The sequence below is a fragment of the Amycolatopsis sp. NBC_01480 genome, assembly GCF_036227205.1.
Taxonomy (GTDB): Bacteria; Actinomycetota; Actinomycetes; order Mycobacteriales; family Pseudonocardiaceae; genus Amycolatopsis.
Window position 1 is genome coordinate 9,549,471 of sequence record NZ_CP109442.1, and the last position, 57,199, is coordinate 9,606,669.

Consider the following 57,199-nt stretch of genomic DNA (forward strand, 5'->3'; position numbering starts at 1 on the left):
GCCCGCGTACGACATCGGCCGCGTCGCCGCGCAGCTGCTGCTGGCCCGGATCGCCGACGGCACCCGCGTGCCCACCACGACCACGCTGGAAGCCCGGCTGATCGAACGGCAGAGTTCCCGCCGCTGAATCGCGGCCGGGCGACGACTCGGAGGCACCGGCCGCACGGGCGAACGACGTGCCTGGTGGGCCGGCATGGCGCCGGCCCCCAGGCACGTCCCACCCCCTTGACCCCCCAGCGCCGGTGCCCCGAAGGACACCGGAGCCGCAGCACCCCGAGGCGGAAATCGATTACCAACGGAACGTAAAGGCGCCACGTCGGGGTGTCAAGCACGCGAAAGCCTGGACAAGCGGGCCACGTCCTGGGCACACTGTCCCCCAATCGCCTACGCATCGTGTTTGATGCTGTGCACTCCGTGTCGATCTCTGGTGAATTCACCCACAGATCCGGTGAGAAACCGCACGAACCCGCACACGCGAGCTAGTCTGGGCGCATGTCACCCGCGCTGGAGAACGTCCTCGCCAAAGCCGGCCTCAAGGCCGACGCGAACGAGTTCTTGACGCTCGTGGAGGACGCGGCCCGCCGGCTCTCGCCCCCGAATCCGGACCCGTCCCACTACTTCTCGCCCGACCAGCAGGCGGCGCTCGCCGACGTCGGGCTCGACCTGTCGCCCCGGCACGAGGACGAGCCGGACTTCCGCGCGCGCACCGTCGCCGCGCACGCTGTGCTCGCCGACTCCGCGCTGAACGTGCTGGAGGCCGCGCAGGCGCTCGGCGTCGACGACAGCCGCATCCGGCACCGTCTCAAGGAAGGCCGGCTCACCGGCTGGAAGGACCAGGGCTGGCGGCTGCCGTCCTGGCAGTTCAACGGCTCGGGCGTGCTGCCCGGCCTCGAGATCGTGCTGCGCGCGGTGCCCGAGGACCAGCCGGCGCTGGTCGTCGCCGCGTTCATGAACACCCCTCAGGCCGACCTGGTGATCAGCGACCGGCCCGCGACCCCGCGGCAGTGGCTCCTGTCCGGCGGTGACCCCGAAGTCCTCGCCCGCCTCGTCGCCACGCTCGGCTCGCCGTTCTAGGCTGAGCCGAAGAGCAAGATCACCCACACAGGACGGACGACCCCCGACGCATGGCCCGGCTCCCCCTGCCGCCCGCACGATCTGCCCTGGTCAAGGAACTGGACCGGAGCCACGACGTGGTTTCGGTGCAGCCCGAGACCAGGCTGGTCCGGATCTTCACCGCGCACGGCAACCACCCGCAGCAGTGGAACACGTTCCGCTACACCGGCCCGCTCCCGCACGGGCGGTTCGACCAGCAGCCGCCCGGCCGCGGCGGCCAGCCGGTCACCGATCCGGCCAACGGCGTGCTGTACTTCGGCCTGACCGTGCGCACCAGCGTCGCCGAGGTCTTCCAGACCAGCTCCACCGTCGACCGCAAGACGCGCGGCCCGCGCCTGGTCGTAGTCCGGCCGACGCGGACGCTGCGGCTGCTCGACCTGACCGGCCTGTGGCCGACGCGGGTGGGCGCCTCGCAGGAGATCTCCAGCGGGCCGAAGAAGATCACCCAGGCCTGGGCCCGGGCGATCCGCACGGCCCTGCCCGACCTCGACGGCCTCTGGTACCGCTCCTCGATGGACGCCGGCGACCCGTCGCTGTGCCTGTGGGACCCGCCCGCGGGCGCCGCGCTGCCGATCGCGCCGGACGTGCTGCTGCCGCTGGACCACCCCGGCCTCGACGTGCCGCTGGGCCGGGTCTGCGAAGAGCTGAACTACACGCTGCTCAACTAGCACCGTGTGCTGCCGGGCTCCGCCGTCGCCTGAAGCGCCCCAATGTGGCGTTGGTTGCGCTCAACGCACCCAATGTGGCGTTGGTTGCGCCCAACGCACCGAACGCCACATTGGGGCGCAACCGCCTAGCCGAGGTGCCGCGACCACCACTCGAGCACGGCTTCGAAGCGCTGCACGCGGTGGCGCGGCCGGCCCGAGCGGGTCAGCTCGTGGCCCTCGCCCGGGAACAGCAGGAACTCCGCGTCGGCGCCCGCCTTGCGCAGGGCCACGAACATGCGCTGCGCCTGCTCCAGCGGGCACCGCCAGTCCTGCTCGGAGTGCACCACGGCGAACGGGATGGAGATGTCCGCGGCGTAGGTGAGCGGGCTGCGGTCGCGCTGGACTTCGGGGTCGGAGCCGATGTAGGAGTCGACGAAGGTGTAGCCGATGTCGGAGCTGCCGACCATCGAGTCCCACGCATTCACCGCGCGCTCGCTCCAGGCGGCCTTGAACCGCTCCGGGTGGTGCGAGGCGACCCAGCTGGTCATGAACCCGCCGTACGAGCCGCCCATGATTCCCACCCGCGACGGGTCGAGGTCGGGCCGCTCCAGCGCCTTGTCCAGCAGCGCCAGCACGTCGTCGACGTCGACGGTGCCGAACGCGTGGGTGATCGCGCGGCCGTGGCTCTGCCCGTAGCCCGCCGAGCCGCGCGGGTTGCCGAGCACCACGGCGTATCCGGCGGAGGCGTACACCTGGGCCTCGTCGAACACCGCCCAGTCCTGCGGGGCGAACGGGCCGCCGTGCACGACGCGCAGCACCGGGTGCGGGCCCTCGCCCTCGGGCAGCACCACCCAGCCATGCACCGGGTAGCCGTCGGGCGCGGTGGTGTTCAGCTCCTCGACCGCGCAAAGGCCCTTGTCCCGCAACGTCTTCGAGTAGTCCGTGAGCACGCGGGGGCCGCCGGCCGCGGTGAGCACCACGACGTCACCGGAAGTCTCCGGCGTCGCGACCACGGCGACCACCGTGTCGCCGTCCGCGGCGAACCCGCGGACCGCGAGGTGCCCGCCGTGCAGCACGCGCAGGCTCTCCAACGGCGCCGCGTCGGCCTTCACCGGCACGGCGCGCAGCTCGGCCGCGCCGCGGTCACGCGCGACCACCAGGACCTCGTCGCCGAGCGGGATCGCCGGGCCCGCACCGATTTCGAGGTCGACGGTCTCGATGTCGGTCAGCCGGCGCGCCTCGGCCGGGCCACCGTCGCCCAGGACGGCGGCGTACAGGCCGATGTTGTTGGCCTCGAAATGACCGTCCTCATAGGACGTTCCGTAGAAGAACAGGGTGCCGTCCGGGCCGAACACGGGCAGATCGGCGGCACCGTGGCACTGCACGAGCAGCTCGGGCTCGCCGCCCGCGGCCGGGAACGAGACCAGGTCGCGGTAGTCGGTCTCCACCCGGTCCCAGTCCTGCGGCACCACCACGACCAGGCGCTCGCCGTCGGGTGTCCACACGGGATGGTCCACGTCGTAGCCGGCGGGCGAAATGGGTTCCAGTCCGGCCGCGGGGTCAGCGTCGATGTCAACCACGAAGAGCCGCTTCACCCGGTCCCGCAGGAAGCCGACGTCGTCGATGCGGTAGTCGAAACGCGTGATCCGGCGCGGGGCCTCGGCGGGCGGCTCCGGCGTCGTGCCGTCCGCGGTCGCGGTGCCGTAGCGACCGGCTTCCGGCACCCGGGCAGTGAACGCGAGCCGGCGCGAGTCCGGCGCCCACACCGCCGCGTCCGCGCCCAGGTGCAGCGACGTCAGCCGCTTGGCCTCACCGCCGCCGGTCGGCATCACGTGCACCTGCGGGCTGCCGTCGGCGCCGGTGCCCTCGCCGGCGCGGAGGAACGCCACCCAGCGCCCGTCCGGTGAGATCGACGGCGCCGCGTCGTGCGGCCCGTGGGTCCACGGCGCCTCCCCGCCGCCGAGGTCCACCCGGCGCAGCGCGCTGTGCCCGGAGTCGGACTCCAGGTCCGGACGCTGCACCGCGGTGATCAGCAGCTCACCCCGCAGCGCGGGACGGCCGGGGACGACAAGGGCTTCGATGTCGGCAGGACGCATGCCGACGACGGTACCGGATCATTAGCAACGCGAACGACCTATTTCGCGGCCAGCCCGGCGCGCTCGTCCCGCTTGGCCTTCGCCAGGCTCGCCACCGTGGTCACGGTCAGCACGACCACGATCACGCCGAGGGAGATCCAGTTGTTGATGTCCAGCCAGTCCGGCGCCACGTGGTACTCGTGCAGCGCGTGCACGAACAGCTTCGCGCCGATGAAGGCGAGGATCACGGCCAGCCCGTAGGTCAGGTACACCAGCTTCTCGACCAGCCCGCCGAGCAGGAAGTACAGCTGGCGCAGGCCCATCAGCGCGAACGCGTTGGCCGTGAACACCAGGAAGGCCTCCTGGGTGATGCCGAAGATGGCCGGGATCGAGTCCACCGCGAACAGCAGGTCGGCCGAGCCGATCGCGACGATCACCACCAGCATCGGGGTGATCATCCGCTTGCCGTTGACCTTGACCGTGTACTTGTGCCCGTGGAAGTCGTCGGTCACCGGGAAGAACTTGCGCACCCACCGGGTGACCGCGTTCTCCTTGTACTCCTCTTCCTCGTCCTTCTTGCGCAGCATGCTGATCGCGGTCCAGATCAGCACCGCGCCGAAGAGGAAGAAGACCCACACGAACTCCGCGATCAGCGCGGCGCCGACGGCGATGAACACGCTCCGCATGGCCAGCGCGAGCAGGATCCCGACCAGCAGCACCCGGTGCTGGTGGATCGCCGGCACCTTGAACGATGCCATGATGATCATGAAGATGAACAGGTTGTCGACGCTCAGCGAGTACTCGGTGATGTACCCGGTGAAGAACTCGACGCCGGAGTTGTGCCCGGCGAACACCCAGACACCGATGCCGAAGAGCACCGCGCAGGCGACGTAGAAGATCACCCAGCGGGCGGCCTCACCGGTGGTCACCGCGTGTGGATTGTGGTCGACGATGAACAGGTCGATCGCGATCAAGGCGAGAATCCCGCCGACCGTTGCGATCCACAGCCACAGGGGGACAGTCATGAAACAACCTCCGGATAGTGCACAGCAGCAACTAACCGGAGGTCTCTCCCGCCGCTTCGATCAGCGACCGACGGTGCCGGGGGCCTGAGCCACCGTGCTGACGACACCGCCGCGAAGGAATACTCCCCTCACAGCGAGTTCAGTGTGCCGGTTACGGCCCGCAAACGCCAGCGGAGGTTGCCCGCGTCACCGGTCCGGCGGTGTTAGCCCGGTCACCGCGGCCAGGCCGGGTGACACCCGCGGCCGGAATGGCTTCCCGGACGGGTGACGCCCGCGGCCGGGATGTCGGATTCGTGTGAGCCCGCCGCGACGTTCTCAGCAAAACTCCAATAGCGTCGGCGCGTGCCCCGAATCCCACTCCCTCGCACGCGCGGCGCCCGCCTCACCGCGCTGGCCGCGGTCGTGGTGGTCGTCGCCGCGGCCGTGGTCGTCTGGACGACCAGCGGCTCGCCGCCGTCCGCCGTCCGGACCCAGGACGCCTTCCTCGAGATGCCGGCCGCGCCGGGCTCGGCGGACAAGGTCCGCATCGACACGACCACCTACCTGCCCGAGAAGACCCCCGCGCCCGCCGTCCTGCTGGCCCACGGCTTCGGCGGCGACAAGTCCAGCGTCGACCCGCAGGCCCGGGAACTGGCCGGCCGCGGCTTCGTCGTGCTGACCTGGTCGGCGCGCGGCTTCGGCCGCAGCACCGGCAAGATCGGCCTCAACGACCCGGACGCCGAAGTCGCCGACGCCAGCCGGCTCGTGGACCACCTGGCCGCGAGCCAGGACGTGCTCACCGACGGCAAGGGCGACCCGAAGGTCGCGGTCACCGGCGCGTCCTACGGCGGCGCGCTCTCCCTGCTGCTCGCGGGCACGGACAAGCGGATCGACGCCGTCGCGCCCGTGATCACCTACAACGACCTGGCCCAGGGCCTGGTGCCGAACGCGGCCGCGGCGCAGGCACCGGCGGCGGACACCCCGGCGGCCGGCGAGTTCGCCCCCGACGGGGTGTTCAAGAAGAGCTGGGCCGGCATCTTCTTCTCCGCCGGCTCCGGCGCGACGTCCGCGGGCGGCCCGTCCGCCGAAGCCCCCGAGGCCGGGCAGGAGACGAACGACTCCGGCACCACGGCCGGGGGTTCGGGCACCGCGCCCCAGGCCGCGACGCCCACCGCGGGCGGCCAGGCGTCGCAGCTGCCCGCCGCCGACCCGTGCGGCCGGTTCACCGCCCAGGTCTGCCAGGCCTACACCGAGCTGGCCACGACCGGGAAGGCGAGCCCGCAGACCGTCGCGCTGCTGCACCGGGTCTCCCCCGCCTCGGTGACGAGCAAGATCACCGCGCCGACCCTGCTGGTGCAGGGCGAAAGCGACACGCTGTTCGGGCTCGACCAGTCCGACGCCACCGCGCGCCAGATCAGCGCGGCGGGCGGCAAGGTCAAGACCATCTGGTACACCGGCGGCCACGACGGCGGCACCCCCGGCCCGCAGCTGCGGGCCAAGATCGGCGACTTCCTCTGGCACTCGCTCACCGGCGAGGGCAGCGACCCCGGCACCGGCTTCAGCTACGACGTGCAGGGCACGTTGCGGGCCAACGGCACGCCGTCCGTGCGCACGGTCAACGCCGACGCCTACCCCGGCCTCACCGGCCAGGGCACGGAACGGCGGCAGATCGCGCTCACCGGCCCGGTGCAGCCGGCGGTCCGTCCCGCGGGGGCGAACCCCGCCGCGGTCAGCGGCATCCCCGGGCTGAACGGGCTCGCGGGCAGCTCGTCCCGGCTGGCGCCGCTGTTCAGCACCGACCCGGCGGGCCAGGCGGCCCAGTTCCGCACCACGCCGTTCGGCAGCCAGCTGCTGGTCGCCGGATCGTCCACAGTGCACCTCCAGGTCGCGGCCGACCCGGCGCACCCGCTGACCGACGCGGTGCTGTTCGCGAAGCTCTACGACGTGGGCACGGACGGCAGCCGGGTGCTGCCGGCCAACGCCGTCGCGCCGTTCCGGGTCAGCGGGCTGCCCGCGGACGGCACGCCGGTCGACGTGACCGTGACGCTGCCCGGCATCGTGCGGCCGATAGAGGCGGGCCACTCGCTGCGGCTCGTGGTCGGCACCACCGACCAGTCGTACTCCGTGCCGGGCCAGCCCGGGGTGTTCCGGATCGGGCTCGCGGCCGGCTCCTCGCTCGCCGTGCCGGTCGTGCCCGGGGTCTCCGTGGGCACGCCGGCGCCGGCCGGGCAGCTGATCGGCATCGGCGCGACGCTGCTGGTCGCCGTCGCGGCGCTGGCGTTCGCGGCCCTGCGACGCCGCCGTTCGCACGACGTCGACCCCGAGCTGGCGCACACCCCGCTGGTGATCAGCGGGCTGCGCAAGCAGTACGCGGGCGGGTTCGTCGCGGTGAAGGACCTGTCCTTCCGCGTCGAGCCGGGCCAGGTGCTCGGCCTGCTCGGGCCCAACGGCGCGGGCAAGACGACCACGCTGCGCATGCTGATGGGCCTGATCAGCCCGACCGAGGGCGAGATCCGCGTGTTCGGCCACCGGATCACCCCGGGCGCGCCGGTGCTGTCCCGGATCGGGTCCTTTGTGGAGGGTTCCGGCTTTCTGCCGCACCTGTCCGGCCGGACCAACCTGGAGCTGTACTGGGCGGCCACCGGCCGGCCCGCGGAGAAGGCGCACTTCGCCGAGGCGCTGGAGATCGCCGGGCTCGGCGACGCCGTGGACCGGCGGGTGAAGAACTACAGCCAGGGCATGCGGCAGCGGCTGGCGATCGCCCAGGCGATGCTCGGCCTGCCGGAGCTGATGGTGCTCGACGAGCCGACCAACGGGCTCGACCCGCCCCAGATCCACCAGATGCGCGAGGTCCTGCAGCGCTACGCCGCCACGGGCCGCACCGTGGTCGTCTCGAGCCACCTGCTGGCCGAGGTCGAGCAGACCTGTTCGCACGTCGTGGTCATGCACCGCGGCACGCTGGTGGCCTCGGGCGAGGTCGGCGAGCTGGCGGCGGCCAGCGGCGAGGCGACGTTCCGGGTCGACGACCCGGCCGCGGCCGCCGCGGCGCTGAAGGCCTTCGACGGCGTCACCGACGTCACGGTCGAAGGCGAGCTGGTGCACGCGAACCTCGACGGGCTGCCGCGCGCCGAGGCCGTGGCGGCACTGGTCCGGGCGGGAGTCGCGGTGGAGCAGGCCGGGCCGCGGCGCCGGCTGGAAGACACGTTCCTGCAGCTGGTCGGAGAGAACTCATGAACGACACCAACGGCTCCGGCGGGGTGCACACCGACCCGGCCGCACTGCAGGAGCTGAGCGACCTCGCGTCGCACGAACGGACGGAGGTCGGCCCGGACGGCGCCGTGGCCGGCTACCGCGCCGACCGCACGCTGCGGCTCGGCGTGGAGCTCAAGCGCCAGCTCAAGCGGCGGCGTACCCAGCTGGTGCTCGGGTTCGTCGTGCTCCTGCCGTTCATCCTGGTGGTGGCGTTCGAGATCGGGCAGTCGAACCCGAACGCCCGCTCGGGCGGGTTCGTGGACCTCGCGACGGCGAGCGCGCCGAACTTCGTCGTGCTCGCGCTGTTCGTGTCCGGGACCTTCCTGCTGCCGATGATCGTGGCGCTGTTCTTCGGCGACACGGTGGCGAGTGAGTCCTCGTGGTCGAGCCTGAAGTACCTGCTCGCCATCCCGGTGCCGCGGCACCGGGTACTGCGGCAGAAGGCGATCGTGTCGGGCCTGCTGTCCGCCGCGGCACTGGTGCTGCTGCCGCTGGTCTCGCTGCTGGTCGGCGTGATCTGGTACGGCACGGGCGACGCGATCAGCCCGACCGGCGACTCGGTGGGCTTCGGGCAGAGCCTGCTCGCGCTCGTACTGTCCACTGTGTACATCGTGGTGCAGCTGGCCTGGGTGGCCGGGCTGGCGCTGCTGCTGAGCGTGTCCGTCGAGGCCCCGCTCGGCGCGGTCGGCGGGGCGGTGCTGGTGGCGATCCTGTCGCAGATCCTGGACCAGATCACGGCACTGGCAGGGCTGCGCAACTACCTGCCCACGCACTACTCGTTCGCCTGGATCGACCTGATCTCCACCGACGTCGACTGGTCGAACATGGCCAGCGGGGTGCTCTCGTCGCTGATCTACAGCACGGTGTTCCTGCTGCTGGCCGGGCGCCGGTTCGCGCGCAAGGACATCACCAGCTGACCCCGCCCGTCCTCCGGCCGCCGCGTCGTCCGACGCCGGCGGCCGGAGGGCGGTACGGTCGCCAGCGTGACGATCCACCTCGAACTCGACGCCGGCGTCGCCCTCGTGACCCTCGATCACGGCCGCGGCAACACCCTCGACACGGCCACCTGCCGGGAACTCGTCCTGCAGCTCGGGGAGGCCGAGGCCGCGGGCGCCCGCGCGGTCGTGCTCACCGGGACCGGCTCGATGTTCTCCGCGGGCGTCGACCTGCTCAGCATCGACGAGGGCGGCGCCGGCTACGTCAGCGAGTTCCTGCCCGCGCTGTCCGACGCGCTGCTGGCGGTCTTCGGCTTCCCGCGCCCGGTGGTGGCCGCGGTCAACGGGCACGCGATCGCGGGCGGCCTGGTACTGGCCGCCGCGTGCGACCACCGGGTGCTCGCCGCCGGGCCGGCCCGCCTCGGCGTCACGGAACTGCTCGTCGGCGTGCCGTTCCCGATCGCGGCGCTGGAAATCCTGCGCTGCGCGTACGGCACGAACCCGCTGCCCGGCCTGATCTACAGCGGGGCGACCGTGCCGGGCGAGGACGCGCTCGCCCGCGGCCTGGTCGACGAGATCGCGCCGGCCGAAGAGGTGCTCGGCCGCGCCCGCGAGCTGGCCACGCGGCTGGGCGAGCTGCCCGCCGAGGCGTTCGCGCTGACCAAGGCGCAGCTGCACCGGCCCTACCACCAGCGGATCGCGGAGAACCGGGTGTCCGACGACGACAGCGTCGAGCGGATGTGGCGCTCCGAGGCCGCGCTGGCCGCCGTCAAGTCCTATGTGGACCGCGTACTGCGTTCCTGACTCGCGTCCGGAAAGACCCGCCATTGGTGGGTTGCCCGGTCCTGGGCGGTCTGTGAGGATCCGACGGCTGGGATGGTCCGGGTGTTCGGAGGACACTGTGCGCAGGCTGCTCACCGCCTTCTCGACGGTTCTGCTTTCGGCCGCTGCCGTGGTGGGAGTGGCGCCCACGGCGGTCGCCGCCGGTGACCGCGACATCAGGGCTGTGCTCGACACGGTGCCGGGGCTGACCGTCGTGTCCGAGGACCCGGCACCGGCCGGGTTCCGCTTCTTCGAGCTGACCTTCACCCAGCCGGCCGACCACCGGAACCCGCACGGGCCGGCGTTCCAGCAGCGGTTCACCCTGCTGCACCACGACTTCAGCGCGCCGACGGTCGCCTTCACCAGCGGCTACAACGTGTCCACCGCTCCCAACCGCTCGGAGCCGACGAGGATCGTCGACGGCAACCAGCTCTCGATGGAGTACCGCTACTTCGCCCCGTCGCGGCCGGAGCCCGCGGACTGGTCGCGCCAGCTCACCATCTGGCAGGCCGCGGCCGACGAGCACGCCGCGGTGCAGGCGTTCAAGCGGATCTACCCGGGCAAGTGGCTCGCCACCGGCGCCAGCAAGGGCGGCATGACGGCCACCTACTTCCGCCGGTTCTTCCCCGGCGACGTCGACGGCACCATCCCGTACGTCGCGCCGAACGACGTGATCGACCCGCTCGACCGGTACAACGACTTCCTCGCGCACGTCGGCGACCCCGCCTGCCGCGCGTCGCTCAAGGCGATCCAGCGTGACGCGCTGAAGCGACGCGGTGAACTCGGCGAGCTGGCGAAGGCCGACGCGGCGAAGAACGGCTACACGTTCTCCACCGTCGGCTCGGTGGACAAGTCGCTCGAGATCTCGGTGATCGACTCGTACTTCGCGTTCTGGCAGTACCAGCCGGCGTCGGCGTGCGCTTCGGTGCCGAAGCCGGGCGCGCCCGCGGCGGACGTCTGGGCGTGGTTCGAACAGGTCGAGAGCCTGAACACCTACTCCGACCAGCAGCTGGAGCCGTACGTTCCGTACTACTACCAGGCGGCGGTGCAGCTCGGCTCGCCCGAGGCGTACGACAGCTACCTGCGCGACCTGCTGCGTTACCCCGGCGCCGACGTGCCCGCGACGTTCGTGCCGCCTTCGGTGAAGCTGCCGCGCTTCGACTACCTCGCCATGCCGGACGTCGACTTCTGGGTGAAGACCCAGGGAAAGCAGCTGCTGTTCGTGTACGGCTCGAACGACCCGTGGGGCGCGGAGCCGTTCGAACTCGGCTTCGGGAGCAAGGACTCGTACCGCTACTTCGTGCCGGGCGGCAACCACGGGTCGAACATCGCGCAGCTGCCCGCCGCGCAGTCCGCGGAGGCGACGGCGACGATCCGCCGCTGGGCCGGACTGCCCGCCCAGCCGTCACCGTCCGCCCGATCGGCGACGGCCGGTTTCCCCGGGTTCGACGCCGACCCGCTGACGGCCGAACGGCCGCGGCTCTAGACCGTCCTCATCGGACAGTCGCGCCCGGGTTCCCGGCGCGGTCGATGGCGCGCAGCTCGTCGAGGCTGTCGGCGAGGGTGCGATCGGCCAGCGCGCCGAGGACGGCGACCTCGATCTCGGTGGTGAGCTGGGCGAAGTACTCGGCGGAGTTGTTGGTGACCAGGCATTCCCGGGGTCCCTCCGCGCGCGGGGCCCACAGCGGCTTGTCACCGACCGACGAGCGGTAGATCTTCCCCAGCGTGATCCGGTCCGCGGGCCGGCCGAGGCGGACGCCGCCGCTGCGGCCCTTGATGGACGCGACGAGCCCGTCCTGCACCAGCGGGACCATCAGCTTGCGCACCAGGCTCGGGTTCGTGTCCAGGCTGCGGGCGAGCTGAGTCGAGCTGAGGACGGGACTGCCTTCTTCCTCACCGTGGCCCAGCAAGAGCATCGCCTTGAGCGCGCTGGAGAACCGCACGTCCACCATGCCCGGGCTCCTTCCGTCGACGCCGCGGACCGGCGCGACGGCGAGGCGATGGCCACGCTGTACGAGGCCGACGCGGTCGTCGAGATCCACTACCGCGGGCCGGAAGGGTTGGAGCTGCTGGGAAAGCTCTCCGGCGGGGCGCGGATCGCCGAGGCCATGTCCACGGCCATGGCGCCGCACCCGCCCCTGGGCTGGAGCCACCACACCACCTACGACCCGGTGGTCTCCCTCGACGGCGACGACGCCGACATCGAAACCCAGTTCATCACGTTCGACGTCGTCGGAGCTCCGAAGCCCGAGGGCGGCTGGCCCGCCGGCACCTTCGGCGCCCAGGGCACCATCAAGCCGATCGAGTCCGGCTACTACCACTTCTTCTTCCGGCGGACCGGCGGCGCGTGGCGCGTCCGCCACATGGACATCACCCACGACATCCCTTACGTCTTCTGATCGGCCGGGCATGAAGACCCTCGGACTGATCGGAAGCGGGCACATCGGCGGCGTCCTCGCCCGGCTGGCGGTGGATGCCGGCCTGGACGTCGTGCTCAGCAATTCGCGGGACCCGCAAACGCTTTCCGGCCTCGTGCGCGAACTCGGGCCGCGGGCCCGGGCGGCCACCCCCGCGCAGGCGGCGGCCGCCGGGGACTGGGTCGTCGTGACGATCCCGGTCGGCGCCGTCGGGACGGTTCCCGCGGAACCCCTCGCCGGCAAGACCGTCATCGACACCGGCAACTACTGGGCCCCGCGTGACGGCGCCATCCCGGAGCTCGAAGCGCGGGAGCTCACCGACAGCGAACTGCTCCAGCGGCACCTGACCGGGGCACACGTCGTGAAGGCGTTCAACAACATCAACTACCAGCACCTCGAAGCCCTGCCCCGGCCGGTGGGCGCGGCCGACCGCACCGCCTGCCGATCGCCGGCGACGATCCGGGCGCGAAGAAGGCGGCCGCCGAGCTGGTTTCCCTGCTCGGGTACGACTTCGTGGACATGGGGCCGCTCGCCGAAAGCTGGCGCTCGCAAGCGGGCAGTCCGGCCTTCTGCGCGCCCTACTCGGTGACCAAGGACGACCGGTTCCTGGGCCGGCCGGCCGCTCCGGCCTCGGCTGCCGAGATCGGTGCGGCGCTGGCTTCGGCTCGGCGCTGACACTCTGTTGCCGTTGTCCGGGAATGCTTTCCGGCCTTCCCTAGGCGGCGGGGGCGGCCCGGGGCCGCGGGAAACCGTGGCTCCGGGCCGAAACCACCACGACGAGCACCGGGCCCAGCAGAATCAGTGCGCTCCACGGGAAAACGCGCGCCCCGAACGCGTCGAGCAGGATCCCGCCGGCCACGCCGCCGCCGGCCATCGCCGCGTTCCACAGGGTCACGAGCATGGCTTGGGCGGCGTCGGCCTGTTCGCCGCCGGCGTCGGCGGCCGCGGTTTGCAGGAGCGTCGGGACGCCGCCCCAGCCGAGGCCCCACAGCGCGGCGGCGACGTAGACGAGTACCGGGCTGCCGCCGGCGAGGGCCGCGGCCGCCACCGCGACCAGCACGGTGCCGGCGAGGGTGAGCGCCCGCAGCCGCCGCTGGATGTGCGCGCCGACGACCGCGATGCTCACCAGCGACGCGAGGCCGAAGACGAGCAGCACGAGGTCCGTCTGCCCGCTCAGGCCCAGCGTGGTCAGGAAGGTGGCGACGTAGGTGTAGAGAATCGTATGTGCCAGCACGAAAACGAGCGTCACGGCCAGTACCGGGGTGACGCCGGGGACGGCGAGGGCCTTGAGCGCCGGTGCCTTCTCGTGGCGTCGCCCGGGCTGTTCCGGGACGAGCGCCGCGATCCAGGCGAGCGTGCCGACGGCGAGCCCCGTCATGGCGAAGAACGGCGCGCGCCAGCCGAACGCGTCACCGGCGAACGTCCCGGCCGGCACCCCGAACGACAACGCGACCGGGATGCCGGTCATGACCAGGGCAATCGCCTTGCCCCGCAACGGTTCCGGCGCGAGGCCCCGCGCAAACCCGGCGAGCAGCGCCCAAGCCAGCCCGGCCGCGACCCCGGCGATGAAGCGGGCGGCCATCGTCAGCGGGTAGCTCCCCGAGACGGCAGTGACGGTGTTGGCCGCGGCGAACCCCGCCATCGCGGTGAGGAGCAACCGCTTGCGTCCCCAGCTCGAGGTGACGGCGGACAGCGGAATGGCCGTGAGGGCGGTGCCGAGCGCGTAAACCGTGACGGCCTGGCCCGCCGCTGCCTCGCTGACGCCGAGTCCGGCGCTCAGGCCGGGCAGCACTCCGGCGGGCAGGGTCTCGGTGAGGCTGGTGAGGAAGACGGCTGTGGCCAGGGGCAGGAGAGCGCGGGTGGGGAGCTTGGCGGGGAGGTTCCGGGGGCGGTCGGGGCTGGGGTGCGGCTTGTGGTGTGGCTTCCGGTGGACTCGCATGGTCGTATGCTCGAACCATCACATGGATGTGAAGGTCAATCCGGCGAGGAGTGAGGCGGCGCACATGCGTATCGGGGAGCTGTCCGCGCGGACTGACACGCCACGTCGGCTGTTGCGGTACTACGAGGAGCAAGCGCTGATCGTGGCGAGCCGCTCCCCCAATGACTACCGCGAATACGACGAGCCGACCGTCGACCGGGTGCTGCAGATCCGCGGTCTGCTCGACGCCGGCCTGCCGACGCGGATCATCAAGCAGATCCTGCCCTGCCTGGGCAAACCCCGCGCCCTCTACTTCCCCGACGCGACCCCCGAAATGATCGCGACGCTGGAACACGAACTCGACCGCATGACCACCCGCATCACCTGCCTGACCCACAACCGCGACGCGATCGCCGAGTACCTGGACGCGGTCCGCGACGGAAACCCACCGGACGTGCTCGTCGAGGCACCGGCCTGACGTCTGGCCCCCGCTCCCCGGGACAGAACGGTAGCGGTGTGGCGGGCATCCGGGCAGGAGCCCGCGGCAAGCAGGCGGCGGTGCGGCAGGACATCCAGACCGGCGCCCGCGCGGCAAGCAGGCGGCAGCGTCTCCAGACAGGCGGCCGCGCGCTGCAGGGAGCCAGCAGGCATCCCGCGGCAGGGCGGCAGGCTATGTTCGCGGTGTGTCCTTTGTGGATTCAGGCACCGCGGCGATCGAGCGAAGGTTCAGGGGCGGCGCGACTTCGGCAGCTTGGCTACCACTGCGTCGTAAGAGGCGTCGAGTAGTTCTGCCAGTTCGGTGGGCGGCACGGTGGCGTGAACAGGAGCGGTGAGGGCGATGTTGTTCCAGCCGTAGCGGCCCAGGTAGGCCATCACCGAGACCGTGGACGGATAGCGGGTCCGGAGTTCCGCGGCCTCCTCCTCGGTGGCGCCGCATTTCAAGCCGACCGAGGGCGGGGCGTTCTGGCCTATGAAGGCGAAGGCCTTGCCTCCGACCTTCGCCACGAGGACGTGGTCGCCGAAGGGGTAGGTCTCCTGCGCGCCCGGTTTCGCCAGGCAGTAGGCGATCACGTCTTCGACGGTCCTGGGGTCGGTGGTCACGGACGGAACCCGCGCATGGGCTCGGGGGCCACGCGCTCGGCTGCATCGGCCTCGGCGGCATCGCCGACGCGAGCGGCCGCCGCGAAAGTGGCCGGAGTGGCAGCCACAAGAGTCGCACCTCCCGGAGCGGCAGCCCCAGAAGTGGCGGCCCCCGGAGCGGCAGTCCCGGGAGTGGCGGCGCCCGGAGCGACCACCGCGGGAGTCGCGGTGGCCCTCCTGGTGGCTGCGGTCGGAGCGGCGGCTGTAGCAGCCAACAGGGCAGCGTCGAGCGCGAACGTGGCGGTCACCGGCGACCGCTCACTGCATCCCCGCGGCTCACTTGATTCCGGCGGCGTCCATTCCGCGCAGTTCCTTCTTCAGGTCGGAGACCTCGTCGCGGAGGCGGGCGGCCAGTTCGAATTGGAGGTCGCGGGCGGCTTGCATCATCTGGTCGGTCATTTGCTGGATCAGGTCGGCCAGCTGGGCTCGGGGCATGCCCGAGACGTCCTTGTCCAGGAGCATGCCGGAGCTGCGGACGCGGTCGCCTTGTTCGGGTTTCTTGCCGCGGGAGGAGTTGCGGCCTGAGCCGCCGACGGCGACTGTTTCTTCGGAGTCCTCGGCTTCCAGGTAGACGCGGTCGAGGATGTCGGCGATCTTCTTCCGGAGCGGCTGCGGGTCGACGCCGCGCTCTTCGTTGTAGGCGACCTGCTTGGCGCGGCGGCGGTCGGTCTCGTCGATGGCGTGGCGCATCGAGTCGGTGATCTTGTCGGCGTACATGTGGACTTCGCCGGAGACGTTGCGGGCCGCGCGGCCGATGGTCTGGATCAGCGAGGTGCCGCTGCGCAGGAATCCTTCCTTGTCCGCGTCGAGGATCGCGACCAGCGACACCTCCGGCAGGTCGAGGCCCTCGCGCAGCAGGTTGATGCCGACGAGCACGTCGTAGTCGCCGGCGCGCAGCTGGCGCAGCAGCTCGACGCGGCGCAGGGTGTCGACCTCCGAGTGCAGGTAGCGCACCCGGATGCCCAGCTCCAGCAGGTAGTCGGTGAGGTCCTCGGACATCTTCTTGGTGAGCGTGGTGACCAGCACCCGCTCGTCCTTCTCCGCCCGCTCGCGGATCTCGTGCACCAGGTCGTCGATCTGGCCCTCGGTCGGCTTGACCACCACCTTCGGGTCGACCAGGCCGGTCGGGCGGATCACCTGCTCGACGAACTCGCCCGCCGCCTGGCCCATCTCGAACGGGCCCGGCGTCGCCGAGAGGTACACCGTCTGGCCGATCCGGTCGGAGAACTCCTCCCAGGTCAGCGGCCGGTTGTCGGTGGCGCTGGGCAGCCGGAAGCCGAACTCGACGAGGTTGCGCTTACGCGACATGTCGCCCTCGTACATGCTGCCGATCTGCGGCACCGTCTGGTGCGACTCGTCGATGACCAGCAGGAAGTCTTCCGGGAAGTAGTCGATCAGCGTGGCCGGCGCGGTGCCGGGGCCCCGCCCGTCGATGTGCCGCGAGTAGTTCTCGATGCCGGAGCAGAAGCCGACCTGGCGCATCATCTCGATGTCGTACGCCGTGCGCATGCGCAGCCGCTGGGCCTCCAGCAGCTTGCCCTGGCGCTCCAGCTCGGCCAGGCGCTGCTCGAGCTCCTCCTCGATGCCCTTGATCGCCTTCTCCATGCGCTCCGGGCCGGCGACGTAGTGCGTGGCCGGGAAGATCCGGACCTCGTCGATCTCGCGCACGATGTCGCCGGTGAGCGGGTGCAGGTAGTACAGCTTCTCGATCTCGTCGCCGAAGAACTCGACCCGGATGGCCAGCTCCTCGTACGCCGGGATGATCTCCACCGTGTCGCCGCGGGCGCGGAAGGTGCCGCGGGCGAACGCGATGTCGTTGCGCGTGTACTGCACATCGACCAGCGCGCGCAGGAACACGTCGCGGTCGAGCCGCTCGCCGACCCGCAGCATCGAGGACCGGTCGAGGTAGGACTGCGGCGTGCCCAGGCCGTAGATGCAGGACACGCTGGCCACCACGATGACGTCGCGGCGCGAGAGCAGGTTCATCGTGGCGGAGTGGCGCAGCCGCTCGACGTCGTCGTTGATCGACGAGTCCTTCTCGATGTACGTGTCCGTCTGCGCGATGTACGCCTCGGGCTGGTAGTAGTCGTAGTAGCTGACGAAGTACTCGACCGCGTTGTTCGGGAACAGCTCGCGCAGCTCGTTCGCCAGCTGCGCGGCCAGCGTCTTGTTCGGCGCCATGACCAGCGTGGGCCGCTGCACGCGCTCGATCAGCCACGCGGTGGTGGCCGACTTGCCCGTGCCGGTGGCGCCCAGCAGCACGACGTCCTTCTCGCCCGCGCGGATGCGGCGCTCGAGCTCGTCGATGGCCGCCGGCTGGTCACCGGCGGGCTGGTAGTCGCTGACGACCTCGAACCGGCCGCCGGACCGGGGGACGTCGGAGACCGGCCGGAAGTCGGACTGGGCGAGGACGGGGTGTTCGGTTGCGAAAGCCACGAGAACCAGAGTAAGCCGACCCACCGACAGTTTTCAGTCGCGGAGTCGGTATGAGGCGCTCCACCTGCGGCAAGAGGGGTTTCGGGCAGTCCCCGGCGGACCGGCCCCAGGCGGCAGCGCCCCCTACGCCCGGCCGGGTGCGCGCTGGCCGATCCGGGTACGACCCGGGTGAGAAACGTCCGGTTCCGGCCCCGCGCAAGGCAAGATGAGCGGATGACCGACCTGCACCCGCCGAAGATCGAGGTCTTCGACCCGGCCGCTCGTGTCAACATCGACCCCAAGGGCGTCGCGCGGGAGGTGGAGGAGTTCCGCGAGGAGCCGTTCGGCCTCTACCTCGCGCGCCCCGCTCCCGGGCGCGCCCAGTTCCGCTACCTCGAGTCGTGGCTGCTGCCGGTGCTGGGGCTGCGCGTCACCGACTTCTGGTTCAACCCCGGCCACGAGCGGGACCAGGACTTCTACCTCGACGTGGTCCGCGTGCGCTGCGAAGGGGCCCGCTGGATCGCCACCGACCTCTACCTCGACCTGGTGCTCAAGGACAAGCAGTCGGTCCGCGTCATCGACAACGACGAGCTGGTCGCGGCGGTCGCCGAGGGCCTGCTGCCGCAGTCCGAAGCCGAGTACGCGCTCGAAGCCACGTACGCCGCTGTCGAGGGCCTCGCCGCGCACGGTTACGACCTCGCCGCCTGGCTGTCCACAAAGGACATCACGCTGACCTGGCGGCGGCACCCTTAGCAGCGACCGGAGGTAGCGGATGACGCTTTCCCCACGCTGAGTGCAGGGAAAGCGTCATCCGCTGCGCCCACCGCGCAGAAGCGGCAAGAGGATGTCGTCGACGAGGTGCTCGACGAAGCGCTCATCGCACGGCTCCCCGACCACGACAACACGGTGCACGACCAGAGCCGGCGCGACCTCGGCGAAGACACCGCCGGACGCCTCACCCGGCAGCCGATCGGTCATCGCGGCCGCGTCGCGGTGCAGGATGCGGCGCATTTCCGCGGCCAGCCCCGGGTCGCCGCGCATCCCGGCGAACATGGCCCCGAGCAGGCCGATCTCCTGCTCGGCGATCTGCCGCGCGAGCCAGGTGACGAGCACGAGCAGATCCGCGCGGAGGTCGTCCCCGGGAAGCGAGGGCGGCGTGGCGGGCGAGCGATGCTCGACCGCGGCGGCAACAAGGGCGGCCTTGTCCCGGTAGCGGCGGTAGATCGTCGTCTTCGCCGCCCCGGAGCGGGCCGCGACCGCCTCGATGGACAGCTGCTCGTAGCCGTTTTCGATCAGCAGGGCCAGCGTCGCCTCGAGGATCGCCACGTCACGGCTCGCGTCACGCGGCCGGCCCAGCGTGCCACTCACCAGCCGATTCCCTTCCGATACGAAACGGTTTCGTAGCGAAAGTAACACGCGCCGCCGGAGCGGTCAAAAACCGCCCGCCTCCACCGATCGGTTGATGCCGGCCGCCTGCCGGTGGAGCCCGGTTCTGGCCGTTCCGGCGATCCGCGCCGGGCCCTCCCCGCGGGAGGCTTTCCCGGACGAACCGATCATGAGGGGAGGGCGCGATGCCGGTCATCGAAGTCGAGCGCCTGCACAAGCGGTACGGCACCAAGGTCGCGGTGGACGACGTGTCGTTCAGTGTGGAGCGCGGGGAGATCTTCGGGATCCTCGGGCCCAACGGCGCCGGCAAGACCACCACGGTGGAGTGCCTGGAGGGGCTGCGCGTCGCGGACGGCGGCACGCTCTCGGTGCTCGGCCTCGACCCGCGCGCGGACCGGCACGAGGTGCGCCAGCGCGTCGGCATCCAGCTCCAGGAGAGCCAGCTGCCCGACCGCCTCCGGGTCCGCGAGGCGATCGACCTGTACGCCTCCTTCTACCGCAAGCCCGCCGATCCGGAGCGGCTGCTCGCCACGCTGGGCCTCGCCGAAAAACGCGACACCGCGTACAAGAAGCTCTCCGGCGGCCAGAAGCAGCGGCTGTCCATCGCGCTCGCGCTGGTGGGCAGCCCGGAGATCGCCGTGCTCGACGAGCTCACCACCGGCCTCGACCCGCAGGCCCGGCGCGACACCTGGGACCTGATCGAGGCGGTGCGCGAGCACGGCGTGACGATCCTGCTGGTCACGCACTTCATGGAGGAGGCCGAGCGGCTCTGCGACCGGATCGCGGTGATCGACTCCGGCCGCGTGGCCGCCATCGACACGCCCGCCGGCCTGGTCGGCCGGGTCGACGACGAGCAGCGGATCCGCTTCCGCCCGTCGGCGCCGGTCGACGTGGCGCGGCTCGAGGCGCTGCCCGACGTGCTGAAGGTCGAGCGCCGCGGTGAACAGCTGGTGGTGACCGGGCGCGGCAACGCGCTGCACACCGTCACCTCGTTCCTGGCCCGCAACCAGGTGATCGCCGGTGAGCTGCGGGTGGACCAGGCGAACCTCGACGACGCGTTCGTCGCGCTCACCGGCCGGAAAATGGACTGAGGGGACCACGCAGATGCTCACCAAGATGACCGCCGTGGAGGCGAAGCTGTTCCTCCGCGACCCGGGCGCGCCGGCCACCGTGCTCGGCATCCCGCTCGCGCTGATCCTGGTGTTCGGGCTGATCCCGGGCATGAAGGACCCGAGCGCGCAGTTCGGCGGCCAGTCGCCGCTGTCCACGCTGATCGCCCCGATGGCGGTGGCGATCGTCATCGCCATGCTCGCGGTGACGCTGTTCCCGGCCGCGCTGGCCGGCTACCGCGAAAAGGGCGTGCTGAAACGGCTTTCCGCCAGTCCGGTGCCGCCGGCCCGGCTGCTCGCGGCCCAGCTGATCGTGAACCTCGTGGCCGCCGTGGTGGTGATCCTGCTCGTCGTGGGGGTGGGCAGGATCGCCCTCGGCATGGCCTTGCCGAAGAATCCCGGCGGCTTCGCGCTTTCGGTGGCGCTGGGGGCGGCGGCGCTGTTCTCGGTGGGCCTGCTGGTCGCCGCGCTCGCGCCGACCGCGCGGGCCGCGAACGGCATCGGGGCGCTGGTGTTCTTCCCGATGCTGGCGCTGGGCGGGGTGTGGGTGCCGAAGGAGCAGCTGCCGGTATTCCTGCAGCACGTCGCCGACGTCCTGCCGCTCGGCGCGACGATCAACGCCCTGCGCGAAACCGCGGCGGGGCACGCGCCGGAACTTCTGCAGCTGGGCTCGATGGCCGCGGTCACCGTGGTCTGTTCCGTGCTCGCCGCCCGATTCTTCCGCTGGGAGTGACGATGACCGCGACCACCACCGTCCTGGCGACGCGCGCCGTCGCCCCGTTCGCCCGCAAGCCCGTGCTCATCCTGGCCGGCCTGCTCACCGCGCTGCTGGCCGTGACTGGGAACCGCTACGGCTACATGGGCGACGAGCTGTACTTCATTTCCGCCGGACGGCATCTGGCCTGGGGCTACGTCGACCAGCCGCCGCTGCTGCCGCTGCTGGCCCACACGATGGACGCGATCTTCCCCGGTTCTCCGCTCGGGCTGAGGATTCCAGCCATCCTGGCGATGGCCGCCGCGGTGGTCTTCGCCGCGCTGATCGCCCGCGAGCTCGGCGGCGGGGCCAGGGCGCAGGGCCTCACCGCGGCGACGGTGGCGGTGTCGACCCAGTTCATCGGCAGCGGCCACTACCTGGCGACCTCGACGCTCGACCCGTTCCTGTGGACGGTGCTGCTCTGGCTGCTGGTCCGCTGGGTCCGCACCCGCGCCGACGGCCTGCTGGTCTGGGCGGGCGTGGTCACCGCGTTCACGCTGTACACGAAGTTCCTGATCGGCGGCTTCTGGCTGGTCGCCGGGGTGGTGCTGCTCGTGTCCGGCCCGCGTGAGCTGCTGCGCCGGCCGAAGCTGTGGCTGGGCGCCGCGATCGCCGCGGTGGCGCTGGTCCCGACACTGGCCTGGCAGGCCACGCACGGCTGGCCGCAGCTGGGCATGGGCGCGGCCGTCTCGAACGAGGTCAGCAGCGTCCTGGGCGGACGGGCGCTGTGGCTGCCCGAGGCGCTGCTCGTCGCCGGCCTGCCGGTCGGGGCCGTGCTCCTCTGTTACGGGGTGTGGCGGCTGCTGCGCTCGGAGGGGCTGCGGCCGTACCGCTTCCTCGCCTGGGCCACGCTCGGGCTGTCCCTGGTGTTCTTCCTGGCCAACGGCCGCGCGTACTACGTCGCGGGCATGTTCGGGCCGTGCTGGGCGGCGGCCGCGGTCGAGCTCGAAAGCGGCCGGGCCTCGCGGTGGTGGCGCTGGCTCGCGACCTGGCCGGTGTATCTGCTGGCGCTGGTCCTCGCGGTGACCCAGTCGCTGCCCGTGTGGCCGCAGTCCTGGCTGAACGAGCACCCGTCGCTGCCCCGGTCGATCCTCGCCTACGCCGAGATCGGCTGGCCGGAGACGGCGCGCTCGGTGGAAGGCGCGTTCGCGAAGGTGCCCGACCCGGCGCACACCGCGGTGGTCACCGAGTCCTATTGGACGGCGGGCGCGCTGGACTACTACGGCCGCGCGCTCGGCCTGCCGGAGCCGGCCAGCCCGAACCGCGGGTACGCCACCCTGGTCCTGCCCCCGGACTCGGCCCGCGACGTGCTGTTCGTCGGCACCGACCCGCGGCCGCTGCTCGGCCACTTCGCGGACCTGCGCCCGGCGGGCAAGGTGGACACCGGCGCGGCCGTGCCGAGCGTCGAGCAGGGCCTGCCGATCTGGCTGGCGAGCGGGCGGCTCCAGCCGTGGCCGCAGATCTGGCCCAGCCTCGTCAACGACTGAGGCGGTGTGCCCGGCGCCACAACGACCAGCCCGGCGCCGGGCCCGCCCCCGTAGGGTGCGGCTCGTCGGGCCCGAACAGCGGACGGGGAGCAGGATGGAAGCCGTGATCACGGCCGGCGCTCGCGCCAAGCCCACCGGTGACGTCGCGGAGTTCGCGCGGCTGCCGGTGGCGCTGCTCGCGGCCGGTACCGCGGCGGTCCTGCTCGCCACGGCCGGCCGCTACGGCTATTTCGGCGACGAGCTGTACTTCCTCGCCGCGGGCAAGCACCTGGCCTGGGGCTACGCCGATCAGCCGCCGGTGCTGCCGCTGATCGCGTGGCTGATGAACACGATCGCCCCCGGCTCGCTGGTGGTGTTCCGGGTCCCGGCGATCCTGGCCACCGCGGCCGGGGTGGTGGTGACGGGGCTGATCGCGCGGGAACTCGGCGGCAACCGCCGGGCGCAGACGCGCGCGGCCGCCGCGTTCGCGATCTGCGGCCAGTTCGTGGGCAGCGGCCACTACCTCGCGACGTCCACTGTGGACCCGGTGCTGTGGACGGCGGCGCTGTGGCTGCTCGTGCGCTGGCTGCGGACCCGCGACGACAACCTGTTGCTGTGGCTGGGATTGGTCACCGCCGTCGCGCTCAACGTGAAGTTCCTGATCGGCGCGTTCTGGGCCCTGGCCGCGGTGGCTTCGCTCGTGTTCGGCCCGCGCGACCTGCTGCGCCGGCCGAAACTGTGGGCGGGGGCCGGGATCGCCGCACTGGCCTGCGTTCCGACGCTGTGGTGGCAGACGGCCAACGGCTGGCCTCAGCTCGGCATGGGCGACGCCATCGCCAAGGAGGTCGACCAGGGCGGCGGCCGCGCCGGGTTCATCCCGGGCCTGCTGGCCGGGGCCGGGCTGGTGACCGGCGCACTGGGTGTCCTCTATGGACTTTCGGTGCTGCTGGGCGCCAAACAGCTGCGGCCGTACCGGTTCCTCGGCTGGACGACGCTCGGGCTGGTCGTCGTGTTCATCGTCGCGAACGGGCGGTTCTACTACGCCGCGGGCATGTTCGGCCTGCTGTGGGCCGCGGCCGCGGTGCACCTGGAGAGCCGGCAGCCCGCGCGGTGGTGGCGCTGGGTGCCGACCTGGCCGGTGTTCGTGCTCTCCGCGCTGTACAGCCTGCCGTACGCGCTGCCCGTCTGGCCGGTGCAGTGGCTGGTGGAGCACCCCGACGCGCCCCACCCCGCGTATGCCGTGGAAGAGGTGGGCTGGCCCGATCTGGCGGACTCCGTCGCCGGCGCGTACCGCCTGCTGCCGCCCGCCGAACGCGACCACACCGCGCTCGTCACCGCGGGCTACTGGCAGGCGGGCGCGCTCAGCCGGTACGGGCCCGAGCGTGGCCTGCCCGAGGCGTACAGCCCCAGCCGCGGCTTCTGGTACTTCGGGCGGCCCGCCGACGACATGGACACCGTGCTCTTCATCGGCAACGACCCGTCGAAGCTGGCGAAGCACTTCCAGTCGGCGAAGATCGTGGCGCGCGTCGACAACCGGCTCGGCGCGCTCAACGCCAGCCGGAACATGCCGATCTGGCAGCTCACCGGACGTCTCGACGCCTGGTCCGAGATCTGGCCGCAGCTCAAGGACCTCAAGGCATGAGACTCCGGCGGGACGGCGACGTGAAGGTGGACTGGAGTCGCTCACTGATGCCGCCCCTCGCGAAGCCGGGCAGCCCGGGCCTGCGCTGGCACCAGTGGTTCACCCGGGTCGAGACCGTGTTCGGGTTCGTGCTCCTCGTCGTCCCGGTCCTGCTCACCACCCTGCCCGCGAACCAGACGGCCGACCATCGGGCGGTCACGCTGGCCCTCGCGGGCGGCGCCGCGGTGTGGCTGCTGCTCACCACCGTGCTGCCGCACCCCGGCATCCGCGAGCGCCCGGTGTTCGCTGTGCTGACCTTCGTCGGCGTGGTCAGCTTCGCGACGGCGCTGCAGGCCCGGGACTCGTCTTTTTTCGTCTTCATGATCTTCGCGTTCTTCGCGGCCATGCGGATGAGCCCGATGCCCGTGGCGGTTCTCGGCGTGGGCATCACCTCGCTGCTGATCAACACCGTCTCAGTGGGCGGTCCGGTGCACTCGCTGACCACCTCGCCGGGGGTGATGGTGACGCTGATCCTGGTCCAGACGGCGGCGATCGGCGGCGGGGGCGCGGTGTTCGCCGCGGTCGGGCGGCAGAGCCAGGAACGCAAGCGGATGCTCGACCAGCTGGCCGCGGCCGAGGCGGAAAACCGGGGCCTGCAACGGCAATTGCTCACCCAGGCCCGCGAGGCGGGGGTGCTCGACGAGCGCCAGCGGCTGAGCCAGGAAATCCACGACACGCTCGCCCAGGGCTTCACCGGCATCATCACCCAGCTCGAGGCGGCCGCGCAGGCCGAGGCCGATCCGGCCGAGTGGCGGCGCCACCTCGGCACCGCCACCGAGCTGGCGCGGGAGAACCTGACCGCCGCCCGGCGGTCCGTCGGCGCGCTGCGGCCGGAGCCGCTGGAATCGGCGACGCTGCCCGAGGCACTGGCCGACGTGACGCGCCGCTGGGGCGAGCGCACCGGCGTCCACGCGGACTTCACCGCCACGGGCACCGCCGAGGCCCTGCACCCCGAGCTGGAGGCGACCCTGCTGCGCATCACGCAGGAGGCACTGTCCAATGTGGCCAAACACGCATCGGCGGGCCGGGTGGGGCTCACGCTTTCCTACATGAGCGGCGAGGTGACGCTGGACGTGCGCGACGACGGCGTCGGCTTCGACCCCGAGGCCCCACCCCCGGCCGAGGGTGGCTTCGGGCTGCCCGGCATGCGAAGGCGCGTCGAGCGGCTGGCCGGGACCCTGCACGTGGAGTCCGAGCCCGGCGGCGGCACAGCGATCTCGGTGAACCTGCCTGCCATCCCGGCTGCCACACTTCCCACGGGCATCGACAACGAGGGGGCGTCCGCGTGACGATCACACTGCTCATCGCCGACGATCACCCGATCGTCCGCGACGGCCTGCGCGGCATCTTCACCGGAGAGCACGGGTTCGAGGTGCTCGGCGAGGCCGGGAACGGCAGCGAGGCGGTGGCGCTGGCCGAGTCGCTGAAGCCCGACGTCGTGCTGATGGACCTGCGCATGCCCGGCACCGACGGCGTCGCCGCGATCACCGAGCTGGCCCGCCTCGGCAACCCCGCGCGCGTGCTGGTGCTGACGACCTACGACACCGACTCCGACGTGCTGCCGGCCATCGAGGCGGGCGCGACCGGCTACCTGCTCAAGGATTCCCCGCGCGAGGAGCTGTTCCGCGCCGTCCGCGCTGCCTCCCGCGGCGAGGCGGTCCTCTCCCCCGCCGTCGCCAGCCGGATCATGGGCCAGATGCGCGCGCCGGCGAAGGAGCCCTTGTCCCAGCGCGAAATCGAGGTCCTTTCACTGGTCTCCCGCGGCTCGACGAACAAGGACGCGGCGAAGAAGCTCTTCATCAGCGAGGCCACCGTGAAGACCCATCTCCTGCACGCGTACGCCAAGCTCGGCGTGAAGGACCGCGCGGCCGCCGTCGCCGTCGCCTTCGAACGCGGGCTGCTGGGCTCCTAACCCCACAGTTCCCCTCCTCGGCCCGCGACCCGCTCGGCCACCCGCGCGACGAACTCGCCGACGGCCAGCGCCTCCACCTTCCGGCTATCCCGCAGCCGCGGGGCGACCAGCCCGCCCGCAGCTTCGGCGGCACCGAGCACCGCCTGGTACGGAGCGAGACGCCCGGCGCGGACGCGGGCGCCGAGGCTGCCCTGGTCCGGGCTCGCCAGCTCGGCGCGCAAGCCCGCGTCGAGGCACCGTTCCAGGAGCGCCGACGCCTCGGGGAGCTGGGCGTCGGACACCGGCAGGACCAGGACCTGGACCGGCGCGAGCCACGGCGGGAACGCGCCGCCGTGCTCCTCGACCAGCTGGGCCATCGCGCGCTCCAGGCTGCCGAGCACGCTGCGGTGGACCAGCGCCGGCCGGTGCGCGGCGCCGTCCGGGCCGGTGTAGCGCAGGTCGAACCGCTCGGGCTGGTGGAAGTCGACCTGCACGGTCGACAGGGTGGACTCGCGGCCCGCGCTGTCGACGACCTGGACGTCGATCTTCGGGCCGTAGAACGCCGCCTCCCCCGCCACCGCTTCGTACTCGATTCCGCTGCTGTCCAACGCTTCGACGAGCAACGCGGCCGCGCGGTCCCATTGCTCGGGCGAGCCCGCGTGTTTCCCGCCCTCGCCGGCCAGCGAAAGCCGGTAGCGCGCCGGGCGGAGGCCGAGGTCCCGGTGGACGCGCCGGATCAGCTCCAGCGCGCCGTGCGCCTCGGCGGCGACCTGGTCCGGGGTGCAGAACAGGTGCGCGTCGTTGAGCTGGATCGCGCGCACCCGGTTCAGCCCGCCCAGCACGCCGGACAGCTCGGCCCGGTACATCCCGCCCAGCTCCGCGATCCGCAGCGGCAGCTCGCGGTGGCTGCGCGCCCGGGACCGGTAGACGAGCGCGTGGTGCGGGCACAAACTGGGCCGCAGCACCACTTCCTCGCCGCCGACGGCCATCGGCGGGAACATGTCTTCGCGGTAGTGCGCCCAGTGCCCGGACCGCTCGTACAGCTCGCGTTTGCCGAGCACCGGCGAATACACGTGCCGGTAGCCCGCGCGGCGTTCGAGATCGCGGACGTACTCCTCCAGAGTGTGGCGCAGCACGGCGCCGTCGGGCAGCAGGAACGGCAATCCGGCGCCGATCAGCGGGTCGGTGGCGAACAGGTTCAGCTCGCGGCCGAGCTTGCGGTGGTCGGGCATCGTGGTCTCCTCACGGACGGGAGACGGGTGACCACACGGCGAAGCCCCGGGGCACCCGCCCCGGGGCTTCGCTACTGCTCAGGTGTCAGCGCGCCGGGTCGGTGTCCGGCGTGGTCGTCGATGCGGCGCGCTGCATGGGAGACACGCTAACCGCGGCCACGGCCCGGGCGCATCCGCTTTTCGCAGCGCGCTTTTCCGGCGCGGGGCTCGTGAGTGTTTAGGACGGTTCTAACCGTCCTAAACACTCACGAGTCCTTCACGGCGTCCAGGACGTCTGCGCGGCCCACGCCTCGGCGCGGGTGAAGGCGGCGTTGACCCAGCTCTGCTTCTCGTCGGCGTAGTGCTCGATCGTGCCGTCCGCGGCGTGCTTGCGGGCGAGCTGCTGCTTCAGCTCCGCGTACGCGTCACGCTCGTCCGGGTGCGCGCGGATCCAGTCGCGGAACAGCAGCGCGAGCCGCCACGAGGGCGTTTCCGGGGAGCGCACGTGCACGTTCACCGCGCGCTTCGGGTCGGCGCCGACGTGCACCCGCTTCGGCCACGGGGCCGCGCCGTCCTCCTGCGGGTCGTCGACCCATTCGCCCTCCAGGAGCGGGAAGCCGGCGTCGCAGACCGCGCCGGCGATCGCGTCGGCGTCGTCCAAAGAGGACACCGTGAGCTGGAGGTCGAGCACGTCCTTCGCGGGCAGGCCCGGCACCGACGTCGAGCCGATGTGGTCGGCGCGCAGCAGCCGGTCCCCCGCGGCCTGCCGCAGCCGGGCGAGCTGGCGCTCCGCCTGCATCGGCCACGTCGTGTCGTACGGGGTGATGACCGGCGACATCGGCGGGCGCGGCCGGCGCAGCCGCACGTTGGCCTCGAACGGCACCAGCCGGTCCGCCCACAGCGCGTCCACCTCGGCGAGCACGATGTCCTGCGCGCCGCCGTTGTCGAGCCAGACGTCGGCGACCGCGCGGCGCTGGGCGTCGCTGGCCTGGGCGCGGATGCGGGCGCGCGCGTCTGCCTCGGCCATGCCGCGGGCCTCGACCAGCCGCCGGACGCGGACCTCCATCGGCGCGTCGACGATCACCACCAGGTGGTACGCCGGGGCCAGGTGCCCCTCGACGAGCAGCGGGATGTCGTGCACGATCACCGCGTCCTGCGCCGCCCCGGCCATCAGCTCGGCCGTGCGCGCGCCGACCAGCGGGTGCACGATCCCGTTCAGCCGCTTGCGCGACTCCTCGTCGGCGAAAGCCTTCGCGGCGAGCGCGGGCCGGTTCAGCGAGCCGTCCTCGGCGAGCACGTCCTCGCCGAACGCCGCGACGACAGCGGCCAGTCCCGGGGTGCCGGGCTCGACGACCTCGCGCGCGATCTTGTCGGAGTCCACGAGCACCGCGCCGTGTTCGGCGAGCCGGGTGGCCACCGTCGATTTGCCCGCGCCGATTCCGCCCGTCAATCCCACTCGCAGCATGGGGGCCACCCTAACCAGACTCCGCTGTCACCCGATCAGGGGAGGTCAGGCCTCGTGCACGTGCACCCGCACGGGTGGACGCACACCTCAAGTGGAAAAGCAAGGACATAGTGGTGGGCAGCTCCCGCTGATTTGGGTGACACGCCGGGCCATTACCCGGATTTATCGCCGTGAGTGCGTAGCGTGCGCGGCGGACGGGTCGCCCACACGGAGGAACGATGGCGGAAAAGCACGTCGGGAAGCACCGGCTCGGCACACCGGGGCTGGTGCACTGCGTGGGGTACCGCCCCGTGGCGGAGGCGCTGGCCGAGTACCGGCGGACCTGGCTGAGCGCCTTGCTGGTCCCGGCCCAGCACAGCTTCGCCGGCCTTCGCCGCCGCGCCCGCGCCGCAGCCCTGGAACACATCTGGGTCCCGGCGGTCGTCCGCACCACCTGACCCGGCTCAGTCACGGCCCGGCTCAGTCACGGCCGAGGACGCGCGGCGGTGCGGAAACGCGCCCGGTACGCGCTCGGCGGCACGCCCAACTCCCGCGTGAACACCCGCCGCAGGGTCTCCGAAGAGCCGAAGCCGGTGCGTCGCGCCACCACGTCGAGCGGATCCGTCCCGCGCTCGAGCAGCTGGCGCGCCGCCTCCAGGCGCGTGCTCTCCACGAACCTCGCGACCGAGGTGCCCGCCTGCTCACGGAACAGCCGCGTCAGATGCCGGACGCTGACTCCCGCTCCATGGGCCAGCGAGGCCAGGCTGTGGTCCCCCGCCGGGTCGGCCGTGACGCGGTCCATCAGCCGCCGCAGCAGCTCGTGGCCCGAAGGCCCGGCGGTGAGGCGCACGCTGAACTGCGACTGGCCGCCCGGCCGTTGCAGGAACACCACCAGGTGCTTGGCCACCAGCCGCGCCGCCTCGGCGCCCAGGTCCTCCTCCACCAGCGCGAGCGAGAGGTCGATGCCCGCCGTGACGCCGGCGGAGCTGAGCACCGGGCCGTCGCGCACGAAGATCGCGTCGCTGTCCACCTCGACGGCCGGGTAACTGCGGGCGAGCTGGTCCGCGAACTCCCAGTGCGTCGCCGCGCGCCGCCCGTCCAGCAGGCCCGCTGCGGCCAGTGCGAAGGCGCCTGCGCAGACCGACGCCGTGCGCCGCGCCTGCCCGGCCAGGCGGTGGACCTGCGCCAGCAACGGCTCGTCGGCCACCGTCGCCTGCCAGTGCGGGCCGCCGGGCACGACCAGGGTGCCGTCTTCGACGGTCACCTCCTCCAGCGCGACGTCCACGCCGAGCCGGGTGCCGGTGGTCGTGCGGACGTCGGCGCCGCCCGGGGACGCGGTCAGCAGCTCGTACTCCGCGCCGTGCTCGTTGGCCATGCCGAAGACCTCGAGCGGGCCGGTGACGTCCAGCAGCCGCACCGAGTCGTAGACGACGACCACCACGCGTCCGGAGCGCATGCCCCCAGCCTCGCCGTCCGGGAGGCCCGGGCGCAACACGCGCTCAGACCACCCGGGTGTCGATGGCGATCTCGTGCGTCAGCGTCCGGTGCACCGGGCACTTGTCCGCGATCTCCAGCAGCTTCGCGCGCTGCTCGTCGTCCAGGTCGCCTTCGAAGGAGATCTCGCGGGTGATGCGGCTCAGCATGCCGACCTCGGTCTCGCAGCGTTCGCAGTCGCGCGCGTGGATGCGGTCGTGGCGCAGGCGGACGGTGGTGCGCACGAGCGGGATGCCCTTGCGGTCGGCGTACATCCGCAGGGTCATCGCCGTGCAGGAGCCCAGCGAGGCGAGCAAGAGGTCGTACGGCGTCGGCCCCGCGTCGTCGCCGCCCACCGACTGCGGCTCGTCCGCGGCGAACTCGTGGGCCGCGGTGGTGATCCGCTGGGTGTAGCGGCCGCCGCCGGCGTCGGTGACGACAACGGTGCCGGGCTCCGGCTGGGTCATCCGCCTCATTCCTCCCACTCGGAGTTCTCGATGGTCTCGACGAAGTCCTGCCGGGCGAAGCCTGGCACAAACCGCGCGAGCACGTCGGCCTTGACGTTGCCGAACGTCGTTTGTGGACGGTCCCGGATGCCGTCGGTGAACGCCGCCAGGATCCGCCGCTTGAAGTCGGGCCGGGGATGGGCCGCGACCACCGCGGCGCGGGCCTCGGCGCTCAGGTCCGCGTAGCCGATGCCGAGCACGTCGTACTCCACGCCCGCGGTCACCAGCGCGACCTCCGGCTCCATGTGGGCCGGGATCTCGGGCGTGGTGTGCAGGGCGATGGCCGTCCACGCGATCCGCGCGCGCTCGGCGGCCTTGTCGGCAGCACTGTCGGCGTCGTGGGCCAGCAGGAACCGGCGGGCCTCATCGGCGCCGTCCAGCTCGAAGCGGCGGTCGGTGCGGTGGCCGTCGACGAGGCCGATGTCGTGGAACAGCGCCGCGACGTAAAGGAGTTCCGCGTCGAAAACCAGCTCCCGGCGCTCGCCCTGCAGCGCGCCGAAGAGGAACACCCGCACGGAATGGTCGTACAGCAACGGGCTCACGGTGTCGCGGACGAAGTCGGCGGCGTCCGTGGCGAGCTTGCTGTCGGGGATTCGCACACCCGCGATCCGGGTGGCCGAAGTGGAGGTCATGGCCGGGCCTTTCCCTGTTCCGGCACGAAATGGCCGGGCACCTCCGACGGTGCCAGTGACCGGACCGACCGGCCCGTTGTCCATGGGACGAACATCCCACAGATCGGGCCGGAGGGTGAAGTTCCCAAGACGGCGCGGATATCGTATCTTCGGCAGGCGTACGCGGACTTGAACGTTGTCCTACGCGGCACCTGCGAAGGGGGTGAGGCCATGGCCACCCGGCATTTGTCCGTGCAGCCCGCCGACCAGAACAGCCGCAAGCGGTTCCTCGACGCGGCGCTGGCGGTGCTGACCGACCGGGGCGTCGCCGGGCTCACCGTGCGCGGGGTCGCCGAGGCGGCCGGCGCCTCCACCATCACCGTGTACACCCGCTTCGGCGGGCGCACCGGACTGCTGGACGCCTTGTACGAGCGCGCTTTCGACCTGATGCGCGAGCAGCTGCTCGACGTGCCGCCCGAAACCGAAGACGGCCTCGCCGACCTGCTCGAGGTCGCGCTGGCCTATCGCCGCTTCGCGCTGGAGAACCCGGCGCGCTACGCGTTGATGTACGAGCGGTCGGTGCACGACTTCGACCCGGACCCGGAGCTGCGCAAAGCGGTGATGCGGACGACGTTCGTGATGTTCGTGGACAAGATCCGCCGGATCAGCCGGCCCGGCGCGGACCTGCAACAGCTCGGTTACCTGCTGTGGACGTCGATGCACGGCCTGGTCAGCGTGGAGCTGACAATGCGCTCGCAGACCCCGCTGAGCGACTGGTTCATCGAGAACACCGACGAGGCCAATGAGGACGTCTACCGCACCGGCGTGCGGGCGATGTGCACCGGCCTCGGCCTCCGCCTCCGCGACTGACGAACAACCTCTTCCGCCCCAATGTGGCGTTCGGTGCGTTGGACGCACCGAACGCCACATTGGGTGCGCTCAACGCAACCAACGCCACATTGGGGCGCTTCAAGCCGGGGCGGGCGGGCGGCGGCGGAGAAGGGTGGTGTGAGGGGAAGGCTGGGCGTGGGAAACACCGCGGCCCCAGTCCGAATCGGACTGGGGCCGCGGTGTTTGCCTACGGGGCTAGATCACGCGCCACCGGAGAGCTTCTCGCGCAGAGCCGCGAGCTGCTCGTCGCTGGCCAGCGTGCCGCCGCTCTTGGCCTCGGCCGGAGCGGAGGTGTAGCTCTGCTCGCCGCCGTCGCTGGAGCTGGTGCTGCTGGTGACCCCGGTCGCGGCGTCGGCCGCCGCTTCCGCGTCGGCCTCGGCGGCCTTGACGACCTGCTTCATGTGGGCCTCGTAACGGGTGTGCGCCTCGGCGTACTGGCGCTCCCACTCCTCACGCTGCTTGTCGAAGCCGTCCTGCCACTCCTGGGTGTCCGGGTCGAAGCCTTCGGGGTAGATGTAGTTGCCCTCGGCGTCGTACTCGGCGGCCATGCCGTACTGGGTCGGGTCGAACTCGGTCTCGGCGGTGACGCCCTCGTTCGCCTGCTTCAGCGACAGCGAGATGCGACGACGCTCGAGGTCGATGTCGATGACCTTGACCATCACGTCGCCGTTGACCTGGACGACCTGCTCCGGGATCTCCACGTGGCGCTCGGCCAGCTCGGAGATGTGCACCAGGCCCTCGATGCCCTCCTCGACACGCACGAACGCGCCGAACGGGACGAGCTTGGTGACCTTGCCCGGCACGATCTGGCCGATCGCGTGGGTGCGGGCGAACTGGCGCCACGGGTCTTCCTGGGTCGCCTTCAGCGACAGGGACACGCGCTCGCGGTCCATGTCGACGTCGAGGACCTCGACCGTGACCTCCTGGCCGACCTCGACGACCTCGGACGGGTGGTCGATGTGCTTCCAGGACAGCTCGGAGACGTGCACCAGGCCGTCGACGCCGCCCAGGTCCACGAAGGCACCGAAGTTGACGATGGACGACACGACGCCCTTGCGGACCTGGCCCTTGGCGAGCGCGTTGAGGAACTCGCTGCGCACCTCGGACTGGGTCTGCTCCAGGTAGGCGCGGCGGGACAGGACCACGTTGTTGCGGTTCTTGTCCAGCTCGATGATCTTCGCCTCGAGCTCGCGGCCGACGTACGGCTGCAGGTCGCGCACCCGGCGCATCTCGACCAGCGACGCGGGCAGGAAGCCGCGCAGGCCGATGTCCAGGATGAGGCCGCCCTTGACGACCTCGATGACGGTGCCCTTGACGGGCTCGTCCTTCTCCTTGAGCTCCTCGATCGTGCCCCAGGCGCGCTCGTACTGCGCGCGCTTCTTGGACAGGATCAGGCGGCCTTCCTTGTCCTCCTTCTGGAGAACCAGGGCTTCGACCTCATCGCCGACGGTGACAACCTCAGCCGGGTCGACATCGTGCTTGATGGAGAGCTCACGCGAGGGGATGACACCCTCGGTCTTGTAGCCGATGTCGAGCAGGACCTCGTCGCGGTCGACCTTGACGATGGTGCCTTCGACGATGTCCCCATCGTTGAAGTACTTGATCGTCTTGTCGATCGCAGCGAGGAAGTCTTCCTCCGACCCGATGTCGTTGATGGCGACCTGGGGGGCGCCGGACGGCGCGGTCGGGGCGGTGGCGATGTCGGTGGTCATTAGGCGGGTTGCTCCGGTGGATGGGATCGTAGGGTTTGCAGTTGGCGGCGCAGCGAGCGGTGAGAACGAGGCATGCAACGACCGTCAGACAAGCAAACGTCCACCAGTGAACGACCGCGGCATGATCCGCAAACGGTGCGCGGCCCCGGCAGGTGATGAACCCAGGCAGCGCGAACCCACTGCGCTAACACTTATCGTACGCGGGCCACGGTAGGGGACACAATCAGGGTCTCCTCCCCGGCCGGTACCCTCGCCGCAACGCCGGACCCCGGCCCCACATTCCCCGAAGGACCAGCATGCCCGAGCCCGCAGCGGTGCCCGAACAGGTGCCGGCGGCGGTGGCCGCGGCGGTGCCCGAGGAGGACCGCCACGAGCACGCCGAGCAGCAGCTCGGCACCACCGGCGTCGCCTACCGGGCGGTCGGCGGCGCCGAGGCCGCGGCCGCGAACCTCGCCTGGTGGGACGCCGACGCCGACGACTACCAGGCCGCCCACGGCGACTTCCTCGGCGACGCCGACTTCGTCTGGTGCCCCGAGGGCGTGCGCGAGGCCGAGGCGCACCTGCTCGGCGACGTCCGCGGCAAGCGGGTGCTCGAGGTCGGCTGCGGCCAGGCCGCCTGCTCGCGCTGGCTCGCCTCGGCAGGCGCGGCCGCCGTCGCCACCGACCTGTCCGCGGGGATGCTGCGCCACGCCCGCGAGGGCAACGAGCGCACCGGCGTCGCGGTCCCGCTCGTGCAGGCCAACGCCGAGGTGCTGCCGTTCGCCTCCGGCAGCTTCGACGCGGCCTGCTCGGCGTTCGGCGCGCTGCCCTTCGTCCCCTCGGTCGAGACGGTCTTCGCGGAGGTCCGGCGGGTGCTGCGGCCGGGCTCGCCGTGGGTCTTCTCGGTGACTCACCCGATGCGGTGGATCTTCCCGGACGACCCGGGCCCGCAGGGGCTGACCGTCACGCAGCCCTACTTCGACCGCACGCCGTACCTCGAAGTGGACGAAGCCGGCGAAGCCACGTACGTCGAATACCACCGGACCCTCGGCGATTACGTGCGCGCGCTGGCCGCGACCGGGTTCACGCTGGAGGACCTGCTGGAGCCGGAGTGGCCGGCGGGCCACACCCGCACCTGGGGCCAGTGGAGCCCGTTGCGCGGCAAGCTCTTCCCGGGCACGGCAATCTTCCGGACCCGCCTCGCCTGACCCGCGGCTACGCTCCGTCCTCGTGGCCGCCACCGAGGGTATGACCCGCTTCTCCGCGCTCGACCCGATGCTGCCGCCGCCCGCACCGCCCGCACTCGGCGACCGGATCGACGTCGCGACGGCGGACGGCGTGCGGGTGACCGGCGGGGTCCAGCGCCACCGGCACGGGCCCGGCGACCCGCCGCTGCTGTGGTCCGCGGCCGAGGTCTGGCAGCTCTTCCCCGACGCGGACACCGCCGGCACCGAGGGTTTCGACCTGCTGCTGGGCGCGCTGCGGTCCCGTTTGGACACCGAGGCGCCGGCCGCCGACTCGGCCTGCGTGGTCAACTGGCCGAGCCGCGACGCCGAGGCGATCCGCGCCTTCCTCGACCACGGGCTCGCGCCGCTCTCCGCGCTCGCGGTGCGGACCGAGGGCCCGCCCCCGCCGCCGGTTCCGGGCGACGCCGTGATCCGCCTGGCCGGCCCGGCCGACTTCGACGCCGTGCTGGCGCTCTGCACCGCGACGTTCGACTACACCGGGCTCGTCGCGCACCGGCGGCGGGAGCAGACCGCCGAGCTGCTCGCGCCCGCCCTGCGCCACACGCTCGACGAGCCTCTGACCTGGCTGGCCGAAGCCGAAGGCGAGCCGGTGGCCCTCGCCCAGTGCGCGTGGGTCGACTCGGGCGAGGGCGCCGAGGCGGCGGAGCTGCTGCCACCCGGGCGCTGGGGTTACGTGAACAACCTGGTGACCGTGGCCGGGCACCGCGGCTCCGGCGTCGGCCGGGCGCTGATGGCGCACGTCCACCGGGAGCTGCTCGGCGGCGGCGCCACCGCCACGTACCTCTACTACAACCCGACCAACCCGCTCTCGTCGGTGTTCTGGCACCGCCAGGGCTATCGTCCACTGTGGACGTCCTGGGAGGCGCACCCGGCGTCCGCGCTCCGCTGACCGCCCCAATGTGGCGTTCGGTGCGTTCAACGCAACCAACGCCACTGGGTGCGTTCAGCGCAACCAACGCCGCATTGGGGCGCATGGCCCGTCACCCGGTGGTGTGACGTGCACCCACCCGGGTTGCCGCCCGTCGGCCTGGGGGTCTAGCTTTTTGAACTGACCGGTCAGTTCAAAAGAGGCAGGAGCTCCCCCGTGCAGGTACGAGCCGACCGGGTGTCCTTGACGGGCGCCCACGGCATTCTGTTGCCGCCCACCTCGCTGACCGCCGAGGAGGGCTGCGTGACACTCGTCCACGGCGAGCCCGGCGTCGGCGTCACCGCCCTCGGCCTCGCGCTCGCGGGCCGGGTCAAGCCGACCACCGGCACGGTGACCACCGATGCCGGCGGGGACCTTCGCGACCTGGTGGCGGTCGTCGACGCGCGCGAGGTGAGCGAGCCCGACGAGGCGCTCACCCTGCGCGTGGTCGCCGGTGAAGAGCTGGCGCTGGCCCACCGCCCGGCCGGCAAGGAGGACGTCGCGCGCTGGCTCGCCGCGCACGACGCCGCGCCGTTCGCGAACAGCCGCTTCGAGAACCTCGAGCCCGCGCTGCGGACCCGGCTGCTGGCCGCGCTGGCTGCCGAGCGCCGGGGCATCCGCGTGCTCGTGCTCGTCACCCCCGACCGGCACACCAGCGACGTCGAGTCGTGGGCCTCGGTCGCGCGGGAGCACGCCGAACGCGGCCTGGCCGTGGTCGTGCTCGCCGCGACCACGCCGGTCTCCGCCCTCCCCTACCCGCCGGCCCTGATCGGGTCGGCCGACCAGCCCGAACCGGTGCGGCTGCTCGTGAGCACCGAAGGAGACGACGAGGCATGACCACCCCCGAGGACCAGGGCGGCGGCAAGCGGGCCGGCGGGCTGAACGCGTTCCGCATCGCCCTCAACGAACTGCGCCGGCTGTCCGCCGGCACCCTGCCGAAGCTGGCGATGGCCGCGCTCGTGCTCGTGCCGCTGCTGTACGCGTCGTTCTACCTGTACGCGAACTACGACCCGTACGGCCGGCTCGACAAGCTGCCCGCCGCCGTCTACACCACCGACGCCGGGGCCAAGGACTCCAGCGGCGCGGAGCGCAACATCGGCCGCGAGGTGACCGACGAGCTGACCAAGTCCGGCACCTTCCAGTGGCACGAAGTGTCCGAAAAGGACGCCAACGACGGCGTGCGCGACGACAAGTACTCCTTCGCCATCGGCATCCCGCGCGACTTCTCCGCCGCGCTGCTGTCCTCGGGCAACTTCACCCCGCAGCAGGCCACGATCACGCTGTCCACCAACGACTCCAACAACTACCTGGCCGGCACCATCGCCAAGCAGGTGGCCGACCAGGTGCGCAAGACCATCCAGGAGAAGGTGGGCAGCGAGGCCGCCGACCGGTTCCTGGTCGGGTTCTCCACCATCTACGGCAAGATCTCCGACGCCACGGGCGGCGCGCAGCAGCTCGCCGACGGCGCGGCGAAGCTGCAGACCGGGCAGCACCAGCTCGCCGACGGCGCGAGCCAGCTGGCCACCGGGTCCGGCACCCTGGCCACCGGGCTGAGCACGCTGAAGTCGAGCACCGCGCAGCTGCCTAGCCAGACCCAGCAGCTCGCGTCCGGCGCCGGGCAGGTCGCCGACGGCAACCAGAAGGTGGCCGACGCCGCCTCGCTGGCCGCCTCCGCGTCGTCCGGCATCCAGAGCCAGCTCGACAGCTACCGCGCCCAGCTGAGCACCGACCTGCACAACGCCGGGCTCACCGACGCGCAGGCGAACGCGATCCTGGACCGGGCCGACCAGCTGCGCTCCCCCGTCGACCAGGCGAACACCAAGATCCAGGCGGCGAACGGCGATCTGGCGAAGCTCGCGAGCGGCGCGCGCCAGGTTTCGGACGGCGCGCAGCAGCTCGCCGCCGCCTCGCCGCAGCTGACCAGTGGCATCGCGCAGGCCTCCGACGGCGCGAACCAGCTGCGCGACGGCGCGGCGAAGCTGAATGACGGGGAGAAGACCGCCGTCACCGGCACCGACCAGCTCGCCAGCGGCGCCGCGCAGCTGCGTGACGGGCTCGCGGCCGGGCTCAAGCAGATCCCGAACCCGGACGACCCGACCCGCACGGCCACGGCCAACACGATCGCCGACCCGGTGGCGGTGACCTCCAACGGCGTCGCGTCCGCGGGCACCTACGGCGCCGGGCTGGCCCCGTTCTTCATCTCGCTGGCGACCTGGATCGGCGCGTTCGTGCTGTTCCTGCTGATCCGGCCGCTGTCCACGCGGGCGCTGACCGCGGGCGCGTCGCCGCTGCGGGTGGCCCTCGGCGGCTGGCTGTCCTCGGCCGTGCTCGGCATCGCGCAGGTGATCGTGCTGTTCGCCGCGGTGACCTGGCTTGTCGGCATCCACATCGCGCATCCGTTGGGCGCCATCGGTTTCGCGATACTGGTATCGCTGGCGTTCACTTCGGTGGTGCACGCGCTGAACGCGTTCTTCGGCGCCGTGGGCAAGTTCCTCGGGCTGGTGCTGCTGGTGCTGCAGCTGGTCAGCGCGGGCGGCACGTTCCCGTGGCAGACGATCCCGGACGCGCTGTACCCGCTGCACGTGGTGCTGCCCATGGGCTACGCGATCGACGGCTTCCGCCACCTGCTCTACACCGGCGCCTCGCTGCAGATCCTCGGCGACATCGGGGTGCTGGCGGCCTACCTGGTGGGCGGGGTCCTGCTGTCCACGCTGGCGGCGCGCAAGCACCGCGTGTGGTCGGTCTCGGCGCTCAAGCCCGAGCTGAGCCTGTAGCGCCCGCGCCGTGAGAGAAGCGACCAAGCAGAAGCTCTTCGAGGCGACCCTGCGGCTTTCCGCCAGCCGGGGCCTCGTCGGGCTGACCGTGGACGACATCGCCACCGAGGCCGGCGTCGCCAAGGGCACCGTGTACTACAACTTCGGGTCCAAGGACGGGCTGATCGACGGGCTGCTGCGCTACGGCGTGGACCTGGCGGCCGGGCGGCTGCGGGCGGCGGTCTCGGACGCCGACCCGCTGACCGTGATCGAGGCGCAGATCGATGTCACGCTCGCGTTCATCGCCGAGTACCCGGGGTTCTCGCAGATCCTGGTCAGCGAGCTGTGGCGGACGCCGGGCCAGTGGCACGACACGCTGGCGCTGCTGCGCGAGGAACTGATTTCGATCGTCAAGGACCAGCTCCAGCGCCTCGACGACGCCGGGCGGCTGCCCGCGGGCGTGGCCATCCCGACCGCCGCGGCCGGGCTGTTCGGCACCATGCTGGTGGTGGCGCTGGACTGGCAGGTCTTCCAGCCGGGCCGCACCCGCGACGAGGTTCGCGACGCGGTGATGGTGCTGGTGCGCGGCCTCGGCCGGGCCTGACCCGTGAGTGGCTGCGCCGGCCGGGACCGGCGCGGCCACTCACCACTGTCAGTGACAGTTGGCGCAGCAGCCGCAGCCCTTGCCGGTGCACGCGGAGCAGCACCCGTGCCGCATGACGACCTTGAACAGCCGTTTGATCATGTCCGTCCTCCGTTCGATCGACGCCGACGCATGTGACGCTAAGTGCCGCGGCGGCGACCGCGGTACCGCCGGGCGGGCGGGTGAGCGGGTGAATCACGCCGCGCGAGCACCGGGGGTTCACTGTCCACAAGGGACGTCCAGCCACTCGCCGCGCGGGACGGCCCGGCGGGTGTCCTCGAGCCGGCTCAGCAGGGTGTCCAGCTGCCCGGGGTCGTTCACGTACTCCAGGACCGCGCGGTAGAACGCGCCGGTCATGGCAGCGGGCATCAGGTCGGACGCATCGAAGCACACCTGTGAGGGCCCGGTCAGCGCCGCGGCCACTTTGCGCTTGACCGGGTCGCCGTAGGCCTCCGGGCCCACCTTCGCGCTGGCCGAGAACGCGCTGGCCGAGGCGATGCCCGGCCAGATCCGCTGCGCCGCGGGCGTGACCAGGAACTGCATCAGCCGCCGGGACTGCGGGGTGTCGTGGAACATCCCGGCCAGGTCCGCCGAAACCACCGAGACGGGCGGACCGGGGAAGCGGAAGAAGTCGTAGTCGGTGCCCGGGCGCGGGGCCTGCCCGGTCCCGGTGCGCATGGCCTGGTAGCTGCTCATCACGAACGAGCCCTCGTGCTCCATCAGGCAGCCCGGCGGACTGGCGAACAGCGGGCGGCCCGCGTCGCCGAAGTCGGTGAGCAGCGCGGCCGTGGCGCCGCCGTCGATCCCGCCCGGGTGGACCACCAGCGCGCCCCAGTCCAGCCACGCCTGGCGGACCTGCGGCGAGGTCCACGGCAGCGTGCCCGCCGCCCACTGCCGGTAGACCGCCGGCCCGGCCGAGTGCAGCAGGATGTCCTCGATCCAGTCGGTGCCCGGCCAGCCCGAGACCGGCGGCGCGGACAGGCCGAGGCACCACGGCGCGGTGCCGCTCGCGCTCTGACGCTGGGCCAGGCTCAGCAGCTGCGGCCAGGTGGCCGGCTTCGCGCCGGGCAAAGCCGAGGGGTGGTACCAGATCTCGCTCTTCAGGTCGGCCTTCACCGCCACGGAGTACAGCTGCGGCTCCCCGACGCGTTGCAGGTTCACCCACTGCTTGCCGTAGAAGTCCTCGGCCTGCGGTTCCAGGAAGCCGAGCGGCTGCAGCTCGTGCCGCCGCACGTAATCGGCCAGCGAGCCGGGGCTCGGCAGCACCGCGACGTCCGGCGCCGTGCCGCGCTGCAGGTCGGCGGCCAGCACCTGGTCGAGCGCGCGGGTGCCCTGGTAGTCGATGGTGATGTGGGTTTCGTGCTCGAACGCCAGCAGCACCTGGTGGAACGCGTCGCCCTCGGCGCCGGTCCAGGACGCGAGCACGCTCACGCTGCCACCGTCCGAAGTGGACGAGCAGGCCGTGCTCACGCCGAGCAGGAAAACCGCGGCCAGCACGGCCAGCCGGTGCCGCAGCGGGGCTCTCGACGACCGCGAACTCATCGGATTTCTCATGCCTCGTACCGGTATTCGTCGATGCGCCGGTACAGCCCCCACACCACGAGGCCCGCGGCCAGCACCACGCCGACCGGCACCAGCACCGGCAGCCCGCCGGACTCGGTGGCCGAAGCCGCCTGCGCGGTCACGGCCTTGACCGCCGCGGCCACCCGGTCCGTGGTGTCCGGCGCGGCGGAGACCGGCCGGACGGCCGCCTCGAAATCGTCCACAGTGGACCCACAGCCGGCCGGGGCGCACTGCTGCCGCACCAGGTTCGCGAGCCCGGCCTGCCCGTTCGCGTCGGTGGCGGCCACCTCGGCCTGGCGGACGGCGAGCGCCTGGTCGACCCGGTCCCGCACGTCGTCGAGCCCGCCGGCCAGGCCGAGCGTGGCGGACAGCGCCACGACGACCCCGGCGGTGAGCACACTCGCGCCCAGCAGCAACGGGTTGAGCCGGCGGCGGAACCGGCTACGCAGGTACAGCTGGGTGAGCACCAGCAGGACCAGCAGCAGCACCGGCGGCAGCAGCCACAGCGGGAGCAGGCCCGCGCTCATGCCATCGCCGGCCAGCTGGCGGTCGAGGGCCGCGCGCTCCTGCGCCTGCAAGTCCGCCAGCTGCGCCAGCACCCCGCCCGGCGCGTGCAGCAGCCGCGAGGCGTACCAGAGGTCGGCGAGCCCGACGACCGCCGAGCCGGGCTGGCGGAAGTGCGCGTCGGCCTGGCCCATCGCGCTCGCATACGCGGTGACCAGGCCCGCGACGACCTGCGGGGTGCCGCCGGCGGACTCGTCCGCCTGGTTGAACTCCGCGACCTGCGCGAGGCTCTGGCTCGCCGCGGCCATCTCGTTCTCGTAGTCCTGCCCCGGCCCGGCGAGTTTCGCCTCGCCCGAAGCGAAACTGGACACGGCCGCGGCGTCGGCGGACACCAGCGCGTCCCGCGCCGCCGCGACCGCGAGGATCGCCTGGCTCGTCCGGTCCCGCACCAGCACGGCGGTGTCCACCACGCCGGTGACCGCGAGGTACGACGTGACCAGCGTCAGCACCGCGCACCCGAGCAGGGCAGCGCGCAGCCGGACCAGCGTCACCCGGGTCGTGGCCCTCACGCGGGGTCCCCCTCGGCCAGCGGTTCGCGGCAGGCCTCGCAGAAGGCGGCCGGCCGCGGCGTCCGCTCACCACAGGCCGGGCACTCCAGCGGCTCGCCGTCCGGCTGGGGTGCGGCTTTCGGGGTCTCGCCACCGAGGTGCGTGACGCGGGAGATGAGCAGGTTGAGCAGTTCGCTGCGGGTGACGTCGGGGCGCAGCAGGACGTCACCGGTGCCGGCGTCGACGACTTCGACGATCCGGCGCAGTCGCTTGAGGATCTCCTCGTTCCCGGTCTCGGTGGCGATCCGGATGGCCCGGCCCCAGGCGGCGCGCGCGCCCGCGTGGTCGCCGGCCGCGTAGGCGTCGCCGCCCTCGGTGAGCGCCTGGCCGAGTCCGTCCTGCACGGTGTACTGCAGCACCTTCGGATGGATGAGCGTGGGCGGCACCGGATCGTGCGTCCAGCGGCCGAGCACCGGCACGGGCGGGTTCCCGGCGCCGTCGACCTCGACCCAGGCCAGCTGCCGGTCGCGGTCGTAACTCGGCACCAGGTCCTGGTCGAGGTCCACCGCGAGCTGGTACTCGCGGGTCTCGGCCGCGCCCCAGGAACCCAGTGACAGCACCAATTCGCCCTCTTCGCCGGGCACGCAGCGCGAGGTGAGGTCGTAGTCGTGCGGGCGGACCTGCTTGACCGACCGCAGCCGGCTGTAGGCCATCGTGCCGATCCGCAGCCGGACCTCGGCCACCACCTTCGTCAGCGCGGCGTCGACCAGCGCGCGGAAATCGCCGGCCAGATCCTCGTCGCGCACCACCGAATCGACGCCGCCGCGCAGCACCGTGACGATCTCGGTCAGCTCGGCCGGCTCCCAGCCGTCGCCGATCCCCCGCGCGTCGCAGACGAACTCGCCCTCGCACGCGTCGAGCACCCGCTGCAGCTCTTCCCGAGACTGCGACTCGTTGCGGCCGTCGGTGAGCAGGATCGCGTGGCGGACGGCCTCGGGCGCGAGCGCGAACAGCTCCCGGGCCAGGGTGAGCCAGGCGCCCATCGCCGTGCCGCCCACCGCCGCGAGGCGCCCGACCGCCGCCGTGGCCGCACTGCGGGTCTCCGGCGACGCCGTGGCCAGCCAGGGCCCGTCCGGGTAGACCAGTTCGGCCCGCCCGGTGCCGCGGACGACGGCGAAGCGCGTGCCGTCCGGCAGCACCGAGACCGCCGCGGCCGCCGCCTTGCGCGCGGCGCCGATCTTCGTCGGCGGGTAGCGCATCGAGCTGGAGCAGTCGACCAGCAGCACCTCCGCCGCGCCCATGCCTGCCGAGGTGCTGCCGGCCGGTTCTGGCTCGCCGTGCGCCGACACGGTCACGATCGCCTGCATCTGCCGGTCCCCGGCCCCGAGGAACCGGTTCTGGTGGACCTCGACCTTCAGCCCCACAGCCATTTTTCGCCCCCTCGTGGTTTCGCCCGTTAGAACCAGGTGACCGGCCGGGTCGCGTTGGCCCGGTCGACCAGCACGTCGTGGTGGGCCGTGGTGCCGGCGTGCCGGCCGATCCGGCGGTAGGAGCCCTCGAGCAGCAGCCGCAGCCCGCGTGCGTCCGGCGCCTCCCCGAGCACCGGGCCGGGCGGCAGGCCGTGCCGTCCGGCGACCGCGCAGAGCAGCCCGGTCTCGCGGACCTCGGCCGTCAGCCGCTCGGCGGTGTCCTCGTCCAGCTCCAGCGCGGGCAGCCGTTCGACGGCCTCGGCGAGGTCGGCGGTGCCGGGCAGCCCGGCGCGGCCCGGCAGCACACCGGCGAGCACGCGGACGACCGCGATCCGCGCGGCCTCGTCGTGGCGCGAGTACTCCGGGACCTGATCGAGCAGCCGCACCGCGGCCGCGCGGTCACCGCGCTGCAGATGCCCGCGGGCCAGCGCGAACGCGGCGTTGACCTGAAGGCGGTCACGCACCCACAGCGCGTCGTGGAACGGCTCGGCGCGGGCCGGGCCCTCGAGGTGCTCGAGGCACAGGCCGAGGGCGAGCTTCGGCGTCTCTTCTCCGGGGATGTCGCGGTAGACCCGGTCGAACTTCGCCCGCGCTTCCGGGACGTCACCCGCGGCCAGCGCCACCAGGCCGCGGTACCAGGCGATCCGCCAGTCGTGCTCGGCCCGGGCGCCGAGCAGCCGCGCCGCCGCGGTGACGCAGGCGCCGGCTTGCGCGACTGCCCCGGCTGTCCTGTCCATTTCGGACAGTTCGAGCAGGGCGCGGCAGCGGCGCAGCTCCACCTCGACCGAGCGGCCGGACCGGTCCAGCTTTCTGAGCAGCCGCAAGGCATCCGGAGCGCGGACGGTGCGCAGGAAGGTGATCTCGGCGTCGTTCGGGTCCTCGCGCGGGACGGGCAGCCCCAGCGCGATCTCGCGCGGGGTGGGCAGCGCGTCGAGCGGCGCCGTGACCCCGTTCGTCCAGTGCTCCAGCGGACGGGCCTGGCCCAGCCCGGCGTCGAGCAGCACGGCGGGCTCGGTGAACAGGGTGGAGATGGCCGGGCGCGATTCCCGGTCGCGCAGCGAGAGGATCTCGTGGAGCACCCCGTCGAGCTGGACGAGCATCTCCTGCGCGGTGGCGAACCGGTGGTCGAACCCGCCGGTCGCGCGGTCCAGCACGTGGGTGAACGAGGTGACGCCGAAGGCGATCGAGCGGTCCTGCGGGCGCGGCCAGCCGTCGCTGGCGAGGAACAGGTCGCGCAGGGTCGCGCCGACGGTGTGCAGGTCCGACCGCACCGTGAGCCCGTGGTCGGCCAGCTCCGCGTCGCCGATCTGGAACCGCGGGTTGCCGACCACCGGGCTGGCCTGGTCGCCGATCTTGCGGATCGCGCCGAAGTCGATCAGCTTGATCCGCTTCTCGCCGTGGATCACGTTCTGCGGGCTCATGTCGCAGTAGAGCAGGCCCTGGGCGTGCAGGTAGTCCAGCGCGGTCAGGATCTCCCGGCCGTACGCCACCACGTGCTCCACGAGCAGCCGCCCCTCGGGGCCGTCGAGCGCCGCGCGGCCGCGCCGCATCACCTCCGACAGCGGCAGCCCGTCGACGAACTCCATCACGATGTAGCGGGCGTCCTCGCCGCCGTGCGGGTCGGGATGCGTGACGACGTCGTGGATCCGCACGATGTTCGGGTGCTCCAGCGCGGTGAGCACTTGGCTCTCGGTCTCCGCGATGCGCACGGCCGCCTCGTCGCTGGTGTTGATCAGGCCCTTGAGCGCGACGTACTGACCGAGCCGGGTGTCCGTGCCCAGGTAGACGAAACCGAGCCCGCCGCGGGCGATGCAGCCGTGCACCTGGTACCGGCCGTCCACCAGGTCGCCGGCGAAAAGCTTGGGAGAGAAGGAGAACGGGGTCCCGCAGACCCAGCAGAAGCCCTCCGCGCGGGCCGGCTCCCCATAGCGGGACCGCCCGACTTCGGCGCCGCAGTCGCGTTTTCCGCAGTGCCGCTCCTGCTCGCTCACGTGCGGTTCGACGATCACGCGGCCGGCCAGGTCGGGCAGCACGACCACGGGCAGCGGCACGTACTCGCCGCCGGTGCCGTGGCCCGCGGTCTGCTGCGCCCGGGTGACGACGGTGCCGGTGAGGCGGCTCGGGCGCTCCCCCGGCGCCGGGATGACCAGCGAAACGGGCCCGGCACCCGGTGTCGCGGCGGCAGGCTCGGGGTCGCCGGGCGCCCAGCCGCACTGGCGGCAGAACCCGGTGCGGCCGATGGTGCCGTCGCAGTCCTCGCGGGGGCAGCTCGTCACGCGGGCTCCCCCTCGTCCCGGCCGCAGATGGCGTCGCCGTACTCCTCGACCGCGGCCGTAGCCACGCGCAGGTCGCACCGGCCTTCGTAGAGCAGCTTCCAGGCCTTGGCGTACAAGGAATCCAGGAGCGGGTCTTCGACGAGCCCGAGCTTGCGGGCCTTGTCGCTGTAGCTGTCGAGCCGGAAGCGCAGGGCGGTGCGCTGCTCGATCAGGTCGTCCAGGCGCTCCTTCGCCGCGTTCCCGGCGGCGAGGTCCGCGGTGAGGCGTTGCTCGATCTCCCCGATGTGCCGCCCCGCCCACTCGACGTCGCCCTCGTCGGCCGCCGTGCGCAACTGGTTGACCAGGCCGCGGCGGCGCGCCACCAGGGCCGGCGGCTCCGGCTCGCCGTCGAAGCGCTCGCTGACCGCCACGGCGTGCTCCTCCAGCGCGGCCAGCTCCGTGACCGCGTTGTCCAGCAAGGAGATCCGGCTCGCGAGGCCGCCCGGCGGCACCGCGCTCAGCGAACGCAGCGTGGTCACCCCGGGCGAGGACTCGCGGCGGAAACCGAGCGCGAGCCGCAGGCCGAGCTGCCCTGCGCGGTCGGCCAGCGGCGCGATCACCTCGCCGACCAGCCGGTCCGGCTCCGCGGCATCGTCGATCGCGTTGACCACGACGGTCCGGACCGAATGCGGGACGGGACCACCGTGGTCCGGCGTGAGCGAAAGGCGTTCGGCGAGCCGGCGGCGGACCTCGTCGACGGACTTGCCCGCGGCGTCCACGGCGAGGTCGACGCTGCCCGAGGGCGGCACCGTCCCCTCGGGCACGGTGTCCCGCAGCGAGCCGGCGGCGGCCGCGCGCTCCCGGTCGGCCAGCACGACGCCGAGGTCGAGCGCCACGGCGCGGGCCGAGCCGCGCTCGCCGGTGACCACCACCCACACCGGCGGCCCCGAGCGGTTCGCCTTGTCGCCGAACCAGCCGGCCAGCTTCCGCGCGAACGCCAGGTCGTAGGCCACGACGTGCGGCGCGCTGCCGAAGCCGGTGCTGAAGGTCGGGTCGACCGCCGGGCTGCCGTCGCCCCAATCGCGCAGGCCGCCGAAGTACCCGAGCACCGTCTCGACCGGGATCATCCACGAGGCGAAGTCCCCGTCCGCGACGTAACGGCCGACCACCATGCCGACGACCCGGCCGCTGTCCTCGGCGAGCACCGCCGTGCCGCTGTACCCGGAGTCGATCGGGGGCGAGTCCGGCCGGCGGGCCAGCTGCACCCATTCGCCGGCAGGGCCGCCCTCCCCGGTCAGCGTGCCGCGGAACCACAGGCCGTCGTCCGCGCCGGGCGGGAAGCCGTACGCGCGGACGGGCAGGCCGTCGGGCAGCGGCATCCGGTGCAGCGGCGCGGGAAACACCCCGGGCTCCGGCTTCTCCAGTTTGAGGAGCGCGACGTCGCCGCGCTCGTCGGACCCGGCCGGCACCCAGCCGCCGTCCACCACCTTCGCTGTTCCGGTGGGGGCTTCGAGGATCCCGACGAAGTCCGCGGACAGCTCGGCCTCCGGGCCGCCCGCCTGCTCGACGACGTGGGCGCAGGTGAGCAGGTACCGCTCGTCGAGCATGGTGCCCGCCCCGTGGATCCGCCCGTGCCGATCGCGCAGCCGGACCCGCCAGCGTCTTCGCTCGGCCTGGTAACCCACGCCGGGGACCCTACGCCGGGCGATGGCGGCGCCGGGGCGGCTTCGGCGAAAGTGGACCATGCTGGAGCAATGGCCTCACCCGTTCGGCGCTGGGACATCACCCGGTTCGCCGAATTCCTGGACTACGGCTGAGGAATCGTCGAACGACGGGACCGGGACGCGGATTTCCCGCTGTCGTGTAACGGCATTCGGAGTGGTGCACGCGCCGATGCACGGTAAAGGTGTTGTGCGCCGGCCTTTCACCGCCCCCGGATCCCGGCGACCGCCTGGAGTTCCTTGCCCAGCAGCTCGGCCCCGTCCCCGAAGAACGCGTCGTCGAACTCCCGCGCGATCGCCGCGGCCCGCTCCGCGAGCACCCGCCCGTCCACACTGAGCGCGATCCGCATCGACCGCGCGTCGGACTCGTGCGCGGTCCGGCTGAGCAGACCGCGTTTTTCCAGCAGCCGCAACACTTTCGAGGTCATCATCCGATCGGCACCCGCCTGCTCCGCGACCTCCTGCTGAGTGGCGGGCCCGCCCCGGCGCTCGAGCCGGTCTGCCGCGGACAGCAGGAGGAACTGGGTCGGCGTGAGGCCGAGCGGCCGCAGCCGGAGGTCGAGCTGCGCCCGCCAGGTCAGCGCCGCCTGGTGCAGCCAGAACCCGGCCGGGGGCGCGGATTCCGGGGTGGATTCGGGGCCGGGCAAGGGTTCTTGGGGTGCCGCGGGTGCGGCGGGGTGGCCGGGTGCCGTGGCTGCGCCACGGTGGGCCGAAAGAGGGTCCGGCGCGGCGGCCTCGACGACCGCCAGAGGTGGCGCAGCGGCCTCGGCAGTCGCCGGGGGTCGCGCGGGGTTGGGTGGATCCGGGGCCGAGGTGGTGGCGGGTACGGAATCCGCAGTGAACAGGCGGTCGCAGGGGAGGTTCCTCAACGCGGTCGTGGCCGGTCCTTTCTCGTGGATAGTGTCCGAGATCTCGTACATCATGCGTTCCGATCGCCCGGACGGATGGCGGTCCGGGCAGGCAGCGGCGCCGCTCGGGTCGGGATGCCGCCAGGGTGCGGCGGCAGCACCGCCCAAGCGCGGTGACACTGGTGCAGTACCAGCGCTTCCCGGATGCGGCACCGGGTGTCCAGCCGTGGCAGCGCTGGGCGCCCGGGTGCCGAGCGCCGTGGTCAGCGGGCGGCCAGTGGCAGGTCGAAGCGGCCGAAGACCCAGGTGCCGGGGGCGTCGGGGTCGTTGCCGGCCCAGAATTCCGTCCAGTGCTCGGCGAATTCACCGGCGGACAGGTAGCCGTCGCCGTCGAGGTCGAGGATCGGGAAGATCTCGTCGGTGGGGGTGCCGGCGCCGTTCCAGGTTTCGATCAGGCGGCGGTATTCACTCTGGGAGATGCGGCCGTCGCCGTTCTCGTCGATCGCCCCGAACATCGCGCCGGCGGTGCTGGTGACGGCGTCCGGCATGTCGCCGAGCTGGTCGACGACGAGCAGGACCTCCTCGACGGTTACCTGGCCGTCCCGGTTGACGTCGGAGGCGGCGAGCAGGGTCGTCCACCAGCCCATCATGGTTTCCGACAGCCGCTCCGCCTCCGGTGAGCCGGCGTGCACCCCCCGCGCGGCGACCCACCTCGCGGCGAGCGCGGCGAAATCGGATTCGGTGAGGAATCCGTCCCCGTCGACGTCCATCGCGCGGAACACCGTGGTGATCTTGCGTCTCTGCAGTTCGCTCGCCATCGTCCGTCCCTTCCGGTCCCCCTTGGCCGGGGACCCGCCGGAGCACTCAGCGTTGTCCCGCACCAAGATCACCACTACCGGCAGGCGGGTTCGGCGGCGACACGGACCGGTGATTCCGGCGGTGACTGGATGTGTTCGCAAATTTTCGCCACCATTCGAAGCCGGCTGGTGACAACAAACCGCAGCAAGGCTCCCTCACCGTTACGGGTGAAGGAGCCTTGCTGCGGAAACACGGCCGAGCGCGGCCGCGAAAACGGGGCTAGTGGGCGGCTTCGTTCCAGGACCGGCCGTAGCCGACCGAAACCTCCAGCGGGACAGCCAAAGCGTAGGCCGAGCCCATGCCCTCGCGGACCAGATTCTCGACCTCGTCGCGCTCGCCTTCGGCGATTTCCAGCACCAGTTCGTCGTGGACCTGGAGCAGGACGCGGCTGCGCAGCTCCGCCTTCGCCAAGGCGCTGTGGACGTTCAGCATCGCGACCTTGATGATGTCCGCGGCGCTGCCCTGGATCGGCGCGTTCAGAGCCATCCGCTCGGCCATCTCGCGGCGCTGGCGGTTGTCGCTGTTGAGGTCCGGCAGGTAGCGGCGGCGGCCGAAGATCGTTTCGGTGTAACCGCTCTTCGCCGCTTCGCCGACGACCGACTGGAGGTAGTCGCGCACGCCGCCGAACCGGGCGAAGTACGCCTCCATCTGCGCTTTGGCGTCGTCGGTGGAAATCCGCAGCTGCTGCGAGAGCCCGTACGCCGAAAGCCCGTACGCCAGGCCGTACGACATGGCCTTCACCCGATAGCGCTGCTCCGCGGTGATTTCCTCGGCCGGCACCGAGAACGCCCGCGACGCGACGAACGTGTGCAGGTCCTCGCCGCTGTTGAACGCCTCGATCAGGCCCTCGTCCTTGGACAGGTGCGCCATGATCCGCATCTCGATCTGGCTGTAGTCCGCGGTCATCAGCTCCGCGTAGCCCTCGCCGACCACGAACGCGTCGCGGATTCGGCGGCCTTCCTCGGTCCGGACCGGGATGTTCTGCAGGTTCGGCTCCACCGAGGACAGCCGCCCGGTGGCCGCGATGGTCTGCTGCAGCGTGGTGTGGATGCGCCCGTCGTCGGCGACCGACTTGATCAGGCCCTCGACGGTGGTGCGCAGCCGGGTGGCGTCGCGGTGCTCCAGCATGTGCTGCAGGAACGGGTGCTCGGTCTTCTCGAACAGGCTCTGCAGCGCTTCGGCGTCGGTGGTGTAGCCGGTCTTGGTGCGCTTGGTCTTCGGCATGCCCAGCTCGTCGAACAGCACCACCTGCAGCTGCTTGGGCGAGCCCAGGTTGATCTGCTTGCCAATCACCTTGTACGCCTCGTCGGCGGCCTGGGTGACCCGGCTGAGGTAGTGCGCCTCCAGCTCGGTGAGCTGCTCGACGTCGACCGCGATGCCCGCGGCCTCCAGCTCGGTGATCACCTCGAGCAGCGGCAGCTCCAGCTCGGCCAGCAGCTTCGACCCGCCCAGCTCGTCCAGCTCCTTGCCGAGCGCGGCGGCCAGCTCGAAGACCGCGCGGGCCTTGACCAGCTCCTCCTGGATCTCCTTCTGCTCCAGCTCTTCCGCGCCGCCGTCGAGCAGCGACAGCTGGCCGTCGCCGTCGGCCGACTCGGACCGCAGCTCGCGGTGCAGGTAGCGCAACGCCAGGTCGTCCAGCTCGAAGGTGCGCTGGCCCGGCCGCACGAGGTACGCCGCGAGCGCGGTGTCCAGCACCAGCCCGGCGAGCGTCCAGCCGCGGGCGCGCACCGCGTGCAGCGGCACCTTCAGGTCGTGGCCGATCTTGTGCACGCCGGCGTCGGCGAGCCAGGCGGCCAGCGCCCGGTCGTCCGCCTCGTCCATGGCCGTGACGTCGAGGTACGCGCCCTCGCCGTCCGGCGTCGCGAAGGCGATCGCCCGCAGGTCGGAGCGGACCGAGCTGCCGGTCGTGCGGAAGGCCAGGGCCACCGGCTCGCCCGCGCCGGCGTGCGCGGTGAGCCATTCGGCCAGCCCGCCGGGCGCGAGCGCGGAGCCGGAGACCTCGAAGCCCTCCTCGGCCTCGGGCTCGGCACTGCTCAGCGTGGCGAAGAGCCGGTCCCGCAGGACGCGGAACTCCAGCTCGTCGAACAGCCGGTGCACCGCGTCGCGGTCCCACGGCTGCAGCTCCAGCGCCTCAGGCGCCTTGTCCAGCTCCACGTCGCGGACCAGCTCGGTGAGCTGCCGGTTCAGCGTGACCGACGACAGGTGCTCGCGCAGTGAGTCGCCCACCTTGCCCTTGACCTCGTCGATCCGGTCGATCAGCTCGTCGAGCGAGCCGAACTGGCGGATCCACTTGGCCGCGGTCTTCTCCCCCACCCCGGGGATGCCCGGCAGGTTGTCCGACGGGTCGCCGCGCAGCGCCGCGAAGTCCGGGTACTGCCGCGGCGTGAGGCCGTACTTCTCCTCCACCGCCTCGGGCGTGAAGCGGACCAGGTCCGACACGCCGCGCTTCGGGTACAGCACGGTGACGTGCTCGTTCACCAGCTGCAGCGCGTCGCGGTCGCCGGTGCAGATCAGCACGTCGAAGTCCTCGGCGCCGGCCTGCGTGGTGAGCGTGGCGATGATGTCGTCGGCCTCGAAGTTCTCCTTCGTCAGCGACGGGATGCCCAGCACCTCGAGCACCTCCTTGACCAGGTCCACCTGGCCGCGGAACTCGTCCGGCGTGGTGCTGCGGTTGGCCTTGTAGTCGGCGAACGCCTCCGACCGGAAGGTCTTGCGCGAGAGGTCGAACGCCACCGCCAGGTGGCTCGGCGCCTCGTCGCGCAGCAGGTTGATGAGCATCGAGGTGAACCCGAACACCGCGTTGGTGACCTGCCCGGTCTTGGTCTTGAAGTTCTCCGCGGGCAGGGCGAAGAAGGCACGGTAGGCCATGGAATGACCGTCGATGAGCAGCAGGCGGGGCCGCTCGGCCGTGCTGGTGTCGCCGGTGGCGTTGGCTACGGTTCGGTTCTCACTCGGGCTCACGGGAGCGAGTCTAAGGTGAGGGTCCGACACTCTTACGGGTCGCATAGGTTGAGGAGCAGCGCGTGACCGAGCAGGCCGGCGACATCAGGCTGGAGAGCTTTGCGGGCATCGACCCCGCGGCCGCCGGCCAGCAGCTGAACGACAAGATCGGGTTGAAGCTGCTCGAAGTCACCCCGCAGCGGGTGGTCGCCACCATCCCGGTCGAGGGCAACCTGCAGCCGTACGGGCTGCTGCACGGCGGGGCGAACGCGACCCTGGCCGAGTCGATCGGCTCGACCGTCGCGGCGCTGAACGCGGGACCGGACCGGGCCGCGATGGGCCTGGAGCTGTCCTGCACGCACCACCGGGCCGTCCGCTCGGGCACCGTCACCGGCGTCGCCACCCCGCTGCACGTGGGCCGCGGCACCATCACCGTCGAGATCGTGCTGACCGACGACGAGGGCCGGCGCACCTGCACCGCCCGGCTGACCTGCGTCGTGCGGGACAAGCCGCCGGGCGCCTGAGCCCGGTGGACCTCGACCTCGGGCAGGTCCGCGCGTTCGTGGTGACGGCCGAGCAGCGCCACTTCAGCCGGGCCGCCGAGGCGCTGTTCCTTACCCAGCAAGCACTGTCGAAGCGGATCCGCCGGCTGGAAGACACGCTGTCGGTGCGGCTGTTCGCGCGCACCAACCGCGCCGTGGAGTTGACCGCGGACGGCGAGCGCTTCCTGCCGCACGCCCGTGAGCTGGTGCGGGCGGCCGACGCGGCCGTCGCCGCGATGGGCGAGCGGCCGTTGCGGCTCGACCTCGTGGACAACCGGCTGTCCCCCATGTTCCTGCTGCGCCGGCTCGCCGAGCGCGATCCCGGGCTGCGCGTGGACCGCCGCACCGGGCACGGTTTCGCGCACGCGGTGGACCCGCTGGCGCGGGGCGAGCTGGACGTCGCGATCGGCCGCGTGACCGGCTTCGGCCGCGAGCTGCCCGCCGAGCTGGAGCACCGCGTCATCCGGCTGGAGCCGCTGGTGGCATTGCTCGCACCGGAGCACCCGCTGGCCGGGGCCGCCGTGCTGCGGCTGGCGGACCTGCGCGAGGAGGGCATCTGACTGCCCCAGCTCGGCGGCCCGGCCGAGTGGCTGTCCTACCTGCGGGAGCTGTGCGCGGCGTTCGACGTGCCGGTGGACGACTCCGGCGTCAGCTACGACCTGCGGCACACGCTGGAGCAGACGCGCTACGGCAAGCCACGGGTGACGTTGGCCGGGGCGGACATGGAGCTGGCGCCCGACCTGAACCTGCGGGTGCTGCCGTTCGAGCCCTCGCCGCTGTTCCCGTGGTCGCTGGTCTGGCGGCGCGGCCGTCCGGCGCCGGCGCTGCGGCGGCTGCTGGCGCTGGCCGGGCGGACCAGCCGCGAGGAGCAGTGGTGCGCCTACGATCCGGCGCGCGACTGGCTCCCCGCGGCCGACCTCGCCGCGTTCACCGAAGGTGCCGCGCGAACCACGTAGTGAAGGCCTCGTCGACGCGCCGCGCGTCGGCGTTCTGCGGCGCCGCCTCGATCCCGGGCGCCTCGGCGAGCTGGTGCCCCATGCCGTCGACGACCACCAGCTCCGCGCGTTCGCCCAGCTCGGCCCGGAGCGCGTCCGACGGCTCGCGGAACGCGATGTCGTCCTCCCCGCCGACCACCAGCAGCAGCGGCTGGGTCAGCTCGCCCGCGCGGCGCACGAAGTCCAGCCGGGCCGCGACCGCGCGCGAGGCTTCGGTCCAGGGGTAGGTGACGCCGTACAGCCGTTCGTTGCGCCCGATCACCGGGGTCAGCTGCGCCACCGGGCTGACCACCGCGCCGGCCGCGATGTCCAGCTCGCCGCGCGCCAGCACCTCCAGTGCCACGGCCGAGCCCGCCGAGCCGCCGAACACGCCGAGCGGACCGTCCACGATGGACAGACGGCGGCGCAGTTCCGCCACCGCGGCGGGGAATTCGGCGGCCGCCTGCTCGGTCACCGGCCCGTTGACGTTCAGCACCGCGTCCTCGCTCGCGAGCCGGAAGAACTCGTCGTACCCGCCGTCAGGCAGCCGCGCGCCGGTGAGCGGCAGGCCGAGGTACACGCGCCACGCGTCGAGGGCCGCCATCGGCACCGCGGCGGCCATCGCCTGCTCGCTCGCCGGCGGCTCCATCAGGTGCCAGCCGACGACCAGCGCGCCGGTCGCCGTCCCGCCGGCCGGCGGCAACGCCACGAACGGCACGCCCGCCGCCATGCCGTGGATCTGCTCCGTGGTGTCCATCTTGTCCTCCCAGGTGGTGTGTGCCTCCAGCAAACCGCCTGGCCAGGGGGTGCGTCCAACAGCCGTTTCGCCGCCGAGCACAACCAGCGGTTGTGATCGAGACACAGAGAAAGCCCCCTCGCGCGAGCGAAGGGGCTTCTCCGAAAACAGACCGTCCTCAGCCGACGCCGAGGTAGGCCTCCTTGATGCTGTTGTCCGCCAGCAGTTCCTTGCCGGTGCCGGACTTCGTGATGCGCCCGGTCTCCAGCACGTACGCCCGGTGGGCCCGCGACAGCGCCTGCTGCGCGTTCTGCTCCACCAGGAGCACGGTGGTGCCCTGCTTGTTGATCTCCGTGATGATCCGGAAGATCTGCTGGATGAACTGCGGCGCCAGGCCCATCGACGGCTCGTCCAGCAGCAGCAGCCGCGGCTTCGCCATCAGGGCGCGGCCGATGGCGAGCATCTGCTGCTCGCCGCCGGACATCGTGCCGCCGACCTGGGTCTTGCGCTCCGCGAGCCGCGGGAACAGCTCGAAGACGCGGTCGAAGTCCGGCTGCAGGTTCTTCCGGTCCTTGCGCGCGTACGCGCCCATGTCGAGGTTCTCGAGCACCGTCATGCCGGGGAAGATCCCCCGGCCCTCGGGCGACTGCGAGATCCCGCGGACCACGCGGAGGTCACCGCGCAGCCGGGAGATGTCCTCGCCGGCGAAGTGGATCGAGCCGCCGGACAGCGGCCGGATGCCGGAGATCGCCCGCATGGTGGTGGACTTGCCGGCCCCGTTGGCGCCGATCAGCGTGACGATCTCGCCCTCGTCGACCGTGATGGACAGCCCGGACACGGCCTGGATCCGGCCATAGTGGACGGACACATCGGACAGCTCAAGCAACGTCATCGTCGGGAACCCCCAGGTAGGCGGCGATCACGGCGGGGTTCTCCCGGATCTCGGCAGGCTCCCCTTCCGCGATCTTCTTGCCGAACTCCAGCACCACGATCCGGTCCGTCACGCCCATCACGAGCTTCATGTCGTGTTCGATCAGCAGGACGGTGTACCCGTCGTCGCGGATCGTCCGGATCAGCCCCATGAGCTCTTCCTTCTCCGCCGGATTGAACCCGGCGGCCGGCTCGTCGAGGCAGAGCAGCTTCGGCTCGGTGGCCAGCGCCCGCGCGATCTCCAGGCGCCGCTGGTAGCCATACGGCAGGTTCTTCGCCCGGTCCGCGGCGCGGTCGGCGATGCCGACGAACTCCAGCAGCGCCATGGCCTTCTCGATCGCGGACTTCTCCTCGCGGTGGTGCCGGGGAGAGCGCACCAGCGCGCCGAGCAGGCTGGTGCGGTGCCGCGCGTCGGTGCCCACGACCACGTTCTCCAGCGCCGTCATTTCGCTGAAGAGCCGGATGTTCTGGAACGTCCGCGCGATGCCCAGCTGCGTGATGCCGTGCCGGGAGGCCTTGCCCAGCGGCTTGTCCTCCAGCAGCACCTGGCCCGAGGTGGGCCGGTAGACGCCGGTCATCGCGTTGAAGCAGGTGGTTTTGCCCGCGCCGTTCGGCCCGATCAGGCCGAGGATCTCCCCGCGCCGGATGTCGAACGACACCGCGTCCAGCGCGACCAGCCCGCCGAAGCGCACCGTCACGTCGTCCACGCGCAGCAGGGTGTTCCCCATCGCCACGTCGATCTCACGGTCCGGTGCGACGACCTCGGCGACCTCGGCCTCGTGCTCGGCCAGCTCGTCGGCGCTCATCTGGGCGACCTCGGCCACCAGGCCGCCCTCGGCCGGGACCTCCGGGCCGGTGCCGTTGCCAGGGACGGTCATGCCTTCTCTCCCGGGTTGTCCGTGGCCAGCGAGCCGTCGCTGCTGATCTGCTCACCCTTGCCGAGCAGCCGCCGGTACGCCAGCCTGCCGTAGGTGAGCAGCCGCTGCCGCGCGCCCAGCAGGCCCTGGGGGCGAAAGATCATCAGGATGATCAGCGCCAGGCCGAAGATCAGGTACTTGTACTCCGCGATCGCCTGGAACCGCAGCGGCACGTAGGCCACCACCACCGCGCCCAGCAATACCCCGACCTTGTTGCCCGCGCCGCCGAGGATCACCGCGGCCAGGAACAGCATCGAGGTGACCACGTCGAACTTCTGGTTGTTCACGAAGCCCAATTGCCCCGCGTACAACGCGCCGGAGAGGCCGCCGACCGCCGCCCCGCTGACGAACGCCCAGATCTTGAACTTGAACGTCGGCACGCCCATGATCTCGGCCGCGTCCTCGTCGTCCCGGATCGCGACCCAGGCGCGGCCGACGCGGCTGCGCTCCAGGTTCCCGACCACGAACAGGATGATGATGATGATCGTGACGCACAGCCAGTACCACGGGACGCCGTCGGAGTTGTTGAACAGCGGCGTGCCGTCGGCCTTGGCGCCGGGCGGGTGCCCGACCCCGGAGAAGCCGCTGTTCCCGCGCAACGGCTCGATGTTGTCGGCGAGCAGGCGGACGATCTCGCCGAACCCCAGCGTGACGATCGCGAGGTAGTCCCCGCGTAATCGAAGCGTTGGAGTTCCGAGGATCACGCCGAAGATCATCGTGACCACCATCGCGATGGGGAGCACGACCAGGAACGGCAGCTTGGACAGCGACGAGTCGGGGCTGGTGAACAGCGCCATCACGTACGCGCCGATCGCGAAGAACCCGACATAACCGAGGTCCAGCAGGCCGGCCTGGCCCACCACGATGTTGAGCCCGATGGCGACCAGCGCGTAGCGGGCCACCTCGAACATCGCGATCGGGAAGTTGTAGCCGGGCTCGGTGCTCAGGATCGGCGGGTTCAGGACCGGCAGCAGGTAGATCAACACCACCAG

Annotated in this window: 49 protein-coding genes and 2 pseudogenes (2 of these 51 only partly in view); 26 read left to right on the forward strand and 25 right to left on the reverse strand. The window is 72.0% G+C overall.

The window, feature by feature from the left end; translation table 11 throughout:
• From OG371_RS44405 to OG371_RS44415, 3 genes are all read left to right on the forward strand, one after another.
• Positions 1 to 127, forward strand: the 3' portion of a protein-coding gene (locus tag OG371_RS44405; RefSeq protein WP_329063301.1) for a LacI family DNA-binding transcriptional regulator. It extends 851 nt beyond the left edge of the window; only the last 127 of its 978 coding nucleotides appear in the window; the start codon falls outside the window, past its left edge; the stop codon is at positions 125 to 127.
• 365 nt (positions 128 to 492) lie between these two features.
• Complete coding sequence (locus tag OG371_RS44410; RefSeq protein ID WP_329063303.1) at positions 493 to 1,074, forward strand: DNA-binding protein; 582 nt, start codon at positions 493 to 495, stop codon at positions 1,072 to 1,074.
• Positions 1,075 to 1,124: 50 nt separating this feature from the next.
• Positions 1,125 to 1,781, forward strand: a complete 657-nt coding sequence (locus OG371_RS44415; RefSeq protein WP_091617004.1) for an RES family NAD+ phosphorylase — start codon at positions 1,125 to 1,127, stop codon at positions 1,779 to 1,781.
• A 125-nt stretch (positions 1,782 to 1,906) separates the two neighbouring features.
• Here the strand turns inward: OG371_RS44415 and OG371_RS44420 are convergent, their stop codons facing one another.
• Entirely contained in the window at positions 1,907 to 3,856 is a 1,950-nt protein-coding gene (locus tag OG371_RS44420) for a S9 family peptidase (RefSeq protein ID WP_329063305.1), read from the reverse strand.
• Positions 3,857 to 3,894: 38 nt separating this feature from the next.
• Positions 3,895 to 4,860 (reverse strand): TerC family protein, encoded by a 966-nt coding sequence (locus OG371_RS44425; RefSeq protein WP_329063307.1) that lies wholly within the window; start codon positions 4,858 to 4,860, stop codon positions 3,895 to 3,897.
• Positions 4,861 to 5,202: 342 nt separating this feature from the next.
• Between OG371_RS44425 and OG371_RS44430 the strand changes: the two genes are divergently transcribed.
• From OG371_RS44430 to OG371_RS44445, 4 genes are all read left to right on the forward strand, one after another.
• A complete protein-coding gene (locus OG371_RS44430) occupies positions 5,203 to 8,073 on the forward strand; it encodes an alpha/beta fold hydrolase (RefSeq protein ID WP_329063309.1) in 2,871 nt (956 codons plus the stop codon).
• Positions 8,070 to 9,008, forward strand: coding sequence for an ABC transporter permease subunit (locus OG371_RS44435; RefSeq protein WP_329063311.1), 939 nt, complete (start codon positions 8,070 to 8,072; stop codon positions 9,006 to 9,008). Before OG371_RS44430 ends, OG371_RS44435 begins: the two co-directional genes overlap by 4 nt.
• Positions 9,009 to 9,074: 66 nt before the next feature.
• Positions 9,075 to 9,830 carry an enoyl-CoA hydratase/isomerase family protein gene (locus tag OG371_RS44440; RefSeq protein ID WP_329063314.1) on the forward strand — a complete coding sequence of 252 codons (756 nt, stop codon included), beginning with the start codon at positions 9,075 to 9,077 and terminating at the stop codon, positions 9,828 to 9,830.
• Positions 9,831 to 9,927: 97 nt separating this feature from the next.
• Positions 9,928 to 11,334: a S28 family serine protease gene (locus OG371_RS44445; RefSeq protein ID WP_329063316.1), complete on the forward strand. Its 1,407-nt coding sequence runs from the start codon at positions 9,928 to 9,930 to the stop codon at positions 11,332 to 11,334.
• A gap of 7 nt (positions 11,335 to 11,341) precedes the next feature.
• Here the strand turns inward: OG371_RS44445 and OG371_RS44450 are convergent, their stop codons facing one another.
• Positions 11,342 to 11,800: an RrF2 family transcriptional regulator gene (locus OG371_RS44450; RefSeq protein WP_329063318.1), complete on the reverse strand. Its 459-nt coding sequence runs from the start codon at positions 11,798 to 11,800 to the stop codon at positions 11,342 to 11,344.
• On the opposite strand from OG371_RS44450, the gene OG371_RS44455 reads away from it, so the two are divergent.
• Together OG371_RS44455 and OG371_RS44460 are read left to right on the forward strand one after the other, a co-directional pair.
• A complete protein-coding gene (locus tag OG371_RS44455; protein WP_329063320.1) occupies positions 11,747 to 12,247 on the forward strand; it encodes a nuclear transport factor 2 family protein in 501 nt (166 codons plus the stop codon). The genes OG371_RS44450 and OG371_RS44455 overlap by 54 nt on opposite strands.
• A 10-nt stretch (positions 12,248 to 12,257) precedes the next feature.
• The gene (locus OG371_RS44460) at positions 12,258 to 12,854 is read left to right on the forward strand and encodes an NADPH-dependent F420 reductase (protein WP_329063322.1); all 597 of its coding nucleotides are present in this window, start codon (positions 12,258 to 12,260) and stop codon (positions 12,852 to 12,854) included.
• 126 nt (positions 12,855 to 12,980) lie between these two features.
• On the opposite strand, the gene OG371_RS44465 is transcribed toward OG371_RS44460, so the two are convergent.
• Positions 12,981 to 14,204 (reverse strand): MFS transporter, encoded by a 1,224-nt coding sequence (locus OG371_RS44465; protein ID WP_329063323.1) that lies wholly within the window; start codon positions 14,202 to 14,204, stop codon positions 12,981 to 12,983.
• A gap of 64 nt (positions 14,205 to 14,268) precedes the next feature.
• On the opposite strand from OG371_RS44465, the gene OG371_RS44470 reads away from it, so the two are divergent.
• A complete protein-coding gene (locus tag OG371_RS44470; RefSeq protein WP_329063325.1) occupies positions 14,269 to 14,661 on the forward strand; it encodes a MerR family transcriptional regulator in 393 nt (130 codons plus the stop codon).
• Positions 14,662 to 14,909: 248 nt separating this feature from the next.
• Here OG371_RS44470 and OG371_RS44475 read toward each other — a convergent pair whose 3' ends face one another.
• Positions 14,910 to 15,284, reverse strand: coding sequence for an MmcQ/YjbR family DNA-binding protein (locus OG371_RS44475; protein WP_329063328.1), 375 nt, complete (start codon positions 15,282 to 15,284; stop codon positions 14,910 to 14,912).
• A gap of 315 nt (positions 15,285 to 15,599) precedes the next feature.
• Positions 15,600 to 17,759 carry an excinuclease ABC subunit UvrB gene (gene uvrB, locus OG371_RS44480; protein ID WP_329063330.1) on the reverse strand — a complete coding sequence of 720 codons (2,160 nt, stop codon included), beginning with the start codon at positions 17,757 to 17,759 and terminating at the stop codon, positions 15,600 to 15,602.
• Positions 17,760 to 17,972: 213 nt separating this feature from the next.
• Here uvrB and OG371_RS44485 point away from each other — a divergent pair, with 213 nt between their 5' ends.
• Positions 17,973 to 18,491 (forward strand): DUF402 domain-containing protein, encoded by a 519-nt coding sequence (locus tag OG371_RS44485; RefSeq protein ID WP_329063332.1) that lies wholly within the window; start codon positions 17,973 to 17,975, stop codon positions 18,489 to 18,491.
• Between the two features lie 54 nt (positions 18,492 to 18,545).
• On the opposite strand, the gene OG371_RS44490 is transcribed toward OG371_RS44485, so the two are convergent.
• The gene (locus tag OG371_RS44490) at positions 18,546 to 19,106 is read right to left on the reverse strand and encodes a TetR/AcrR family transcriptional regulator (protein ID WP_329063334.1); all 561 of its coding nucleotides are present in this window, start codon (positions 19,104 to 19,106) and stop codon (positions 18,546 to 18,548) included.
• 203 nt (positions 19,107 to 19,309) lie between these two features.
• On the opposite strand from OG371_RS44490, the gene OG371_RS44495 reads away from it, so the two are divergent.
• From OG371_RS44495 to OG371_RS44520, 6 genes are all read left to right on the forward strand, one after another.
• Complete coding sequence (locus tag OG371_RS44495; protein ID WP_329063336.1) at positions 19,310 to 20,215, forward strand: ABC transporter ATP-binding protein; 906 nt, start codon at positions 19,310 to 19,312, stop codon at positions 20,213 to 20,215.
• Between the two features lie 25 nt (positions 20,216 to 20,240).
• Entirely contained in the window at positions 20,241 to 20,966 is a 726-nt protein-coding gene (locus OG371_RS44500; protein ID WP_329063338.1) for an ABC transporter permease, read from the forward strand.
• Positions 20,967 to 20,968: 2 nt separating this feature from the next.
• Complete coding sequence (locus OG371_RS44505; RefSeq protein WP_329063339.1) at positions 20,969 to 22,474, forward strand: ArnT family glycosyltransferase; 1,506 nt, start codon at positions 20,969 to 20,971, stop codon at positions 22,472 to 22,474.
• Between the two features lie 103 nt (positions 22,475 to 22,577).
• A complete protein-coding gene (locus OG371_RS44510) occupies positions 22,578 to 24,095 on the forward strand; it encodes a glycosyltransferase family 39 protein (protein WP_442876215.1) in 1,518 nt (505 codons plus the stop codon).
• A complete protein-coding gene (locus tag OG371_RS44515; protein ID WP_329063341.1) occupies positions 24,092 to 25,423 on the forward strand; it encodes a sensor histidine kinase in 1,332 nt (443 codons plus the stop codon). Before OG371_RS44510 ends, OG371_RS44515 begins: the two co-directional genes overlap by 4 nt.
• The gene (locus OG371_RS44520; protein ID WP_329063342.1) at positions 25,420 to 26,046 is read left to right on the forward strand and encodes a response regulator transcription factor; all 627 of its coding nucleotides are present in this window, start codon (positions 25,420 to 25,422) and stop codon (positions 26,044 to 26,046) included. Before OG371_RS44515 ends, OG371_RS44520 begins: the two co-directional genes overlap by 4 nt.
• Here the strand turns inward: OG371_RS44520 and thrS are convergent.
• Both thrS and coaE read right to left on the reverse strand, forming a co-directional pair.
• Positions 26,043 to 27,260, reverse strand: a pseudogene (gene thrS / locus OG371_RS44525) (threonine--tRNA ligase); the annotation flags it as partial. The gene OG371_RS44520 and the pseudogene thrS sit on opposite strands and share 4 nt — an antisense overlap.
• A 253-nt stretch (positions 27,261 to 27,513) precedes the next feature.
• The gene (gene coaE / locus OG371_RS44530) at positions 27,514 to 28,701 is read right to left on the reverse strand and encodes a dephospho-CoA kinase (RefSeq protein WP_329063343.1); all 1,188 of its coding nucleotides are present in this window, start codon (positions 28,699 to 28,701) and stop codon (positions 27,514 to 27,516) included.
• 218 nt (positions 28,702 to 28,919) lie between these two features.
• Between coaE and OG371_RS44535 the strand changes: the two genes are divergently transcribed.
• Positions 28,920 to 29,138: a hypothetical protein gene (locus OG371_RS44535; protein WP_329063345.1), complete on the forward strand. Its 219-nt coding sequence runs from the start codon at positions 28,920 to 28,922 to the stop codon at positions 29,136 to 29,138.
• A gap of 26 nt (positions 29,139 to 29,164) precedes the next feature.
• Here OG371_RS44535 and OG371_RS44540 read toward each other — a convergent pair whose 3' ends face one another.
• Genes OG371_RS44540 through OG371_RS44550 form a run of 3 tightly spaced genes read right to left on the reverse strand, consistent with a single transcriptional unit; the run spans position 29,165 to position 31,291 of the window.
• Positions 29,165 to 30,136 (reverse strand): GlxA family transcriptional regulator, encoded by a 972-nt coding sequence (locus OG371_RS44540; protein ID WP_329063348.1) that lies wholly within the window; start codon positions 30,134 to 30,136, stop codon positions 29,165 to 29,167.
• A gap of 43 nt (positions 30,137 to 30,179) precedes the next feature.
• Positions 30,180 to 30,620, reverse strand: coding sequence for an OsmC family protein (locus tag OG371_RS44545; RefSeq protein WP_329063350.1), 441 nt, complete (start codon positions 30,618 to 30,620; stop codon positions 30,180 to 30,182).
• Between the two features lie 5 nt (positions 30,621 to 30,625).
• On the reverse strand, positions 30,626 to 31,291 hold the full coding sequence (locus OG371_RS44550) for an HD domain-containing protein (protein ID WP_329063352.1): 666 nt from the start codon (positions 31,289 to 31,291) through the stop codon (positions 30,626 to 30,628).
• 210 nt (positions 31,292 to 31,501) lie between these two features.
• Here OG371_RS44550 and OG371_RS44555 point away from each other — a divergent pair, with 210 nt between their 5' ends.
• Complete coding sequence (locus OG371_RS44555; protein WP_329063354.1) at positions 31,502 to 32,140, forward strand: TetR/AcrR family transcriptional regulator; 639 nt, start codon at positions 31,502 to 31,504, stop codon at positions 32,138 to 32,140.
• Positions 32,141 to 32,361: 221 nt separating this feature from the next.
• Here OG371_RS44555 and rpsA read toward each other — a convergent pair whose 3' ends face one another.
• Positions 32,362 to 33,873: a 30S ribosomal protein S1 gene (gene rpsA, locus OG371_RS44560; protein ID WP_329063355.1), complete on the reverse strand. Its 1,512-nt coding sequence runs from the start codon at positions 33,871 to 33,873 to the stop codon at positions 32,362 to 32,364.
• Between the two features lie 296 nt (positions 33,874 to 34,169).
• Here rpsA and OG371_RS44565 point away from each other — a divergent pair, with 296 nt between their 5' ends.
• The 5 genes from OG371_RS44565 to OG371_RS44585 all read left to right on the forward strand — a co-directional run bounded on the left by OG371_RS44565 (position 34,170) and on the right by OG371_RS44585 (position 39,363).
• Positions 34,170 to 35,060 (forward strand): class I SAM-dependent methyltransferase, encoded by an 891-nt coding sequence (locus tag OG371_RS44565; protein WP_329063357.1) that lies wholly within the window; start codon positions 34,170 to 34,172, stop codon positions 35,058 to 35,060.
• A 40-nt stretch (positions 35,061 to 35,100) separates the two neighbouring features.
• Positions 35,101 to 35,988 (forward strand): GNAT family N-acetyltransferase, encoded by an 888-nt coding sequence (locus OG371_RS44570; protein ID WP_329073430.1) that lies wholly within the window; start codon positions 35,101 to 35,103, stop codon positions 35,986 to 35,988.
• A gap of 195 nt (positions 35,989 to 36,183) precedes the next feature.
• Positions 36,184 to 36,843: an ABC transporter ATP-binding protein gene (locus tag OG371_RS44575; RefSeq protein ID WP_329063358.1), complete on the forward strand. Its 660-nt coding sequence runs from the start codon at positions 36,184 to 36,186 to the stop codon at positions 36,841 to 36,843.
• 41 nt (positions 36,844 to 36,884) lie between these two features.
• Positions 36,885 to 38,780 carry a YhgE/Pip domain-containing protein gene (locus OG371_RS44580; protein WP_329073431.1) on the forward strand — a complete coding sequence of 632 codons (1,896 nt, stop codon included), beginning with the start codon at positions 36,885 to 36,887 and terminating at the stop codon, positions 38,778 to 38,780.
• Positions 38,781 to 38,790: 10 nt separating this feature from the next.
• Positions 38,791 to 39,363: a TetR/AcrR family transcriptional regulator gene (locus OG371_RS44585; protein WP_329063359.1), complete on the forward strand. Its 573-nt coding sequence runs from the start codon at positions 38,791 to 38,793 to the stop codon at positions 39,361 to 39,363.
• A gap of 258 nt (positions 39,364 to 39,621) precedes the next feature.
• On the opposite strand, the gene OG371_RS44590 is transcribed toward OG371_RS44585, so the two are convergent.
• From OG371_RS44590 to polA, 8 genes are all read right to left on the reverse strand, one after another.
• Entirely contained in the window at positions 39,622 to 40,944 is a 1,323-nt protein-coding gene (locus tag OG371_RS44590) for an ABC transporter substrate-binding protein (RefSeq protein ID WP_329063360.1), read from the reverse strand.
• Between the two features lie 8 nt (positions 40,945 to 40,952).
• A complete protein-coding gene (locus OG371_RS44595; RefSeq protein WP_329063362.1) occupies positions 40,953 to 42,038 on the reverse strand; it encodes a hypothetical protein in 1,086 nt (361 codons plus the stop codon).
• Positions 42,035 to 43,447 (reverse strand): VWA domain-containing protein, encoded by a 1,413-nt coding sequence (locus tag OG371_RS44600; RefSeq protein WP_329063364.1) that lies wholly within the window; start codon positions 43,445 to 43,447, stop codon positions 42,035 to 42,037. Before OG371_RS44600 ends, OG371_RS44595 begins: the two co-directional genes overlap by 4 nt.
• 26 nt (positions 43,448 to 43,473) lie before the next feature.
• A complete protein-coding gene (locus OG371_RS44605) occupies positions 43,474 to 45,762 on the reverse strand; it encodes a serine/threonine-protein kinase (RefSeq protein ID WP_329063366.1) in 2,289 nt (762 codons plus the stop codon).
• On the reverse strand, positions 45,759 to 47,426 hold the full coding sequence (locus OG371_RS44610; RefSeq protein ID WP_329063368.1) for a serine protease: 1,668 nt from the start codon (positions 47,424 to 47,426) through the stop codon (positions 45,759 to 45,761). Before OG371_RS44610 ends, OG371_RS44605 begins: the two co-directional genes overlap by 4 nt.
• A 239-nt stretch (positions 47,427 to 47,665) precedes the next feature.
• On the reverse strand, positions 47,666 to 48,109 hold the full coding sequence (locus OG371_RS44615) for a MarR family winged helix-turn-helix transcriptional regulator (protein WP_329063370.1): 444 nt from the start codon (positions 48,107 to 48,109) through the stop codon (positions 47,666 to 47,668).
• A gap of 464 nt (positions 48,110 to 48,573) precedes the next feature.
• Positions 48,574 to 49,128 carry an EF-hand domain-containing protein gene (locus OG371_RS44620; RefSeq protein WP_329063372.1) on the reverse strand — a complete coding sequence of 185 codons (555 nt, stop codon included), beginning with the start codon at positions 49,126 to 49,128 and terminating at the stop codon, positions 48,574 to 48,576.
• A gap of 259 nt (positions 49,129 to 49,387) precedes the next feature.
• The gene (gene polA, locus OG371_RS44625) at positions 49,388 to 52,129 is read right to left on the reverse strand and encodes a DNA polymerase I (protein WP_329063374.1); all 2,742 of its coding nucleotides are present in this window, start codon (positions 52,127 to 52,129) and stop codon (positions 49,388 to 49,390) included.
• A gap of 62 nt (positions 52,130 to 52,191) precedes the next feature.
• Here polA and OG371_RS44630 point away from each other — a divergent pair, with 62 nt between their 5' ends.
• On the forward strand, positions 52,192 to 52,632 hold the full coding sequence (locus tag OG371_RS44630) for a PaaI family thioesterase (RefSeq protein ID WP_329063376.1): 441 nt from the start codon (positions 52,192 to 52,194) through the stop codon (positions 52,630 to 52,632).
• Between the two features lie 5 nt (positions 52,633 to 52,637).
• A pseudogene (locus OG371_RS44635) lies at positions 52,638 to 53,606 on the forward strand (LysR family transcriptional regulator).
• Here OG371_RS44635 and OG371_RS44640 read toward each other — a convergent pair.
• The 4 genes from OG371_RS44640 to OG371_RS44655 form a co-directional block, all read right to left on the reverse strand.
• Positions 53,578 to 54,381, reverse strand: coding sequence for an alpha/beta hydrolase family protein (locus tag OG371_RS44640; RefSeq protein WP_329063379.1), 804 nt, complete (start codon positions 54,379 to 54,381; stop codon positions 53,578 to 53,580). The pseudogene OG371_RS44635 and the gene OG371_RS44640 overlap by 29 nt on opposite strands.
• A 157-nt stretch (positions 54,382 to 54,538) precedes the next feature.
• Positions 54,539 to 55,252, reverse strand: coding sequence for an ABC transporter ATP-binding protein (locus tag OG371_RS44645; RefSeq protein WP_329063381.1), 714 nt, complete (start codon positions 55,250 to 55,252; stop codon positions 54,539 to 54,541).
• Positions 55,239 to 56,168 (reverse strand): ABC transporter ATP-binding protein, encoded by a 930-nt coding sequence (locus OG371_RS44650; RefSeq protein ID WP_329063383.1) that lies wholly within the window; start codon positions 56,166 to 56,168, stop codon positions 55,239 to 55,241. Before OG371_RS44650 ends, OG371_RS44645 begins: the two co-directional genes overlap by 14 nt.
• Positions 56,165 to 57,199 carry the 3' portion of a branched-chain amino acid ABC transporter permease gene (locus tag OG371_RS44655; RefSeq protein ID WP_329063385.1) on the reverse strand. It continues 105 nt past the right edge of the window, so only the last 1,035 of its 1,140 coding nucleotides appear in the window; the start codon falls outside the window, past its right edge; the stop codon is at positions 56,165 to 56,167. Before OG371_RS44655 ends, OG371_RS44650 begins: the two co-directional genes overlap by 4 nt.

Coding starts and splice junctions, on each gene's coding strand:
- OG371_RS44410 (WP_329063303.1), top strand. CDS start 493: ATGTCACCCGCGCTGGAGAACGTCCTCGCCAAAGCCGGCCTCAAGGCC.
- OG371_RS44415 (WP_091617004.1), top strand. CDS start 1,125: ATGGCCCGGCTCCCCCTGCCGCCCGCACGATCTGCCCTGGTCAAGGAA.
- OG371_RS44420 (WP_329063305.1), bottom strand. CDS start 3,856: ATGCGTCCTGCCGACATCGAAGCCCTTGTCGTCCCCGGCCGTCCCGCG.
- OG371_RS44425 (WP_329063307.1), bottom strand. CDS start 4,860: ATGACTGTCCCCCTGTGGCTGTGGATCGCAACGGTCGGCGGGATTCTC.
- OG371_RS44435 (WP_329063311.1), top strand. CDS start 8,070: ATGAACGACACCAACGGCTCCGGCGGGGTGCACACCGACCCGGCCGCA.
- OG371_RS44450 (WP_329063318.1), bottom strand. CDS start 11,800: ATGGTGGACGTGCGGTTCTCCAGCGCGCTCAAGGCGATGCTCTTGCTG.
- OG371_RS44460 (WP_329063322.1), top strand. CDS start 12,258: ATGAAGACCCTCGGACTGATCGGAAGCGGGCACATCGGCGGCGTCCTC.
- OG371_RS44465 (WP_329063323.1), bottom strand. CDS start 14,204: ATGCGAGTCCACCGGAAGCCACACCACAAGCCGCACCCCAGCCCCGAC.
- OG371_RS44470 (WP_329063325.1), top strand. CDS start 14,269: ATGCGTATCGGGGAGCTGTCCGCGCGGACTGACACGCCACGTCGGCTG.
- OG371_RS44485 (WP_329063332.1), top strand. CDS start 17,973: ATGACCGACCTGCACCCGCCGAAGATCGAGGTCTTCGACCCGGCCGCT.
- OG371_RS44495 (WP_329063336.1), top strand. CDS start 19,310: ATGCCGGTCATCGAAGTCGAGCGCCTGCACAAGCGGTACGGCACCAAG.
- OG371_RS44500 (WP_329063338.1), top strand. CDS start 20,241: ATGACCGCCGTGGAGGCGAAGCTGTTCCTCCGCGACCCGGGCGCGCCG.
- OG371_RS44505 (WP_329063339.1), top strand. CDS start 20,969: ATGACCGCGACCACCACCGTCCTGGCGACGCGCGCCGTCGCCCCGTTC.
- OG371_RS44515 (WP_329063341.1), top strand. CDS start 24,092: ATGAGACTCCGGCGGGACGGCGACGTGAAGGTGGACTGGAGTCGCTCA.
- coaE (WP_329063343.1), bottom strand. CDS start 28,701: ATGCTGCGAGTGGGATTGACGGGCGGAATCGGCGCGGGCAAATCGACG.
- OG371_RS44535 (WP_329063345.1), top strand. CDS start 28,920: ATGGCGGAAAAGCACGTCGGGAAGCACCGGCTCGGCACACCGGGGCTG.
- OG371_RS44540 (WP_329063348.1), bottom strand. CDS start 30,136: ATGCGCTCCGGACGCGTGGTGGTCGTCGTCTACGACTCGGTGCGGCTG.
- OG371_RS44545 (WP_329063350.1), bottom strand. CDS start 30,620: ATGACCCAGCCGGAGCCCGGCACCGTTGTCGTCACCGACGCCGGCGGC.
- OG371_RS44550 (WP_329063352.1), bottom strand. CDS start 31,291: ATGACCTCCACTTCGGCCACCCGGATCGCGGGTGTGCGAATCCCCGAC.
- OG371_RS44555 (WP_329063354.1), top strand. CDS start 31,502: ATGGCCACCCGGCATTTGTCCGTGCAGCCCGCCGACCAGAACAGCCGC.
- rpsA (WP_329063355.1), bottom strand. CDS start 33,873: ATGACCACCGACATCGCCACCGCCCCGACCGCGCCGTCCGGCGCCCCC.
- OG371_RS44565 (WP_329063357.1), top strand. CDS start 34,170: ATGCCCGAGCCCGCAGCGGTGCCCGAACAGGTGCCGGCGGCGGTGGCC.
- OG371_RS44570 (WP_329073430.1), top strand. CDS start 35,101: ATGACCCGCTTCTCCGCGCTCGACCCGATGCTGCCGCCGCCCGCACCG.
- OG371_RS44590 (WP_329063360.1), bottom strand. CDS start 40,944: ATGAGTTCGCGGTCGTCGAGAGCCCCGCTGCGGCACCGGCTGGCCGTG.
- OG371_RS44600 (WP_329063364.1), bottom strand. CDS start 43,447: ATGGCTGTGGGGCTGAAGGTCGAGGTCCACCAGAACCGGTTCCTCGGG.
- OG371_RS44620 (WP_329063372.1), bottom strand. CDS start 49,128: ATGGCGAGCGAACTGCAGAGACGCAAGATCACCACGGTGTTCCGCGCG.
- OG371_RS44640 (WP_329063379.1), bottom strand. CDS start 54,381: ATGGACACCACGGAGCAGATCCACGGCATGGCGGCGGGCGTGCCGTTC.
- OG371_RS44645 (WP_329063381.1), bottom strand. CDS start 55,252: ATGACGTTGCTTGAGCTGTCCGATGTGTCCGTCCACTATGGCCGGATC.
- OG371_RS44650 (WP_329063383.1), bottom strand. CDS start 56,168: ATGACCGTCCCTGGCAACGGCACCGGCCCGGAGGTCCCGGCCGAGGGC.